We start from the raw sequence: 56,025 nt of genomic DNA on the forward strand, positions 1-56,025 counted from the left end.
CGGACCACGACATTGCCCAGTCCGATATACTCTAAGCGGCCATCTTCATGCAGGCGGCAAACGGCTAGGGCTGCGCCTCGGCTTGCTTCAAAGTGGCGATGTGCTTTTTGGAGCAATTCGTCTAGCGGAAGATAGTGATATTTTTTCAGATAGGCTTTTAGCTTATCTGACATTTCTGCGGCTTTTGGGCCATGGCCGAGGCTATCGATTAGGGCTAGGAAGATAGAATTTTCTTCTCTGTGGAGCAGTACTGCATCTCCACAGCACTGCTCTCCTCGGCAATTTCGCCAAGAATAGTGCAACTGGAAATATTCGTCCTCATATCGTCTGACCCAACTCATGATTTATAAATTACGATACTCACCTCGGTTCCCTTACCGAACTCGCTTTTGATGTTAAATTCATCCATCATTCGGCGAACGCCAGGAAGGCCAAGGCCTAGGGTTCCGGAGGTACTAAAACTATCTTGCAGAGCGGTTTCAATATCTTCAATTCCTGGTCCTTGATCGATGGCGACCACTCTAACGCCTAAGCGGGGGTAAGTTAACTTTTCTATGAGCTTGTTTAAATTTTTTAGTCAGCAGCTAGACTAAGGCAAAAAAAAATGCTGCAAAGCGCTTATTATTGTTGATTACGACAAAAACAAAAAAAGGCTTTGCAACATGGTTGTGAATTTATCAAAAGAATTTATTACGGAAAAATATTAGCATTTTTTCCCGAAAAAAAATTGGCTCGAAAAACCAAAGCGCCTCTGTGGCAAATTGTTAAAGCGATAATTTATAGGCTTAAAACAGGTTGTCAGTGGAGAGAATTACCGATACAATCTTTTTTGACGAAGTTCTAATTTGCTGGCAAACAGTATATTACTACTTCAATAGCTGGTCCGAGTCTGGTATTTGGCAAAAAAGTGTGGATCCAATTTCTAGCCCATGAAAAATCTTGTTTAGATTTATCTAGTATACAGCTTGACGGAAGTCATACCCCAGCGAAAAGAGGGGGCGAAGCTGTGGGTTATCAGGGCCGAAAAAAGTCCAAAACCACAAATGCTCTCTTTCTCACAGATAAAAATGGGCTGCCAATCGCTATGTCTCCGCCTTTTGCGGGAAACCATAATGATTTGTTTGAAATCGAGAGTCATTTCCAAAAAATGCTTGCCGATCTGCAGCTTTCAGACATCTCTCCTGATGGTTTATTTATGAATGCTGATGCAGGGTTTGATAGCAAAAAACTTAGAGAAAACTGCCAAAAAATGGGCATTATCCCTAATATTGACCACAACAAAAGAAATAGAAAAAAAGCTTATTATCAAGATATTATAGATGAGGAACTTTACAAAGAACGCTTTTCTGTTGAGCGAACTAACGCATGGATTGACGCATTCAAAATTTTACTCATTCGTTTTGAAAGAAAAGCCGACAACTGGGCGAGTCTACACTATTTAGCCTTTATACTTATTTTCCTAAAACGAAATTTTTAAACAAACTCTCTGTAATATTTTCATACTCATCGGGGATCAAACATTTGGCGTAGCATTTCCCCGGTTCGGCATCGGGCGGATAGTCTTGGGCCAATAAAAACTGCGGAAAGGCTAGCAGGGCAGCCCACAAAAAGTTGAGGTATAAAGATTTCATATAGTAGCGCTCGCTTAGATTTTAAATGCGTTTACAGTCTACAAAAATAAGAAAACTGTTAAGGCTCTACAATTTAAAATGATTTTGGCCCAAAAAAAATACAAGCGCCGCTTTTTCCGCCACTTATTCGACCTTCAGCTCTTAAATATAAAAAATTTTATAATAATAAGGTTTTGGGGCCTCCGCTGCGGCTTCGCCTTGCGGCGCTACGCTTTGGGGCTCGCAAGTCTGCTCGGCCCTTCGGCGGCTTTGCCGCCTGGGTCTGGCCCTTTGGGCCACCCCGCCGCATCGCTAGGCCGATAGTTCTCGCCCTGCTCTAGGCTTCATTAACAAAGGCTAAGCTATAGAGCTAGCGCTTAGGATAAGAGAGGTAATATTTCCGCAAGACTTTGGTGGGCAGTTCTAGTTCTGGCCAAGCCGAAAGCGGCAACAATTGCTTGGCTTTATTTTGGACCAAAATGGCTTTTTGCTTGGCCGTATAGGCCTGTAATTCTTGTTGGCCCTGATATAATAAAAAGGGGAGTTCTTCTTCTGTTATGGGGTATTTTTGAAGCAGCTCCTCTCCTATTTGGGCCAGTTGAGCTGGGGCAAAAGCTTGGTCTTGCAGCTCAATTTTAAACAACTGCCGATGGAGCAGGCCTTGGGCCAAAAAAGAGAGCACAAAATCATCATCTTGGGCAAAACACTTAATCGCCTGATAGATATCGCTATCATCTAACTGATTGAATTGGGCCAAGATGGGTTTGGGATTGGCCCAAAACTCCGCCTTAGTATATTTATGGTCCAAGAAAAAAGCCAGAGCCGAAGAAATTGGCCAATTTTTGCCCTGCTGTTTGAGCTGTCTTGCTCGCTGCATCATCTTTAGGCATTGTTGGCTAGTAGAGATACTATTTTTGTGCAAATAGACCTGCCAGTACATCAGTCGGCGGGCCATCAAAAAGCGTTCAATAGAATAAATGGCCTTTTGTTCTAAAACCAGTTGTTCATCGGCTACGGTTAGCAATTGGCAGAGGCGGTCATAGCTCACAATACCATCGGCTACGCCCGTATAAAAGCTATCTCGATTGAGATAATCCATGCGGTCCATATCTAATTGGCCACTAACCAACTGCTGTAAAAATGGGCGTTTATATTCTCCCTTAAAAATGGCGATGGCCAAGTCTAGGCGGCCCTGCATCTGCTCATTTAGTGCTTGCATAAGGGCCAGCGAAATCTCTTCATGGGCAATATCGAGCAGTTCGTACTCTAGGCTATGAGAAAAAGGGCCATGGCCCAAATCGTGCAATAAAATAGCGGCTGAGCAGGCCTCAATTTCGGCCTCAGAAAGTGCTATGCCCTTGCGCTGCAAATGGCCTAGGGCTTTTCGCATCAAATAATAGGCCCCTAGGCAGTGGCTAAATCGGCTGTGGGTGGCGCCGGGGTAAACATAATGCGCCCAGCCCAACTGTCCGATGCGGCGCAGGCGTTGATAAAAGGGATGCTCGACGAGCTCCAGCAACAGGCCTTTAGGCAGCTCAATTAATCCATAAATGGGGTCATTAAATAACTTGGGGTAGGCTTTATTGGTCATTAGTTCATAATTTAGTCTTACCTTAGATAGAGTAAGATAATCAAAGTTTGCTGCTTTTCTTGTCTTATATTGGCCCAGCCTAAACAAGAGCATAGGCGAGTTGTTTAAACAATTAATGTTGGGCGGCCCTATGGCCTAGCGATGCGGCGGGGTGGCCGAAGGCCAGACCAAGTTTTTTGAGCGCAGCGAAAAAAACGAAGGGCCGAGCAGACCTGCGAGCCCCAAAGCGTAGCGCCCGCCGAAGGCGGGAGGCCCCAAAAACAAAAAAAGAAATGATTAATTATAAAAGATATCAGCTAGCAAATGGTTTGCGTGTACTCTTGCAGGAAGACCCTAGCAGCCCCATGCTCACGCTTTGTATGAACTATGAAGTGGGGAGCAAGGATGAATTGCCGGGTCGTAGTGGCTTTGCGCATTTATTTGAGCATTTGATGTTTGCGGGTTCTCTGCATGCGCCCAACTTTGATCAATTAATACAATTGGCTGGGGGCGAAAACAACGCTTTCACCAACCAAGACATGACTGTTTTTTATGACATTTTGCCTTATCAGAACTTAGATTTGGGGCTTTGGTTGGAGGCAGACCGCATGCAAAACCTTTGTATAGAGCCGCAGCCCTTGCAAAAGGAAAAGCGGGTGGTGGTGGAAGAATTTAAGGAAAGTTGCATGGAGGAACCCTATGGGGATTTGTGGCATATTTTGGGTGATTTGGCCTTTAAGGAGCATCCGTATAAGCGGCCAGTAATTGGAGAAAACTTTGAGCATATTGAGGCGGCTTCCTTAGAAGAAGTGCGTGAATTTTATGAAAACTACTATTGTCCCAACAATGCTGTTTTATCGATTTCGGGCAACATCAAGGCTGAAGAAGTACTGGAGCGGGTAGAACATTGGTTTGGGCATATTCCGAGGGGGGCGGTCAAGCGGCCAGCCTATGCGGCCGAGCCGCCGCAGCTAGTAGGGCGCAAAAAAGTACATCGGGCCAATGTGACCGATGCGGCCCTATACATGGCTTTTCCGGCGGCGGCTCGTTTAGAAACCGCCTATTATTTAGAAGACCTATTATCGGATATATTGGGTTTGAGTGATTCTTCATTGCTGGTTCGGCAATTGGTCAAGCAGCAAAAGCTCTTTAGCGAACTGGATGTATACATTACGGGCACGGTAGAGGCTGGGTTATTTGTGATAGAGGGAAAATTGCAAGAAGGGGTAGCTATTGAGCAGGCTGAGCAGGCTGTTTGGGCGGCATTGGAGGAATTTAAGGCCCAGCCCATTAGTGAGGAGCAGCTACAGAAGTTGCAAAACAACACCGAGCACAACCTCTTATTTGGGGAGATTCTGCCATTTCAGAAAGCTTTGAGTTTGGGCTATTATGAATTACTGGGGCAGGCGCAGTTAATCAATGAAGAGGCCGATTATTATCAGCAAATCACGGCCAAACAGCTAGAGTTGCAGGCCCAATTCCTCTTTCAGCAAGAGAAGGCCTCGGTGCTCTACTACTTGCCTAAGGCTTAGGCGGCTATCGCTTTAACATAGCGAAAAGGGAAGCCCGAGGGGGGAAATTCTTTCAATCAAAAAAAATACTGTACCTTTGCAGGGTATTGAAAGCCAAAGAACTTTGGGGGGATATATTCCACCTAAGGCGGCATTCACTATCTAAGTGCATATAAATCATCATTGCTTTATGAACGCTATATTATTATTGAGCTTCTTCGGTCCAGAAATGATCATCGTTTTAGTGGCCATTCTTCTTCTTTTCGGCGGTAAAAAAATTCCTGAACTCATGCGTGGGTTGGGGAGTGGCATCCGCGAGTTCAACGATGCTAAAAACAAAGTATCCAAAGAGCTCGAAGCTGGAATTAACGAAGAACCCAAGGAGAGTAAGAAGGAGTATGAAAAATCTTAAGCCGATTTTTTGCCTTACTCTTTAGATTTAAAATGGTAACTTTTGCAACAAATTGTTGTGAAAGTTACCATTTCCTATTTATGCTAGGGGCTTTTGGGCTTAAAATCAAGCTATTGCAGCTAATTTTTCAAAAAAAATGATAAATTAGACATGTTTTGGTCACCCTTCCCCATTTTCAAACGATTTAGTGAATTTTCACTAGGGCTTGCCTAGGACTTTTGCTCTTTTTGCAAGTTTTTGTTCGATATCAATTTAAGATCTTATGAGACGGACTTTCTACCGCCTATTTATTTTTGCCGTTTTGTTCACCTTTGGACAAGGGCAATTGCAGGCTTCGCCAGACAAGGACCTCATTCCCAATAGTTTTCAAGAGGACGCTCCCTTTGTGGATAGTTTGAGCCGCTTGATGACCAATTTGCTCAATGATTTTCCGGAGTTTTCGGATACAGAATACAAGGATCGGCTCAAGGCGCTTTCTGGAGCGATTGACTACCGTTTGGATCCTTTGACCAAGGAGCGGATTTTGATTCGCACGGGAAAATACCGCAGCAGCACGGAGGCCATTTTGGGTCGCAGTAAAATGTACTTTCCTATTTTTGAGGAGCATTTGGCTGCCCATGATGTCCCTCATCACCTAAAATACTTGGCCATTGTCGAGTCGCACCTTAATCCCACAGCTCGTTCGATAGCTAGTGCGGTGGGGCTTTGGCAGTTTATTCCTAGCTCGGGTCGCATTTTCGATTTGCGCATCAATACCTATGTAGATGAGCGCAGCGACACGCATAAGGCCTCGGAGGCGGCGGCAAAATTGCTTCGTCGTTTGTATAATCGCTATGGCGATTGGGCCTTGGCCATGGCGGCCTACAACTGTGGTCCGGTCCGAGTAGACCGAGCGGTTAAGCGAGCGGGCAGCAAGACGTTCTGGGCCGCACGTAAGTATTTGCCTAGAGAGACCCAGCGCTATGTGCCTTTCTTTATGGCCATGGTTTATGTTGGCGAGTATTATCAGGAGCATCAGTTGATTCCGCAGCAGCTTTCTCAGGATTTGGTGCTTACCGATAGTTTGCATATTGAGGGCGGGCAATCTTTGCGCAAATTGGCCAAGGAGTTAGACATTAGTCTAGATACCTTAAAGTTGCTCAATCCTTCTTATCGCCGCAACTATGTGCCCAAGGATAAGGATGCGCAGATTTTGCTCCTTCCCGCTCGTATTGTGGCCCAAGAAAGAGCGTATACTCGGGCTTTTAACCGCATTGTAGAGATGCAGAAAGAAAATCCCTTAAGAGCCGTTCGTCGCATTCAGTCGCCACAGGACCTTAAGCGTTTGGCCAAGGCCTACCGCTGCTCTGTTGAAGATATTTTGTTTTGGAACGAATTGCCTGCCGATTATCAGCCTTATGCTGGCGATTTGATTGGCTTGAGAGAGCATCGGGTAAATGCAGAGTTGTTGGCCCGTAGCAAAAAGCAAATTTCAGGTATTTCTATTGCCGCCCTAAAGGTGGTGGGGCTCAATGAAAAGCAAGAGGCCAAAACCTCTTCGGTTTATTTGGGTACCAATGAGCAGACGGAAGCGGCGGCTAAGGTGCCTCAGGCAGGAGCTGTAGCGGCCCGTCGCCGTTATACAAACATTGATGGCAAAACCGTTTTGCTAGAAGAAGAAACAATTAGAGCGCAACCTCAGGCCGAGCAAAAGGTAGCGGTAGAACAACGCCGCCAAGCTATTGAGCGTCCCGCTTTGCAGGACCGCAGCCGTGGCCGCCGCCTCAGAAGTTATGGTTTTGTGGGCGCTGCTTCTACCGAGCCACTAAATGATGAAAAAACAACGGCTAGCTCGGCGCCTATTACGGCCCAGCCAGCTATTAAAGTGGCTAAAGAAGAGATCTCTACGCCCAAGGAAGAGCTGCCTAAAACGCCTGAGGCAACAGCCAAGGGAAGCAATGGCAAATGGAATGAGGTAGAGCTACAAAGTACCAATGATATTTTGGACCAAAGCCGTAGCCGCGCCAGAGTGTTGCGCGCTCGTACTGCAGCTTCTGTTCCTCAGGCCGTGATGGAGCAAGAGTAGGTCCATGATTTTTTGGGGCCTCCGCCTCCCTTCGGTCGTCGGCGCTACGCTTTGGGGCTCGCAAGTCTGCTCGGCCCTGCTGCCCTTCGGGCTTTGGTCTGGCCTGACGGCCACCCCGCCGCATCGCTAGGCCAAATAGAAGCCCTCTGCTTTGGCCATCCTTGGATAAAAAATTCAGGCTAGTCAAGGCATTTTTTAAAGGCATAGCCCTAGCTATGGCGGAGAAAAATAAAGCAGAATAGCCGGGATTTAAATCAAAGGATAGAAGTGAGAGGGCTTCTATTTGGCTTTGGCCTGCGGCCCTAAAGGGCCTGTAGGAATGTAAATAGAAACGCCAGAGATGTAGATCTCTGGCGTTTTTTCTTTGGCCCAGCCGCCCCAAGGGATTCCCCTAAGGAATCCCGAAGAGGGGTGGGTGGGCGGGTTATTTTAGCGAATGAGGAGCGCAGCGAGGAATACCGCTTTGGCGTCCTACAGGCCCGAAGGGCCGCAGGCCTAGGGGCCCGAAAAGGTGGCCGCAGGCCAGACCCAGCGGGCGAAGCCCGCGTAGGGCCGAGCAGACCTGCGAGCCTTGCAGGGGCCCGGCCGCCAAAGGCGGCAGGCCCCAAAAAAAAGAACTAAACCGCTACATTATGCTCCCGAAGAGCATCATTGAGAGAGGTCTTTTTGTCGGTGCTCTCTTTGCGCTTGCCAATAATGAGGGCGCAAGGCACCTGATAGCTGCCTGCGGGAAACTCCTTGGTATAGCTACCGGGAATCACGACAGAGCGGGCAGGCACTCGGCCCTTATAAGTGATCGGTTCTGGACCAGAAACATCAATAATTTTTGTGGATTGCGTAATGACCACATTGGCGCCCAAAACGGCTTCTTCTTCAATGTGTACCCCTTCTACCACAATAGAACGAGAGCCAATAAAGCAATTGTCCTCAATAATCACGGGTGCCGCTTGTAGGGGCTCTAGCACGCCGCCAATGCCCACGCCACCGCTAAGATGTACATGCTTGCCAATTTGAGCACAAGAGCCCACCGTAGCCCAAGTATCAACCATGCTGCCGGCATCTACATAAGCGCCAATATTGACATAGCTGGGCATCATAATGACCGAAGGGGCCAAAAAAGCGCCATGGCGGGCAATAGCATGAGGAACCACCCGAACGCCCAGCTCGGCATAATTGGTTTTGAGTGGAATTTTATCATGAAACTCGAAAGGAGGAACTTCAATCGTCTCCATTTTTTGGATAGGGAAATAAAGGACCACGGCTTTTTTCACCCAAGTATTGACGGTCCAGCCATCTGCAGTAGGTTCAGCTACGCGCACAACGCCCTTATCGAGTAGGTCAATCACCTCACGGATGAGTTCTTGTGTTTTGGCTTCTTTGAGCAGCGCTCTATTGTCCCAGGCGGCCTCAATGGCCTCTTGAAATACTTTCATAACTTATAGTTGATTGTAATAATGATGGCTAAAATAGGGAAGTCTAAGGCAAAAAAAAATAGATGCCCTTGGAAGAAGGCATCTATTTTTAAATTTAGGCTATTGAAGATTACTCCTCATCGCCACCAAAGCTCATGGCTACTCCAACTTGGATTCCAAAGCTGCTAAAGTTGGTAGATGTTCGAAGTTGTTGAACATCAGTATCTGTATCTTGGTTGATTTCATCAACAAATTCGATATTTGTATCTGTGAAAGCTCCCAACTCAATATAATCGACAATGCTTGTTGAGGCCCCTGTAGGGTCCAAGTCCATTACCTCAACGATCTCTGCCTCTTTAGCCCGAATACGAAGGCCTGTATAGCGGAGTTCGGCAAAAATGCGCACTTTATCGTTGGGTACCTTAAAGTAAACACCAGCAAAAGCCTCATAACCTAGGGTAAACTGTCCTTTAGACTCTACTTTTTGGGTAGCTGTACCATTGATTCCGGTATACACCTTTTCTTTATTCGAGTATGTAGTCCCTGTAACAGGAATAACAAGGCCTAAACCACCATAAGGTTGTACCATTCCCTCATTGCTTCCACGAACAGTAAAGTTGGGAGACAGGCGCAATTGGCGGGTATAAACTTCAGTCATTGAAGTTTGCGAAGGGCTAGTAGACTCATCTCTGGTTACCGTGCTTCCAAATAGATAATCTACCCCTAGACCAAAGCCAAAATTTTGGCTAAAGTTATAGCCTAGATCTAGATTAACATCAAAGCCGCCACCATAGCTGCCATAAATATTTTCTTCTGTAAAATCACCATTAGCATCTTCTACATAAGTAGTACCCAATTGGTCTGTAGTTGCTCCCATACCATAGCCTATGCCCAAGCGAGCATAGGGACCAGTTTGTGCCTTAAGGCCAAATCCTGCGAGCAAAAACAAGCTCAAGAAGCTAAAAAGTGTAGTACGCTTCATCATAATAAAATCAGTTTAGATTGTTTGAAAAAGACCCCAAAGTACTTGAAGTCTATAAGCTGATAGCAGTTAAGTCGTCCGCTTTGCATCTCTGCTGTGCCCATAGTTAATAAGCCCGAGAGATTCTGTATTTCATCCAAATATAAGTGCTTAGCGACTAAATTGCTAAAATAGTTTACACTTTTTTATGCTGCGTATAACTTTATTTTAGAATTTCAATTGGTCTTAGGCCAAAAAAAGCCGTTTGGAATAATCCAAACGGCTTTTCAGCTTTAATAAGTAGGTGGTTAGAGTTCGATCTTGATATCCAAGATTTCTACCTGCATCACGCCGCCAGGAGTTTGAATATCGGCGGTTTCTCCTACAGCCTTACCCAAAAGGCCCTTACCGATAGGAGAATTGACAGATATTTTCTTGGCTTTAAGGTCGGCTTCTGACTCAGAGACCAAAGTATAGCTCATGGTCTTTTTGGTCTTGAGGTTTTTCATTTTCACGGTAGAAAGCACCACCACCTTAGAGGCATCCAAATCGGCACCATCTACAATGCGGGCACTAGCCATAACGGCCTCCATTTGGTTAATTTTGAGCTCTAGCAAGCCTTGGGCTTCCTTGGCTGCATCATATTCGGCATTTTCAGAAAGGTCTCCCTTTTCACGAGCCTCAGCAATTTGCTGTGCCACCTTTTGGCGCTCTACGGTTTTGAGTTCTTCCAACTCTTTTTTCAGCTTATTATAGCCCTGGCGGGTCATATAAGAAATTTGCTTAGACATATTTTTTCAATTTTTAGCTGTTCGGCTATTGGGCCAAGCAGTAAATTCCGTTTGTTTTTGACAGAAAAATAAAGGACGTTCCTCTAGATTAAGAAACGGCCCCTCCTATAAGTATGTAGTTTTGCCCTACATAAAATAAGTAAAGAACGCCTAACTCCATTGAGTTAACCGTTCCTACTGTTGTCTGCTAACAAATATAGCAGTTTTATTTTGCTCTTGCAAGTTTTTAAAGCCTTAGTCCTTCTCCACTATAAGGGAGTTAGATTCTTTCAAAACTTGATGCTTTGGGGCCTCCGCCTCGCTGCGCTCCTCGGCGCTACGTTGCGGGGCTCGCAAGTCTGCTCGGCCCTTCAGCCGCCTTTGGCGGCTTTGGTCTGGCCCTTCGGGCCACCCCTCCACATCGCTAGGCCTGCGGCCCTGACGGGCCTGTACAGTCCAAAAGAAAAAGCCCCTAAGCCAAAATGGCCTAGAGACTTTTTACAAACTATATAAGTTAAAAGCTTAAGCTTTTTCTTCTTCGTTTTCTAGTTCGTCACCTGTGCTGCTTTCAACATCTTCTGCGCCTTCAGCATAATCAGAAACGTACTCAGTATATTTCAATGCGCTAGCATCTTTAGTTGTATCTACTACAATTGGAGAAGCAATAAACATAGAAGAGTAAGTACCCACAATTACACCAATCAACAAGGCAAAAGCAAAACCACTAATGCCATCGCCACCAAAGAAGAACAAGATGGCCACTACAAAGAATGTAGTCAATGAGGTAATTGAAGTACGGCTTACTGTACTCTGAATTGCTTGGTTAACAATATCCTTAATGCCTTTGCTTTCTCCTTCATTGGTTGCAGTTTCCCGAATACGGTCAAATACAATTACTGTATCGTTGATCGAGTAACCGATGATGGTCAAAATAGCGGCAATAAAGGCTTGGTCAATCTCCATAGAGAAAGGCATAATACCTTTGAACAAAGAGAAGATCCCCAAGACCAAAAGTACATCATGGAATAGGGCCGCAATAGCACCTACAGAGAACTGCCATCTGCGGAAGCGGATAAAGATGTAACTAAAGATAAAGAGCAATGAAAGCAATGACGCCCAGAAAGCAGACTGACGAATATCATCTGCAATGGTTGGACCTACTTTAGAAGAGGCCGTCAAGTACAAGCCAGCTTCTGTTACATTAGGCGCTTTACCTGCTGCAAAGGCCTCATAGGCTACATCGGCAGAAGAATAAGCTTTACAAGCTTGGTGAAGCTTAGTCAATACCTCAGCATCTGCTTCTCGCCCTTCTTTTTCTTGCATGAAAGAAGTAGTAATTTTTACTTGGTTGCCTTGGTTAAAGGTCTTTACTACATTCTTATCATAGCCATCAAAAGCCTTTACGAGCTCCTCTTTCAATTGAGGCACCTCTACTTGCTGAGGAAACTCTACCGTATAAGAGCGCCCCCCCTGAAAGTCTACGCCCAACTCAAAACCTTGAGTAGCCATAGAAGCAATACCAGCAATCAACAAAAGGCCAGAAACAGCATAGGCAATCTTGCGCTTGCCAATAAAGTCAAAGCTTACATTGGCCAAAACATTCTTGGTGCTTCCGGTCCAAATAGACACCTCTTTATTATTGACCAAATAACGGTCAAACAACAAGCGGCCAAACAATACCGCAGTAAATACCGAACAAGCTACACCAATCATCAATACCGTAGCAAAACCTTTGATTGGACCTAAACCATATTGGAAGAGGATAAGGGCCGTAACAAATGAAGTAACGTTGGCATCAATAATAGCCGAATAAGAGTGTTGGAAACCTGAAAGGACCGCTTCTTTCCAGTGCTGCCCAGCTCGCAATTCTTCTCGAATACGCTCAAAGATAATTACGTTGGCATCTACAGCCATACCAATGGTCAATACAATACCAGCAATACCAGGTAGTGTCAGTACCGTACCAAAAGAGGCCAAACAACCCAAGATAAAGAAGATGTTGAGGAAGAGGGCCAATACAGCTAGAATACCCGCCTTAGCATAGTAAAGGAGCATAAAGATAAGCACCAATACAAAACCAATCACTAGGGCAAAAAGACCTGCATTTACCGTAGCCTCTCCTAAGCTAGGACCAACAATGGCTTCTTCAATAATTTCAGGTGTAGCAGGCAACTTACCAATACTTAGAATATTGGCCAAGTCACTAGCATCTGTAGCCGAGAAATCTCCAGAGATACTTGTGCTACCATTAGGGATAGCCTCATTTACACGAGGGTAAGAATATACTTTGTTATCTAGGGTTACCGATACGCAGAAGCCAACGTTTTCTTCCGTCATTTTCTTCCACTTACGCGCCCCTTCATTGTCCATGTCTAGAGAAACAGCATAACCTGCTCCTGAAGGATTCTTAGTAGCACGAGAAGAAACCACCCGCTCTCCTGATAGTGTTGCCTCATCTTGGCCACGAGTGCGCAAGGCAAACAGCTGAACCAAACGGCCACCATCTTCTGATTTCTGTACTTTAGAATCCCAAGCAAAACGAATATCTTTAGGCAAGATGCGCTGCGCTTCTGCAGAACGGAGCATGTCCATCACTTCTGCAGTATCTTTTACTTGCGTATAACCTACATAAGGGTCTTTTTCTGTCTGAGGAGGAGCAAAGCCCATCACCTTAAACAAAGGACCAGGATTGGTAGAATCTGTTACGGAAGTAGCTGCAAAGCTAGCATTGACAGAGTCAATTTTAGCCTGCTTAACCGCCTCGTCGAGGCTACTGTCGGCCTTTACTTCTTCAATATAAGCCAAGGCTGCAGAATCAGGCTGAGGAGCAGCTGTACCTACAGCAGCTTCGCTCTTATCATATTTACTGCCTTTTAGAGCCTCATTGAGGTTGACCAAAGGACCAGCAGTTTGTTGGCCCAAAAGCTCAACAGCAGTGTACATTTCCCAGAACTCTAGGCTAGCCGTAGCTTGCAAGAACTCACGAGCCCGCTTAGGACTACGCACACCAGGCAATTCAACCGTAATCCGGTCAGTAGACTTATCTAGTGAAACCACAGGTTGGGCCACACCAAATTTATCAATACGCTGCTTCAATAGATTGAAGGTGCGCTCTACCGTTTTAGAAGCCTCCAAACGAATAGCCGTCAATACTTCCTCATTCGTTGAGTTAATATTGATGCCCTCCAGTTTTTCGGTAGTTCCAAAGAAGCGAGCCAAAGGCTTGTCGCTCACTTTGGCATATTCTTGACCAAACAAGGTTACAAAATCTACCTGAGCGGTAGACTGTGCAGCTTTGGCATTGGCCAATGCCTTCTGAAAGTTCTCATCAGAAGTTTTGTTGGCCAAGGTCTTAATCAACTCTTGCAAATCTACTTGAAGGACAACACTCATACCGCCTTTCAAGTCCAAACCCAAAGCCAACTGGCTGCGCTTGAGCTCCTGATAAGAGTATGATTTGAACCCTAGATTCAAAATGGGCTCTTCAGAAATAGAATCTAGGAAGTACTGTTGGGCCATATCGTATTGTACAGCCTTAAGTTCTTGGTCCTGAATGCTATCCGTTGCCGCTTTAGCAAATTCGCTTGCACTGCGCTCGATACCACTGGTCGGAATCATCAAAAAGAAGATGTACGAAATGACCAGGACTAACGCAATCGTAAAGAACTTTACGAAACTTTTCCCTTGCATGGTTTTAGCGTAATTCAATAGGTTTTAGAAACTAAAATAAGCTGTCTGTCTGGCCAATATTTGGCCCTATCATGGGGCTCTGATTTAGTTTCTCAATATAGTTTGTATAAAAAAACATATAGGCGCAGTGCGCCTATTTTGGCTTGCAAATATAGAACTTTTTGCGTGGGATAAAAAAATTATTCTAAGTTAAAAGCATTTCGGCAAATTACTAACTAAGCTGCTCATTTAAAAACAACTGAGGCCACTAAGCCCCTGATGGTCTAAAGGAATAAGGGGCGCGAAGCGCCTGGCCGTAGGCCAAACGGCCTAGCGATGCGGCGGGGTGGCCGTCAGGCCAGACCAAAGCCCGAAGGGCTGCAGGGCCGAGCAGACCTGCGAGCCCCAAAGCGTAGCGCCGCAAGGCAAAGCCGCAGCGGAGGCCCCAACCCCTCCCCTACTTCTTTCTTCCTCGGCGTTTTTGATTAGAAAGTTCTTCTGGGCTGAGACTAGGCTTTTCTTTGGGCTCCTCTATTTCGGGAATTTCATTTGGAGTGGGTACTGGTGGAAGTTCGGGCAAGGCCGCCGCTTTTATTCCCCAGGCATAAGGGCCCGTCAGGCTCCAGCGGTCTTTGGGGCGCTCGGCCTCTAGCCATTTGAAGCCCTTGAGCTGAAGTTTTTCGTGCTTAATTTGGCCCATGGGGTACAAAACGGCCTTGGGTTGGCCCATAAACTTGATGCGATCGACATTCCGCTCCTTAAATCGAACCTGCATATCCGAGCAATCCATATCATTGACGCCCGCATAGCGGCCCTGCTCATCTAGGGCATAATACACCATTTCGCCATTGTATTGGATATCGGCTCGCTGCAACTCATTATTTTGGAAATGCGCCCGAATATCTCTGGCCTTGATCTGATTGAAATAGACCTCCTCTTTGCTCGAGGCCATAAAGGCATGCTGGAGCAAAAAGAGCTCTTGCAAAGACTGATCGGCCAAACGGCCCCGCAAAGTATCGGCGGTAAACTGCACCGAATCCAGCCAAATTCGGGGATTTCCCCGCAGCTCAAAAAGCGAGTCGGCTTCATTGTAGACCAAAGAGTCGCCCAAAGCCTGAATATCGGACTTAAAGACTTGCACCTGATGGTAAGCCTGCAATTGATAGGCCCCAGCGCTGTCTTTTTCCATCCGAAAGCTGTCCGCGGTCATCCAAAGACTATCTCCATCCAATAACATCAGGGCAATCGGATGATCTTGGGCCAACATCTGCCCCGTCGAATCATTGTAATAGACCGAGCCCGCCATCAAACGGCTTTGCTCTAGGGTGTCTTCCAAAATAACTTGGCCCTTGGCCCAAGCTTCTTTGCGGCTCTCGCTATACTCTAAGGTTTCGGAGCGAAGAATTTGGCTGCCTCGCTTGGCCGTTACGCCATTTTGAAAAACCATGGCCTCTTTTTCTTCATCATAGTAAGAGTCGCCAGCCAAAATTTCTTGATTTCCCTCTTTTCCCTTGCGCTCAAAGCGAGGATGGCCCAAAAACTCAAAGCGGCCTTTCATTCCCCGCCGAACAATGGTATCGGCATATACCTTTTGGCTTTCTTCCTCCAAAATGGCATTGCCAATCAAATAATAGCTATCCTCACTGCCCACATATAATATTGTATCGGCAGAAGCGCGGCGGCTATTTTGGCCCTTTCGCTGCAAATAATAAGGCGAGCCGGTCAGTTCGGCCCTTTCGGCCTTATTATCATAATAGCCCGATTCGCAATAGACCAAATTTTCATCATCATACATATAAGTGGGGGCCAAAAAATAGCTTTTTTCCTCCTCCGTATTAAAGGCCATAGAGTCGGTAATCAACTTATATTTGGGGTGGTTGAGGCGGACCGAATCAACAAAATAGGCCATTTTGCTCTCTAGCTCATAATATCCCCGCTTACTTTGCAACTGGCTAGAATCCGAGACAATCAATACCCCTTGCGGATAACTGGCCTTCTTTTGCACCAAATCATAATGCAGGTAATCGGTAAACAAGGTCATGGAGCTATCCTCCAAAACCACCTGATTTTTTAGTTCCGCCTCTCGTTTTATTCCATCATAGCGCAAACTATCCGAAAAGGCCCGAATGCTGTCTTCTTGCAGCATTTCTACATCTCCATAGGCCAAAATTTGGTCCTTGGGCGCCTGCTGGGCGGTATCGCACCAAAGGTGCATCTCTTTTTGCTTAAAATGGACCTCTCCTTCCAAAAACAAATAACGGCCATCTGCCCGACTTTCCCCTCTACCTTTATTACTATGGAGCAATTGCACCCGACTACTGTCGCTGGCCGTACTCTCCCTTTGGGCATAGCTCTCTAGCCCCAAAAACAACAAACAACAGAGCAATAAATAACGCATAGATTGCTTTTTTTATCCTATTTTTTTGGGGCCTCCTGCCTGCGGCAGGCGCTACGTTTCGCAGCTCGCAAGTCTGCTCGGCCCTTCGGCGCTTGCAGCACCTCGGTCTGGCCTGAGGGCCACTGCTGCACATCGCTAGGCCAATTGGCCCAAACCTTCTTTTTAAACCCCAAAGATCTTTTTTCGCTTGGCTGTTTACAAAAAAAGGGCCCAGAGAGCGGCCAAAACCGATTTCTCTGGACCTTTATCAGAGCATTAACCTAGAGTTATTTCTTCTTCTTGGCCTCTTTTTCAATCAGTTTTTGCTCTTTCTTATAGGCTTTGCCCATGCCGTAGGGTTTGTATTTGCCACTCAAGACCGTGCGGTAGCGCTCGGGGTGGCGGCGAATATCCTCCATCAATAGGCTCATTTCTGCAATGGCTTTTTCTACATCTTGCAAAAGGGCCTTATCATGCATCAGGGCAGAAAGCAGGCCTTCTTGGTCCTTAAAGTTGGTCAACTCTTGCAATTGGGCCATGAGTTTATTGGTTTCGGCCAAGGTGCCCTGCATGCCTTCGGCCAATTGGCCAAATTCTTCTACGGTATTTTTGGTGGCGCCTAGGGTCTCCGACAATTTGGCCGATTTCAATTCATCTGAGAGCGTAGCCAAATTGCTCATCAGGGCCGTAATTTGATCATTGTTGGCTTTTACATTGCCTGTAATAGACTCCATATGGCTCATTGTATTGACAAAGCTATTGGTAGAGCGTTCTAGCAAAACAGACAACAGCTGGCTAATCACTTTGAGGTTCTCGATACTAGCTTGCACATCATGTACAGACTTTTTAAGGCCAGACTCCTCACTTTTGGCCAACTCCTTAAAGGCTTGGGTCAAAGAATCGATTCGGCCCATATAAGGCTCAATCAGTTCTTGGGCCATATCAATCATGCTACCGGCTTCTCCACGGACCTCATCGCCAGTTTGCAGGCAATCGGCGCCAGAGCAGCTGCCTTCAAACTCCATAGAAACGGCCTTTCCGCTCATAATACTGAGGGTGACCAACTTGGGGTTTACCGTTTTGGGCACATCTACCCCATTATAAAGGTGCATTTCTACCAATACTTCTTTGGGGTTTTTCTGGTCGAGTTCCATATGCGTAACTGCGCCCACCTGTAGTCCATTAACAGTAACGGGAGCCCCAACGGCCAGACCATCTACAGCCGTAAAGCGGCCAATAATTACGGTATCATTGGAGAGGATATTGTTCCCTTTGAGGAAGTTGTAGCCCCAGATGAGTAGGAAAATAGAGAAGGTCCCTAAGATACCTACCTTTACTTCGTTAGAAATTTTCATGCTTTTAATTTAGTTTGATATAGCGCTCTGGATGTTGGCGAATTTCTTGAACTTGCCTAGCCATCTCGGCGGTTTTGGTCTTGATATCGGCCTTTAATTTGGCATCATGCAATAGCCAAGCATAACCGCTGCTGTCGGCAGGATTGTCGACCTTATCCAATAGGGTTTGTACAGCAATAATCTTGGCGTTAATACTATCTAGGTTGGGCAGGGGAATATCTGTAGGGATCATAGTGGGGATCTTCTGAATAACAGAGTCGGCCACTAGCTGATCCGTTAATTCCTTATACTCACTAATTTTTTGGTTGATTGTGGTCTCTTGGGCATCTACTTTTTGGGCCAGATCTCGTAAATCGAGAAGGACGCCAATAGCGGCTTGCCCTTTTAGCTCTAATTCTTTATCCTTGGCCGTAGCGGCTCTAAACTGGGCCAAATCGGCTTGTAGTTTGCGTACAGCTCGGACCAAACTATCGGAAGTGGGGAACCACTCTTGCAAGAGGCTATCTACGGGGTCTAGATAAGGGGCGGCCATATCTCGAATATCGCTGAGGTAAGAGCTATTTCGGCCCTTAATCAGGTCTCCTTCTCGGAGATAATCTTCTGGTCCATAATTTTCCTTATACGGCTTTTGCAAACGGAGGTAAAGCATATCCTTAGAAATGGGGCTAGGTGCATGCGCATAGGCAATAACATTTTCAGGAATCTTTTTTCCGGGGGAAATGCCTAAAGTTACTCGAATTTTCCCGCTGCCATCTGTGCGTAGAGCAATGGCTTTCACAAAGCCCATTTCCATACCATGCAAATAGATATAGGCGCCAACATCTAGGCTACCCACCTCATCAAAGTCGGCATAAAGGGTGGTTTCTGGATTGATACTGGGCACAGATCGCAGGCGTTGGTAAATGGCAATAAAGCTAATGATCGCCACAAAAGCGACAATGCCGATCCAGATATATTTTCGTTTATTTTCCAAACTAAGGTATCTAATTGGTCCAAAAAATTGGGTGGCTCATTTGGCCACAACCAGCCCCTATAGGGGCGCCAGTTCGACGACCATAGGGAGTAAACGTAGCGCCCGCTGAAAGCGGACAACAAGGCTGCAAGCCGCAGTTCGACGACTGTAAGGAGTAACGCCCCAAAACATCCCTCAGCAAAAAAGGAGCAGAAAGTCCTTAGCCAATGGCCCCAAAACTTGAAAAGGCAAAGGTACATAAAAGTTTTTGTGTTTAAATAGCTGAGAAGTTGGCAATTAGTTGGCGAGCAGGCTTCGGGCCTCGGCCAGCGAGATGCGTTTACCATTTTTGTAGGCCACCACAAAGGCGCCATCAAAGCCTTTGCTGCGCCAAAAGCGTTGAGCCTTAACGGCCTCGAGCATAGAGGAGTAATTGCCCGTTAAATATTTGTAAAGGCCATCTTCTTGTTCTTCTTCTAGTTCTTCGACGCTACTCCAGGGGGCTTTATGCAGGGCAATAGGTTTTGGAGAGGCGCCAAGCTGCAGCCGAATTTGCAGGTTATTGGACTGATAGCCATTGCCTTTATCTATAATTTTTTTGTAGCTGCGGATGGCTCTAAAAATAGCCGAGGCCAAATAAGATTGTCCTTTATCCGAATTCAGATATTTTTCTTCTGTGGCATTGCTCAAAAAGCCTGTTTCGACCAAAACCGAGGGCATATTGCTGGCTCGGAGGACCACAAAGCCGGCCTGTTTTACGCCTCGGCTTTTTCGGCCCACTCTTTCCTTAAACTGCGCCTGGATTTTTTCGGCCAGAAGCACACTTTGGCTGAGGTAAGCATTTTGGTACATAGAGAGCATAATATGTCCCTCGGGCGAGTTGGGATCATAGCCACCATAGCGTTTTTGGTAATTATCTTCCAGCAAAACCACTCGATTTTCTCTTTTGGCCACCTCTAGATTTTCCTTGGCTCGGTGCAAGCCCATGACAAAGGTCTCCGTTCCTTGTATATTTTTTTTGTGCTTGGGCAAAGAATTGCAATGCACCGAGATGAAGAGGTCGGCCCCTAGGCGGTTGGCAATTTCGGAGCGTTCATGCAGGGGCAGAAAAACGTCGGTGCTGCGGGTATAGACCACCTTCACATCGGGCAGATATTTTTTGATATAGCCCCCTAGTTTGAGGGCAATTTTGAGGGCCACTTCTTTTTCCTTGGCCTTGGCGCCAGAAGAGCCATTATCCTTACCGCCATGTCCGGCATCAATAACAATAGTCCGTAGACCCGACTTTATTGCTAGCCCTTCTTTTTCTAGGGCAATTTGCGGCAAAAAGCAATAAAACAACAATAAAAATAGGCTGAATAAGGGCCGTTGGCCCCCAAAATTAGGCAGTGCAAAAGGCATAAGTCTCTCTTTTTAAGGGGTAAAAGTACAGCTTTGTGAGGCGAAAAAAAAATTGTATCTTTATCTTCTATTCAACACAAATTTGCCCATACCAGCAAAGACAACTACGGTATATCATGGAACTTCTAAACAAGATGCAGAGTCTATAATAAAAACAGGCTTCAAGTCTAGTACAGGAAATCATCATTGGTTAGGAGATGGCGTTTATTTTTTTACGGAGTCCGCAACTTGTCCTCAACCTCAAGAAAGAGCAGAAGAATGGGCTATCGCAAGCGCTTGGGATAATGGGTCTCATAGATATACAGAAGGAGCTGTTTTAATGGTAGAAGTTGAAATCCCTGACGAGGACCCTAGATTTTACTTAGATCTTAATACTCCTAATGGAATAGCTCTTTTCAATATTATTAGAGACAGATTCCAAGAACTAAGTTTTGCTACAGCAAAAAGAGGCTTTAAGCCAAAGGAGATGTTTAAAGATGGAACAATTATCAATTGGGGAAGGAATCATCTAAAATTTGACTTCTCACTAATTTCAGGGGACTTCTATGTTAAAAATAAACTAGAAAGAATTAAGTTTTTTAATTGCAGAATTCCAAACAGTACATTTTTAGTTATTTTTGATACTGCCCTTATAAAATCCACTACACTAATCAAGACTATCCCTAATATAGATAAATTATGAATGAAAAAATTGATTGGGCTGCTTGTGTAGATGAGCGCATAAAGGCTGAAAATATCACTGAGGAAAATTTCATGTCCTCTTTAGAAAAAGATGGTATTGAGTTTATTCATCTTTCCTTAGAAGAAAAGATGCTTCAGCAAGCTAACACAACAAAGTACTCAAATGCTATAAGTATAAAACAAGGCTTTGCTGAAATCCCTACAGATAGATTTAATGCTAGCCTAGCAGAAGAGGGCTTTATCCTAATTGACAAAGATGTGGAATCTATTCCACTAGAGGCAAGCACAACTATTTACTATACAGAGGTCACTACAGCATCTAGCAATTATCCTAGCTATAATAAAACTAATGCTCAAGACTCTTTAACGACTGCCGCATGAAAGTAAAATTAAGCAAAACGATTGCTCCAGAGTTTTATCTTAAACATGTCCCCAAAGCAACTGAACTAGCTGAAGCTAAACTAAACCTTGGCTTTAAGCAAATCTACCCTAGCGAGCAAGCTAGACGCTTCGACATACAATTTCATCTCAATTTGCTCGTTCCTGAGGGCTATGAACTACAAATAGTTTATACGGCTATTTTTTCCACCGAAGAGGATATTGATGAACAATTCAAAGCATCTGATTTCCCAAGAGTTAATGCGCCCGCTATTGCCTACCCTTTTCTTAGGGCCTTTGTCGGACAACTCAGTTTGAATGCTGGTTATAAAGCTCTTTTACTACCTAGTATCAATTTTACAGAATTTAAACAGTAGATGTTATCTACAAAAAAAAGCGCAGAAGCTATTTGCTCCCGCGCTTTTTGCATAATCGTAAGAAGGACCAACTAAAAAAATAGACTCTTCAAACTATCCAAATAATCATCTGGATGCTTGTTGTCTTCTATAATCTGGCGCAAAACGGCATGCAGCTCCTCCCCTAACTGGACATTGCGCTCAGCGGGCTCTTCTAGCTCTTCATAGGCCATATAAAGCTCCATTTTGGCCTCATTGGTCTTTTCTTCTACAAAATCTTTCAGCGCCGCTAGGCAAACTGCTTTATACTTAGACTTGCTCATCGGGGGCGGCTCCTGGGTTTACATCAAAATATTTATCCATCAATTGGGGCTTAATATCGGTAGCATACACCCAAGCCCGGCTAATCGTAGCAATCACCTCGCTTTCATCCAAACCACGAAGTTCCCGAATGCTCTTAATGGCCAAAAGGTCCTTAAAAATACCAAAGGCCATCCCATACATATTGTAGTTAAACTCCAAAACTTCCCGGTAAAAAGGTACGGTCATCTCAGCCGGAATCTGCAAAATGGGCGTAAGTACCTGAAAATAAGTATCCTTATGCTCATTTTCTTCAATTTCCCAGCAGTCTATCCAAATTTCTTGCTGCTCGCGGGCAATGGTCCAAGACCCCGCCTCTTTACCCTTACATTTTTCGGGATCTAAACCCAATTTTACCAAAGCGCCTTCAATCAATTTATAGGCTTCTTCAAGATTTTGCATCTGCTTTATTTTTTTACAATGATGAATGGGACACAAAGATAGCCCTTTTTTTATGCCTCTTCTATAGATTTTTATTTTTTTGGGGCTGCCCCGCCCTACAGGCGGGTCGGGCTGTGTCGCAGCTCGCAGGTCTGCTCGGCCCTTCGCTTTTTCGCTTTGCTCAAAAGCTCGGTCTGGCCTGCGGCCACTGCTATCCATCCCTCAGCCAGGCGCTGCGCGCCTCTGCGGCGGCTTCGCCGCCTTCCCTAAAAGCAAAAAAGAGCTTGTTCAAATTGAACAAGCTCTTTTTGTTAAGGACCAAAAGCGCTAATTTTCCTCTTCTACTACTTCTACACCCGCCATCACACGGTCTACAAGCACACGACCACAGTGCTCACAGATAATAATCCGCTTACGTTGATTGATTTCGAGCTGTGTTTGAGGAGGAATATGATTAAAGCAACCACCACAAGAATTACGCTCTACGGTAACTACCGCCAATTTGTTTTTATAAGCGCCACGGATGCGGTCATAGGCTTTGAGCAAACGCTCTTCTACCTTTTTTCGCGCCCGCTGAATCTTACGATCCAAAGTCTTTTCTTCTTTATCAGTCTTTACAATAATCTTCTCCAATTCAGCCTGCTTACGGTCCAAAGCATCTTTCTTCAATTCAAAACGCTTTTGGGCCGCCTCTAGGGTAATCTTTTGGTTAGAGAGCTGGACCTTAGCCTCCTTGATGCGCTTATTAGACAACTGAATGTCCAACTTCTGCAACTCAATCTCCCGGCTAAGAGCATCATACTCTCTGTTATTGTTTACATTTTCTTGCTGCTGTCCATACTTTTCAATAAGAACCTCGGCTTCTTTGATTGTATTTTGGTGCTTGCTAATTTTTAGCTCCGTAGCTTTGATATCCTCGCTCAATTTATTGACACGAGTTTCTAGGCCCACGATTTCATCTTCTAGCTCGCTCACCTCCATCGGGAGCTCCCCTTTCAGACGCTCAATATCGTGCAGTTTAGAGTCTAGTTCCTGCAGTTCAAATAGATACTGTAGTTTTTCTTCTACAGGGACGTTAACAGTCTTTTTCTTGGCCATGCTTATAAATAATTTACAGGATTAGTACGTACGGTCGTTTTGTGAACCGTAAAGTTAGGAAATTTTTGGCTGATTAACTCATAAAACAGTTCAATTGTAAACTGCTCAGACTCATAATGGCCCAAATCGGCTATAATTAGTTGGCCATCGGCATCAAAAAACTCATGATATTTATAATCAGCCGTAACAAATACATCTGCCCCAGCACCTTTTGCTGCCCCTAGCAGAAAGCTGCCCGCTCCGCCACAGATGGCAATGCGCTGGACCTTAGGCTGATGAATATGGGTATATTTTACACAATCGGTAGCCATCTTTTGCTTCAAAGACTTTAGAAAAGCTAGGCTATCTTGGGCCTCGGGCAGCTCTCCCACTAGCCCAATGCCCACTTCTTGATGGGCGTTTTCTAGGGCAATCAGTTCGTAGGCGACTTCTTCATAGGGGTGGGCCTGCTTTAGGGCGGCCAACACCTTATGCTGTATCTGCTTGGGCAAAATGACTTCTAATTTATGCTCTGCTTCATAATGCCGTTGTTCTTTTTGGCCCAAATGCGGTTGGCTCTGGGCATTGCCCTTAAAGCTGCCCTGGCCTTTTAGCTCAAAGCTGCATTCGCTATAATTTCCAATTTGGCCAGCTCCAGCAGTAAAAAGCGCCTCTCGGACCGTCTCTAAATTTTGGCTGGGTACATAGGTCTGCAACTTGAGCAACAAGCCTTTTTTGGGCGATAAAATGCGAAGATTTTGGAGGCCCAATTTTTCGGCAATTTTGCTATTTACACCCTGTCTAAGCACACTATCTAAGTTAGTATGTGAAGCATAAATAGCAATATCGGCCTTAATGGCCTTAATCAAAATGCGTTCAATGTAGTTTTTCCCATTGATTTTTTTGAGGCCAAAAAACACAATGGGGTGATGGGCTATAATCAGGTTGCAGCCCTTGGCGATAGCCTCATCGACTACTTCTTCTAGGCTATCGAGGCAAAGAATAGCGCCCGTACAATCCCAGTTTTTTTGGCCCAAAATAAGGCCCGCATTATCGTAAGACTCTTGATAAGAAAGCGGGGCTACTTCTTCTAGGAATTGGACAATTTCGGCAATTTTCATAAATGATAGTTTTGCATCAATTCAATAAACAGCAAAAAGGGTAACAGCGAGCTGCTACCCTTTTTGGGATATTCGGGAAGTGGTTTTCGGGCAAACTGGCCCTAAAAGCCCGCAGGGCTTATTGGCCTAGCGATGTGCAAGGGTGGCCGAAGGCCAGACCCAGGCGGCAAAGCCGCCGCAGGGCCGAGCAGACCTGCGAGCCCTGTAACGTAGCGCCGACGACTGAAGGGAGGCGGAGGCCCCAAAACCACTAGAACAGTCTAGTACTTCCAGTTGCGATTGCGTCCGCCATCGCCTTCGGGCTTAGGTGCTTCTGTTTCGCTTTCTTCAGCGATATAGAATTCTACACGGCGGTTCATGAAGTGCTCTTGTTCGCCAGCGGCAGAGGGGATCAAGTTAGAGGCCTCTCCGTTAAACTTAGCGATAAAGCGGCTACGATCGACTTCATATTGGTTTACGATATAGTCAATAGCAGTCATGGCGCGATTATAAGATAGGCGATCATTGTATTCATCGCTAGCGCGGATATCGGTATGGCCGTGCACCACCACTTTGAGGTCGGGATAAGCCTGCATAACGCGAGCGATATGGCGGAGTTGCTCATAAGATTCGGGGCGCAACTTATACTTATCGAGATCAAAGTGGATCATGGGCAAATACCAATCGTTGAGCATGCCTTTTCCACCGCCACCGAGGGGATCAAAAGTTTCGTCGCCAATGACGAGGCGTTCGTTATCGCCAACAACTTTGACATCTTCGGGAGTGATCGGTTTTGGAACAGCGGCTACACCGTCTTCATCCACTTTGTATCCGGGAGGCGAGAAAGGTTCTTTATCGAGATGATCGGGCACCTCATCGCCATCAGAGTCCATGGTACGGCCCTTAGTATCTACGATAGCATTTTCGGGGGTATCGGGTTCCTCATCAATTTTGTTGGGTACGCCATCATTATCGTCATCCTTAAAGAGGTCGTCATCTAGCTTCTTCTTTAGGTCGGCTACATCAGACATGGGGTAAACCAAGGGGTTTACAAACCAAAGTGGCTGAATGCGTTTATCCTTTTTGCCGAGGTGGAAGCCTAGGCGGATAGAAGTATAATGCGGGATATCAATATTTGAGGTAAAGTCACCTGTTTCGTTTTTCTGTTTGGCATCGATATAATCATCTACAGAAATAAATCCTTGATGTTCTAGGGCCAAAGAGAGGCGAGGAGTAATGAGATACTCTAGGCTAAGTCCCACATTCATGAAGGGGTTGACGGCCATTTTCTTACCGTCTTCGCCAAAGGTGAAGATATTATTGCTATTCTGTTGGGCAGAAGTTTCGTAATCATCATCCAACAGGCCTTTGATATTATTGCGTACTTCGCGGCGGCCAGAGAGGGTAGACAAGTCGATAGGATCGCCGTTGGCGTCTAGGGCCACTCGGCTAAAGTCATAGGCATTGCCGTTTGCATCTAGGGCGTTTGTGGTGGTGCGGTACATATTTACCCCCAAACCAATAATGAGGTTAAGGCTCCACTTATTGCTCTTCTTGTGAAACTTGATATTATTCAAGTTGAAGACCGATTGCAAAGAAAGTGCGTGATACTGCGGAATTTTATAGTTCGAGTAGAAGACCGTATTTGGGCCAGCATACTGAGTGGTAAAAGGCTCAATATCTTGATAAGAATTTTGGCTAGAAGCTTGGTAGTTCAAGCCACTGGCTTGGCCAAACATATACTCGGCCTTTAGCGACATCACATAGCCTAGTGATTTGCGAACATGAACGCTAGCGCCCCAGCCAAACTGCGACTTTACATCGCCGCTAATGAGAAAGCTACCAGCGCCTACGCCTAGCTGCCACATATCTCTTGGACGACCGGGGAACTGGCTTTCGCCTTCCTTCCATTCGGCATGTTGGCTTTCATATTTTTTAGAGACAAATTGGTCATCTGTCGGGTTCACAGATATTTGCCCCTGAGACGGAGTCCAAGCCCCAAAAGATAAGGCGAGGGCCAAGGCTCCTTTCATGAGGTGTTTAGTAATTTGCATATACGTGTTTTTTATCCACAATGATGTATAGTAATATCACTAGCAGATTTGCATGGGGTCAAATCTGCTAGCAAATATAATTTAGCTTGCAAAATTAGGTTTTTTCTATTGTTTTTCAAGTTAATAAAAGAAAAAACCCTAAGTAGACATACATAATATAATCAACTATACGTTAAGTTAAATTAGGTCAGTTTTTCCAAAGCCAAAGTAAGGGCCGTAGTCGAGAGCTGATAAGGCGAATTGTTTCGCTCCTTCACTTCTTCTAGGGCTTGACGAATGGTCTTGGAAATATCTTCAAAAATAGCCGCATCCGTTAGGGCTTCACGGCTTTTCATGAGGTAAGCAAAGACTCTGGCCATACCGCAGTTGGCAATAAAGTCAGGAATCAAGCTTAGTTCTTCATCAGTTTGCTTAGCAGTTGGTCCAAAAAAGACTTGGTCATCTATAAAGGGGACATTCGCCCCACAAGACATTACCTTAAGGCCTCCTTTCTGTAGACGCGCCACTTGCTCTGCGGTCACTAATTTTGAGGCAGCTCCAGGAATAAAAATATCGGCTGGAACATCCCAAATGACCTTTTGAGCTTCTTCAAAAGAGATAAGTTGGTCAGATTGTAGTTTGTTGCCTTTCTTATTGAGGAATAAATCGACTACTTCTTCATAACTCAATCCTTCAGGGGCAATTATTCCACCTGCAACATCAATAATACCCACAATTTTCGCTCCATTTTTTGCAAAATAGAAGGCGGCTGCCGAGGCCACATTTCCCCAACCCTGAATAATTACTTTTTTATCTTTTACAGTTTCTTCACAATACAAGTCATAATAATGAAAAACTGCCTCAGCCACCCCATAACCCGTCACCATATCTGCAATGGCCAATTTTTCTTCGGTTTCTGGAACATAGGTAGCATCTTCAATAATTTTAGATACCCCTAGACGCAATTGGCCCAAAGCGGCAATGCGCTCGCCTCCTGTAGGCTGCAAATGTCCATTAACAATGCCTTCTTGTGGGTGCCAAAGTCCCAAGTCTTGGGTAATTGGAATAACATCCTTGAGCTCATCCACATTGAGGTCGCCTCCGGTTCCATAATAGTTTTTCAACAATGGAATAACGGCCTTGTACCAGCGTTTCAGTACTTCTTCTCGGCGAGGGTCGTTGGGGTCAAAGTTGATTCCCGATTTGGCCCCCCCAATATTGGGTCCACAAACCGAAAATTTCACCTCCATGACTTTAGCCAAAGAGATCACCTCTTCTTTATTTAAGCCTTTGCGCATGCGGGTTCCTCCTCCTGCAGCCCCTCCTCTCAAGGAGTTGATAACGACCCAGCCCTTCGCTTCGGTTTCTGCATCAGACCACTCGAAAACGATTTCGGGGGTCTGCTCTTTGTACTGTTTTAGTAGTTGTTCCATAGCTTCTTAAATTTTTGGCCAAGATAGTGATTTCAACAGGCATTCAACTCGCCCCTCTCCTATTCTTAATCATATTTTAATTTTATTTTGTTTTTTTAGGGGCCTCCGCAGCAAAGCTGCGGCGCTATGTTGCGGGGCTCGCTCTTCGCTCGGCCCTGCGGCAGCAAAGCTGCCTTGGTCTGGCCTGCGGCCCCCCCTCCACAGCGCTAGGCCCGCCCGCCGCTCGGCTTTTTGTTTTTGCCTTTGGCCCATTTCTATTTGCTTATTTATTAATTATATGCTTAGTTCTAGTTGTATTCCTTCTGCCATTCATGCCGCTCCGTTTTCTGACTGGCAATTGGGGGCCCAAATTCGCCCGCTTTCTTTTTGGACCCAAAAGCAGCCAGCCGCTGCACCCAGATTAATCTTACTCAGTTTGGGTCATCGGCCCCAGCAAGAGGGCTTTCGCAAAGCGCTTTATGCTTTGCAGGCCATTTTCCCTAGCCAAGCTCCCTTCATTTTAGACCTTGGCTATTTGCCCCAGCCGCAGGCGCTCTCTTTTCTGCTCGAGCAGCCTTTGGTCCAAAATAGTTGCCTGCTTTTGCTCGATCCCGAAGAGCAAGCACTCCCTTCATTAATTAAACACATCAACCAGCAAGTGGCTAGCATTCTGGACCAAAACCTGCTCTATCAAGAGGCCCCAAGGAGCTACCTCGATCAGCTGAATATAGGTCCAAATTTGGCCTTTTTGGGCTATCAAAGCCACTACTGCTCTAAAAATAGCCTGATCCGCCTGCAAGAGGCGGGCGCTTGGACCCAAAGGCTGGGCTTGCTCCAAAGCCAGCTTTCCGAAATAGAGCCCAGTTTTAGAGAAAGCCAACTACTGCTTTTTCGCCTCAGTAGTTTGGCCCAAAATGGCTTTTTAGCCCCCCAATCTCCAGAGCCCAATGGTTGGACCAATAAGGAGGCTTGCCAAATTATGAGTTATGCTGGCCTTTCGGAGCAGATTCAGTTGCTTTGCCTCCAAAACTTCAGGGCAGACTACAATGCCGCTCCCCTAGCCGCAAAACTATTGGCCCAAATGTGCTGGTATTTTTGCTCGGCCTTTAAGGAGCGATTGGCCGAAGGGATTCCGCCCCTACAGGAGCTGCAGCGCTATGCGCTACAGCTCCCTCAAGACAACCTTCCGCTCTCCTTTTATCAATCTCCTCGTTCTGGCCGTTGGTGGTTTAGTATTAGCCCAGAAGAAGAGGCCCCTCGCCTACTTCCCTGTAGCGAAAGAGATTACCTTTTGGCTTGTAAGGGCCAAATTTCGGAACGCATTTTTTGGTCCGCCCAACAGCTTTAAAAAAAAGAGGCGACTCCCCGCAATAAGCAGGGAGTCGCCTCTTGGCCCTCCTACAGGCCCGAAGGGCCTATATTAACTATCGCGAAGCGATGCCATTTTGCGCTGGGCATCCGCCCAGCGCATCGGCTGAGGGATGGACAGCAGTGGCCCGAAGGGCCAGACCTAGGGCTTTTGAAGCGAAGCGAAAAAGCCCGCAGGGCCGAGCGAACAGCGAGCTGCGATACAGCCCGACCCGCCCGCAGGGCGGGGCAGCCCCAAAACATTAATATATTAAGGTAAAAGCGCTTTGAAGGCAGCATAACCGGCATTATCCTTAGGGCTGGTAGAACAGCCCAGTTCAATAGCTCGCTCGTTGATATCTTCTACTCGGTTATCGGGATTGGGGTGTGTGCTCAGAAAAGCAGGCGTAGAACCCGATTGGCCTTGGTCGATTAATTTCTGGAAAAAAGCCGAAGCGCCATTCGAGGCATATTCGGTATCGCAGAGGTAATCCACAGAATGGTCATCGGCATCCCGTTCGTGGCTACGGCTAAAGCTGAGGCTAGTCAGGTTAGTCACAATTTGGGCCAGCATACCGGGATCTTCTCCGGCCAAAACCGAAAGCATAGTACTTAAGCCATAGGCTTGAGTCATTTGTTGAGTAGAGTGGCGTTGGTCGGCATGGGCAATTTCGTGGCCCAAAACGCCGGCCAAATCATCGGCCTGGTCCAAAAACTTAATTAATCCGGTATAGACATAAATATAGCCGCCGGGCGCACAAAAGGCGTTTAGGGTATTATCATCTTGAATAATATAGAGCTCCCAGCCAAAATCGCTGCGATAACTGAGTTCATCGGAGGATAAAATCTCATCTCTCATATCATAGAGGTACTGATAAGCGGCCTCATTGCCGGCATAGGGCAGCAGAGGGTATTCGGCGGGATTTGCGTCGATTTCGGCCTTGAGCTGCGCGCCAAACTCCTTATCTTGTTCGAGAGTAAAGATATTGATGCCCTGGTCCTTTTTGCAAGCAGAAGAACCCAAGAGCAAGGCCAAAAAGAGCAAGGCCAAAGAAAAATGCTTGTACATAGGGTGTTATTTTTTGGCTAAAAAAAGACTGAACCCTAGCAGGGCTAGAGTTCAATCATCGATTCAGATTGTGCCTTAGAAAGGCTCAATAAATATACCGTAATTATTTGCGGGCCAAGACCTTTTTGGCGGCCTCAATTACATTAACGGCATCCAAGCCATATTTAGTCATCAGTTCGGTCACGGTACCGCTTTCGCCAAAGCTATCCTTTACGCCCACCATTTCGATAGGCGTGGGGAGTTTTCGGGCCAAAAGGCCAGCGATACTCTCGCCCAAACCGCCATAGATATTGTGCTCTTCGGCGGTAACGACCGCCTTAGTTTTGGCTGCAGAAGCCAAGACGGCCTCTTCATCTAGGGGTTTGATGGTGTGAATGTTAATTAGTTCGACGCTAATGCCTTCTTCGGCTAGGGCTTTGGCGGCTTCTACGGCCTTCCAGACCAAATGTCCGGTGGCAAAAATGGTCAGATCGGTTCCTTCAGCCATCAGCAAAGCCTTGCCTAATTCAAAGGGCATATCTTCCGTAAATCGGGGCCAGCCTGGGCGGCCAAAACGGAGATAAACGGGACCGTCATGCTTGGCAATAGCGATAGTTGCGGCCTTAGTTTGGGCATAATCGCAGGGATTAACGACCGTCATGCCGGGCAACATCTTCATGAGTCCAATATCTTCTAGAATTTGGTGGGTGGCCCCATCTTCACCTAGGGTCAGGCCTGCATGTGAAGCGCAGATTTTCACATTTTTATGTGAATAAGCAATAGACTGTCGAATTTGGTCATAGACTCGGCCGGTGGCAAAGTTGGCAAAAGTAGCTGCATAGGGAATTTTGCCTGCAGTAGCCAAACCAGCGGCTAGGCCCATCATGTTCGCCTCGGCAATTCCAACTTGAAAAAAGCGCTCGGGATGCTCCTCAATAAAGGCATTCATCTTTAGAGAGCCGATTAAATCAGCACAAAGGCCCACCACCTTGGGGTTTGTTTGGCCCAATGCCTGAAGTCCATCGCCAAAACCGTCGCGGGTCGACTTTTTGCCGATGCTTTTAATATCTTTTAGCATAGCTATATATAGTTAATAGTCCGGTTCTAGAATTTGGTTAATAATCGCCCAAGGTTTCGGGCAATTGGGCCAAGGCATTGGCCAATTGTTCGTCAGAAGGGGCTTTGCCGTGCCAAGCATGGGTACCCGACATAAAGTCGACGCCATGGCCCATATCTGTTTTCAACAAAAGGACCACAGCTTGGCCTTGGCCGCTAGCCGCCTTGGCCTGCGCCAAATAGTCTAAAACAGCCGCCATATCATTGCCTTTTTCGCCAATTAAGACCTTCCAGCCAAAGCTTTCCCATTTGCTGGGCAAATTGCCTAGACTAAGGACATCATCATTGCTGCCATCTATTTGCTGGCCGTTCCAGTCTACCGTCAAAATGACATTATCTTGTTTGTTGTGGGCCGCAAACATGGCCGCCTCCCAGATTTGGCCCTCTTGCAATTCGCCATCCCCACAAAGGGCATAGACCAATTTATCGTCGCCATCCATTTTTTTGGCCAAAGCGGCCCCTAATGCCACCGAAAGCCCTTGGCCCAAAGAGCCAGAAGCTATCCGAATCCCCGGCAAGCCTTCATGGGTGGTGGGGTGCCCCTGCAAACGGCAGTTAAGATGCCGAAAAGTGGCCAATTCCTCTACGGGGAAATAGCCCGAACGCGCCAAAACACTATACCAAACAGGCGAAATATGGCCATTGGACAAAAAGAAGAGGTCTTCATTTTTGCCCTCCATAGAAAAGTCGGAATTATGCTCCATTTGCTGGAAATAAAGGGCCGTAAAGAATTCGGCACAGCCCATAGAGCCACCAGGGTGGCCACTTTGCACAGCATGCACCATCCGCAAAATATCACGGCGGACCTGCCTGGCCATCTGCTCTAAATATTGAATATCTGCCATTAATTATTGAGTATGTAGTGAGAGAGTTGTTTGTCTAAATAAAAGGGTAGGAGAGGGGCTAGCGCAAAGGCCGCTGTAGGTCAACAAAGTCATTGTCTAGCTGGTCTATTGCTGGCCCAATGGGGTATTGTTGCAAAATCCCCTTGGGTAGGGGCTGCAACAAACGCAAAGCATCCGATAGCTCTGTAGCGAGCAGCCATTGCCGCATATCTTCTCCATCTAGCAAGAGAACAGGCATTTGCTCTTGCTCCAAGGCCTGCAATTCGCTGTTGGCAGGCACCGTAAGCAAGCTAAAAGTTTTCAACAATTGCCCCCGAGGCCCTTCCCAATGCTCCCAAATACCCGCAAAGGCCATGAGCTCTTGATGGGGCAGCAAAATGCGATGCGCCTGCCCATTTTTTTCCCATACGTAAAAACTATCGGCAAAAACTAAACAACGATGCTGACGAACAGGCATACGGAAAGAGTGCCGCTTTTCTATGCCGTCTGCCTTGGCCAACGGAAAACTCAGGCCAATTCCCGGGTCTTTGGCCCCTCTGGGTACCAAGCCCCAGCGATAAATCTGCAGTTTAGTCGATTTATTCGTCAAGACATAGGCATTGTTCCCCGGCCCAATGTTATAGGAGGCCTGTAAAGGCTCGGCTACATCTATATTAAATACTCGCTTCATCCGAGTTCTGCCAGCACTAAAAGAAAAACGTTCGCACATCTTATTTGTCAGTTTGTTTTGCCCAACAAATATAAACGATTTAGACTGTTATTAGTAGGTCCGCCCCGTTTTCTACAATTCTACTGTTTTTTTGGGGCCCGCGGCCGCCCCAAATAGGGCGGGCGGCCGCCGCTATGCTGCGCCGCTCGCAGGTCTGCTCGGCCCTGCGCGGGCTGCGCCCGCTCGGTCTGGCCTGCGGCCACGGCTCCGCAGCGCTGGGCCAGGGCTCGCTGCGCTCGCAGGCGGCTACGCCGCCTCCTAAACAGGATGAAGTGTATACAAATAAATTACAACTTTATATTTTATAAGCAAAAACATAAGTGTTTAAATTCTAGTGCCGCTAGGGGAGCTCAAAATAGGCGAAAAGCTCGATGTATAAAGTTTTCCACGTTTTTCCACGGACTTCCCCAGAAGGTCAACTTAAAACAAAAAAATGTAGTGAAAAACAAGCTAAAACAAGCCCTAGCCAACAAAGTTATCAACAGTTTAAAAATATATATTTATAAGCAACTGAAAAACAACTAGATAAAAAATTAGTTTTCCACAGGCAAATGTGGATAACCCCCATACTTATCCACATTTTATCCACAATAGAGATTTTGCCTGTGGATAAAAAAAGTGCAAAAGTGCAAAAGTTGCTCGAATTGTGGGTAACTGCGACTTTATCCACAAAGTTTTCCACAGGAAAATGGTTGTTTTGGGGCCAAAATGAAATCCACAATGCCTAAATTGTGGATAAGTCTGTTTTTCGTGGAAAAGCCACTGAAAGCCCCAGCTCAAAAGTATTTCATTTTTTCACAAATGTGCATAAACTTGTGGATAAGCTCAAAAAGCTGTGGATAAGCCATTTTTTAACATTCTGCTCTTCCTTGAGTTATCCACTTATCCACAGCCCTAATGATAATAAGGGTTTTTTAAAAAATTTATTTCTTTATAATTTATAATAGACTAATTGCTTCAAAAATCAGCTGCGACAAAATGTTTTAATTTTTGGTTCTACAGCAAAGGAGCAAGCTCTTGCTTTCAGATTAATTTAGGGAGGCTAGTTTTTATTGGGCAGTCAATTTTAAAAAAACAGCCAACTTATTCAGGCTGTGGAAAAGTTTTGTGGATAACTGTTCTTTTCGCTTAAAAACTCAATTTGGCCCAAAAGTTTGGAGCGAAGCGACTGGCCGAGCGACCTGACCAACGGGAGCCGACGCAGCGAAGCAAGTAAGAGCGAGCCCCGCAACGACAACAAAACCTTTAGGTTGCAGTTTGACGACTAAAGGGAGTAACCGCCGCCTCAGAATATCAGCGGAGGCCCCAAAAAAGAAATCAAAACCATTCTTTAGAATAAATCTAAATAGCTTTTTTCTCAACTGTAAAGGCGGAGCATTGTTCAAAAATGGAGAGCAAGCTCAAAAAAAGGCTGTATTTTGCGGCCCCTCCTTTTTAGCGAAAAAAAGCATGATTCAGATGGAGCATAAAAAAATGCGGTTACCCAAGGCCGTAAGTATTTGGTTATTGATTGGGGTAGTGATGGTCTTTGCGCAGGTGGTCATTGGTGGAATTACGCGATTGACCGATTCGGGTTTATCGATTACGGAGTGGGATGTGATTAAGGGGGTTTTGCCGCCGATAGGAGCGGAGCAGTGGGATCTTGCCTTTGAGAAGTACCAAAAGCATACGATTCAGTATGAGAGCATTCATGCAGACATGACGCTTTCTGAATTTAAGTTTATTTATTTTTGGGAGTATTTTCATCGTTTGTGGGCTCGAAGCATGGGCTTTGTGTTTTTGTTTCCCTTTTTGTATTTCTGGCGCAAAAAATGGTTGCCTGCTGGTCTAATGCGAAAGTTGGGCGGGGTAGTGGCCTTGGCGGCTTTAGCGGCTGTATTTGGCTGGATTATGGTCAGTTCTGGCTTGAACACGGAAGAATATGTTTGGGTAAATGCCTATCGTTTGACCACGCATTTGTCTATTGCGATTAGTTTGTTGGCCTTATTATTTTGGGCTAGTTTGAAAGTTTGGCAGCCAGAGACGAAGGATGCTTATCATCGGATATTGCGGAAGCGGGCCTGGCAGATTACGGCTTTAATTGGGTTACAATTGGTCCTTGGTGGTCTGATGTCGGGCATGAAAGCGGGCTATGTGGCTCCTCATTTTCCTCATATGGAAGTGGCTGCGGATGGCAGTTGGCAGTGGTTTTCGGATGTTTTGTATCAATCGGGAGAATGGAAGTGGGAAAACCTTTTGCGTTATAACAAAAACGCTTTTGCTCCAGCTCTGATTCAGGTTTTTCATCGTTTTACGGCCTATGTTTTGGCGATATTGATTCCCTTATTGGCTTGGCGGATTCATCGTTCTAAGGTATCTGCTCGTTTGCGAGTGGCCAATGTTCTTTTGCTCTTGGTGCTGGCCATACAGGTCGGCTTAGGCATTTTCACGGTGATCAATAGTGTGGGCGGCTCAGAGATTTTTCCCACCTTAGGGGTTTTGCATCAGGCTGGGGGAATGTTGCTCTTATTGGCGATGTTATACCTCAACTATCAGTTTAGTGAGGGGGGGTATTTAGCCACTAAAAAGGTTGAAAGTGGGCCAAAAGCCAAGGAAAAAGCCCTTGCTTAGAGCCTGAACTTAAAAAATATACGAAAAGACAGGTTTTTATGCCTGTCTTTTCTTTTTTATTTATATTTTCGTGTATAAATAAGTCAGCCCTATGTTAGAACCTTTATTGCAGTTATTTTATCCACGTCTCTGTTTAGCTTGTCAGCGGCAGCCCTTACAGCGTCAGCAGCGTGCTTTATGCACCTCTTGTCAGTATAAAATTAAGCCTACCAACTATCATTTATTTGAAGAGAACCCTGTAGCGGAGCGTTTTTGGGGGCGTTTGCCTATTACTAGAGCGAGCACGGCCTATCATTTTGTAAAGGGGGGAATATTGCAGCGTTTGATTCATGAATTGAAATATGGTCATCGGCCAGAGATTGGGGAAGAGTTGGGGCGAAGTTATGGTCGTTTATTGGCTGAGGAGCCTTTTTGGAAATCGGTAGATTATATTATTCCGGTTCCTTTGCATCCTAAAAAGCGGCATCAGCGGGGGTATAATCAGGCGGCGCGATGGGCTTCGGGATTATCGGAGAGTTTGGGGGTGCCTTGGTCCGAGAAGTTTTTATTGCGGGCCAGTTATACGGAGAGTCAGACCCGCAAGAGTCGAGAAGAGCGTTTTGCCAATGTTTCGGATGCTTTTGTCTTGCGGCAGGCCGATAAGCTGCGTCATAAGCACATTATGCTGGTGGATGATGTTATGACCACAGGAGCGACCATAGAGGCCTGTGCCAAGCATTTATTGAAGGCGCAGATTTCGCTTAGTGTAGTTTGTATTGCTTTGGCGCCTTAGTCTTTGAGGGTTTGGAGTTGCAGAATGGCTTGAGCGAGTTGTTGGTCCATGAGGTGTTTAGAGTTTTGGAGGGTTTTTAGGATGGTTAATTGTTCGGCTTGGCTTTTATTTTGGCTAATTTTCAGGCAAAGGTCAATATCTGTTACTTTAATTTGGAAGGCCAGTAATTCGCCGGAGAGGGCCGCTAAGTACTTTTGTGGGAGTTGTTCCCACTGCGGCCAATAAGAGGGCTCAAAAGCCAAAATACTCTCTTCTAAGAGCTGTTTTTGACCCAATTGGTCCAAGACAGATAGCTGTCCATGAACTTGCAGGGCCAAATAGTTCCAAGTGGGGACATTTTGGTTATGCTGATAATGTTTGGGCGAGATATAGGCATAGGGGCCTTGAAAATGGATCAAGACCTCTTGTTTATCCTGTTTTAGGAAGCTTTGGGCCTGTGGATTGGCTAGGGCTAGATGGCTTTTGAGTAGGAGAGGGCCAGACCAAACAAAGGGCAAGGGAGTGGCCCAAAGTTGGCCCTCTTGCTGAGATTGCAAAAGGCCGAAGGGATATTGCTCTTTCATCCATTGAAGTTGGGCGGGAGCATTGCTTTTGAAGCTTTTGGGAATATACATAGGCGGTAGAATTAAATTTGGAGCGTACAGGCCCATCAGGGCCGCAGGCTGAGGGATGGGCAACAGTGGCCCGAAGGGCCAGACCCAGCCGCCTTTGGCGGCGCAGGGCCGAGCGATCAGCGAGCTGTGAGACAGCCCGACCCGAGCGAAGCGAGGGGCAGCCCCAAAATAAAAAAAGCGCCAGCCCCTAAGGGCCAGCGCTAAATATTTATTGACGAGGGCTAAACATCTCGAAGCGAGTAGGTTTGCGACGTCTGGGGAAGTAGTTATTTTCCCGTTCTACATCGGCAGTTTCTAGGTAAGGATCTAAAATGAACTCCTTGATTTCCTTTTCGGTAACAAAGACTTTAGAGACCTTATTGCTATTGTAGCGCCAAATTTCGGCGGGAATATAGCGGACTTCAGAGCTACCGTCTACGTATTTCAGCTCGATAATAATGGGCATCACTAGGCCACCCACATTTTTAAAATCGACCTGATAGTAGTTGTAATCTTTGGCCAACACTTCTTTTTCTTCGGTGCTAAGATTTTGGTAAGCAAAGAGCGAATTGCGCTGTGTTTCCTCATCTACACGGTATTTGTCGCGATCATTGTACTCATCGCGAAGGTCGGGATAGCGTTCCATGACGGTTTGTTTGACCGACTCCTTATTGCGGATATCTCCGATATAAGTGGGGTCTTCGGCATCCCAGATTTTCTGCATGCTCATCTCTTGCTCTGGGTTGAAGGTATTGAGATGGTAGTGTGTAATTTCGTCTAGAGAAATATCTACATGATCGGTGCCATAGAACCAACCTCTCCAGAACCAATCGAGGTCTACGCCAGAGGCATCTTCCATTGTGCGGAAGAAATCGGCGGGAGTGGGGTGTTTGAACTTCCAGCGGTTGGCATATTCCTTAAAGGCGTGGTCAAATAGTTCGCGGCCCATGATAGTTTCGCGCAAAATATTGAGAGCTGTAGCGGGTTTTCCGTAGGCATTATTGCCAAATTGCAGGATAGATTCCGAGTTGGTCATAATGGGAACGATACCGTTTTTATCGCCGCCCATGTAATCGGTAATTTTGTAGGCTGGACCACGGCGGCAGGGGTAGTCGCGCTCCCATTCTACCTCGGTAAGGTACTGCAAAAAGGTGTTGAGGCCTTCATCCATCCAGGTCCATTGACGTTCGTCAGAGTTCACGATCATGGGGAAATAGTTGTGCCCAATTTCGTGGATAATCACGCCAATCATGCCGTACTTTAGGCGCTCTGAATAGGTTCCATCAGGACGAGGGCGGCCATAGTTGAAGCAAATCATGGGGTACTCCATACCCGTAAAGTTGGCATGGCTAGAAATGGCCACGGGGTAGGGGTAGTCAAAAGTATAGTTAGAGTAAGTTTTGAGAGTGTGCACAACGGCACGAGTTGAGTATTTGTCCCAAAGGCCCATACATTCTTTGGGGTAGTAAGAAATGGCCAGTACATTGCGATCGCCAAACTGTACGCCTTGGGCATCCCAAATCAATTTGCGAGAGGCGACAAAGGCTACATCACGCACATTAGAGGCATAGAAGCGCCAAGTTTCACTACCTTCGTCTTTTTTGCTTTCATTGGCTTTGGCTTCTTCTTCTGTAATGATGAAAACGGGATCTTTGGCCGTTCTGGCTTTTTCGATACGCTCACGTTCTGTTTTGCTCAATACGTCTTTGCTATTTTGCAAAACACCAGTGGCGCCCACGATAAAGTTTTTGGGTACGGTAATCTCTAGGTTGAAGTTACCAAAGCTGAGAGTAAATTCTCCACGGCCCATAAACTGTTTATTTTGCCAACCATCTACAGCGTTGTAGGCACACATCCGAGGATAAAACTGGGCAATATTGTACATGTAGTTATCATCTTCTGGAAAATACTCATAACCTGAGCGGGCACGAGTTTTAATTCCATCATTGATATTGTACCACCATTTCACATCAAACTCAAACTTTTCGCCAGGTTTTAGTGGACGGTCCAAATCGATTCTCATCATGGTTTTATTGATGGTATACTTTAGGGTTTCGCCTTTTTTACCACTGACTTTCTCAATCTTAAAGCCTCCATCAAAGTCATTGAACAGCTCCATTACTTGATAGCTATACATTTGATTATCAATCTTTTGGGGTTCTGTTATTTGGGCGTCAGAACCTTGTGCACGTACATTTTGGTCCAGTTGCAACCAAAGGTAAGAGAGTTCATCGGGCGAGTTGTTGTAATAGGCAATGCGTTCTTTGCCATAAATTCGCTGTTTTTCATCGTCCAAACGAACCTGAATATTATAGTCGGCTCGTTGCTGCCAATACTTATGCCCTGGGGCTCCAGCTGCATTATGGTATTGGTTGGGCGTGGGCAACTCTTCATAGAGCTGCTTAAATTTTTCATGAGCACGTTCTTCTTGTGCCCAGCCATACTGCGCCAATAAAAAAAGGCTAAGTATAGCAAGTAGTGATCGTTTTAGCATAATTGGAAATATCTAAATTTAATGAACAAGATGTTGTGTTTTTGGGGCCTCCGTCTCGCTGTGCTCGTTGGCGGTTACTCCCTTTGGTCGTCGAACTGCGGCCTGAAGGCCTTGTTGTCGTTTCGGGGCTCGCTGTTCGCTCGGCCCTGCGGCGGCTTTGCCGCCTGGGTCTGGCCTTCGGCCACCCCTGCACCTCGGTTACTCCCTTCGGTCGTCGAACTGCGGCCTAAAGGCCTTGTTGTGGCCGTATGGCCTTCGGCCATATTTAGCCCAGAAATAGCTCGGCGCCTTTTTCTAGGCAAAGCAAAAAGGCAATACCCGCCACAGCCGAAGAAACCACTAAGGTCCAGTCTCTTTGTGCTTTATGGGCCAATTCTACAAAGATATAATTAAAGGCAAAACAGATGGCCACAATCAAAAGTTGCCCAATTTCTAGGCCCAAATTAAAGCCCAAAAGAGGCGTTAATAGGCTTTCATTGGCCACTAAGGTCTCTTTGAGGAAGTTGGAAAAACCCAAACCATGAATGATTCCAAAGGCCGCAATCAGGCCATAAGCCCAGTTTTTATTGATTTTTGCCCCTCTCTCTGAGGGGGGATAACTGATATTTTGAACACAGCTAGCCATAATACTCACTGGAATCAAAAACTCAATTAGTGCAGACCAAACGGGAACAATTTCAAAGGTGGCCAAAGCCAAGGCGATAGAGTGCCCTAGGGTAAAGGCAGTAACCAAAATAGCCACGGTCCGCCAGTCATGTATCCGCCAACTAGCACAAATGGCAATGATAAATAGAATGTGGTCGTAGCCGTAGGGGTCTGTAATATGCTCTAACCCTAACTGAAAGTAGAGGCCAAAATTCATGTAGTCAATTTAAAATGGTGATATATTTGTTCTTCAAGATCAAATTTAATGTACCAAGTTTTTATAAAATACAATCAAAAATACGACTCAGATGCCTAGCTTTTTGACAATTAGTCTACTTTGTTCGATTTTATGGCCTTTTTCTCTGGCCAAACCAGCCCAAACAACGGCCCCAAAAGACCACCCTATTTACCTTTCTGTTGCCGAAATAGATTATAAAGAGGAGGAACAAGCCCTGCAAATTTCTATCAAGCTCTTTGTAGACGATTTTGAACAGCTTTTTTCTAAACGCTTAGGAGAAACTGTTGAAATTGGCACCGATCGAGAGCATCCTCAGGCCAATGAATTACTCGCCAATTATGTCCAACAGCATTTCAAATTGAAGGCGGATGGTCAAGCTATACAATATAAGTACTTGGGCAAGGAAATGGGGGAGAAGCGAAATATCTATGAATGCTATGTTTTCTTAGAGGCTAAAAATCTATCGCCTTTTGCCCAGCTCACGATTAATAATAGCCTATTAATTGAGGAGCATTTCAATCAACTGAATTTTGCCGCCTGCCATACCAAAAGCCAAGGAGTCCAGAAAGTAATTAGCCGAAAAGGAAGGGAGGTTCAAAAAGTAAAATGGTAATTAATTTGATTAATTACGGTCTTGTTGAGAATTTTCATCCACAATTAACTTTGCTTGTTGATTGTGGATAACTTTTTTGTGGAAAACTTCTTAGGGGTTTTCCACATTTCTTTTTGCAGTTTTCCACAAATTGTTCCACGTGGAACATGTTGATAAGTTTTGTGGAAAACTAGAATTGCACTCAAATAAAAAATTGAAAACTTACTCACAATTGAGTTGTGGAAAACCTGAATTGATTGTGAAATGCGACTAATGTTCCACGTGGAACATATTGATCCGTGGAAAAACGTGGAACATATCCACAATGTTTTTGTGGAAAACTGATAAAATTGTGGAGAAATGGCAGTGTTCCACCTGGAACAATTTGAAAGCGTGGAAAAACGTGGAACATATCCACAATTTATTGTGGATAACTTAGGGTTTTTTGTGGATAATTGCCAATGAAAAAATGGAGCTGTACAGAATATTAGTACAGCTCTTTTTTTCTGTGCGATTCTCAGCGCTTTGAATTTTTGGTCCAATTAGCCATTGAGCGAAGTTATTTTGCCTTAACGTTGAGGTTTTCCGCCAGAAGCAATTCGGCTGAGGGGCTGTAGCAGGGCGGCGAAGCCGCAGACCCAGCAAAATGAGCGCAGCGAAATTTTGCGCAGGGCCGAGCAGACTTGCGAGCTGCGCAATGGCCCGACCCGCCCGCAGGGCGGGGCAGCCCCAAAAAAAAGAGGAAGCAGATATAGATCTACTTCCTCATCGTTATTTTTAGCGCAAAGGGATTATTCGATAATTGCCCCTTCTTGGTCAATGCTTAGGATCCAGCTTTTGACTCTTTGTTTTTTGGCTTTGTAGCGGGCGAGGATAGCGCTTTGCGCTTCTTCTGCTTTTAGTGTATTATTGAAAAGGGCCGCAATTGTGGGACCTTGGCCACTATAATGGCAGCTAAGGCCACCTTCTGAATGAACAATTTCCTGAACTTCTCTTAAAAAGCTGCCTTCTTCGGCCCAAGCTTGGGGCCAAAGGGCATCCTCTAGCAGTCTGAAATCGCTATAATTAAAGGCCCAACTCAAGGCAGAAAGGGCTTGCGAGCTAGATTTTCCTGTTTTGAGAGCAATTTCTTCTAGCTGAGCTTGATGGGCTTTAATTTTTGGGGCAAAAACCAAGAAATAAAGGCCTTTAGGCAGGGCCATACGGCGCCATTGGCAGGGAGATTCTTGGACGATGAGGTTCCAGCCGCCGTATAAACTAGCCACAAGGTCCTCGGCAGCACAGCCCGAAGCGAGGGCGGGGGCTATCAATTCTTTGGGCATAAGCGGACTTTTGAGCTGTTTATTGAGTCCATACAGGCAGGCGGCTACCAAGGCGGCCTCATTGCCAAGGCCCAAACCAAAGGGAATCTTTTTGCGAACTTCCAACTCAAAGCCCAAAGTCTCTGTTTCTACGCCATAATTGGGCAAAAGGGCCCAAAAAGCGAGGGCGGCTTTGCCCATAGCGGTTTCGGCTAGGTTTCGGCTGAGCTGTTTTTGGTCGCCAGTAACTTCTAGAAGCTGCAAGCCTAGTTTTGGGCTAGGGCGGATAATCACTTCATCGGCTAAGCCTTCTAGGGCAACGGCCATACAGCCAGGGCCCCAAGATAATTGGCTCAAACTTGCGGGCGCCTTAATTTTTACGCCCAATTGTGCTTTAGACATCTATCTATTATATCTTAAATCTCAAAAAATAGGGAGGGGTTAGCTCCCTGAACAATGTACAAAGTTTTCCTAACTTTGTAGACTTAGATTATCATACAAAAGTACAGCTTATATGCTATCTAGCAGACAATTATTTTTACAACATTTGGCCCAAACCTCTGATGCTCCTTTGGCCTTAGAGATTGATCGGGCAGAGGGAATTTATATGTATGGGCCTACAGGCAAGTCTTATATTGACCTCATTTCAGGTATTTCAGTTTCTAATTTAGGGCATCGGCACCCCAAGGTAATGGCCGCAATTGCTGCACAATCAGAGCGCTATTTGCATACCTTGGTCTATGGGGAGTTTATTTTGAGTCCTCAGGTTCAATTGGCAAAGTACTTAGCGGATTTACTGCCCACTTCTTTGTCTAGCTGCTATTTTGTCAATTCTGGAACAGAAGCAACAGAAGGGGCCATGAAACTGGCCAAGCGCTATACGGGCCGGGCCGAAATCATTGCCTGCGAAACCTCTTATCATGGGAGCAGCCAAGGGGCATTGAGTTTGATGAGCACCGACTTTTTTACGGCTCCTTTTCGCCCACTTTTACCCAATATCAATCATATTGCCTTTAATAGCTGGCCCGATTTGGACAAAATTACGGAAAAAACGGCTGCTGTGATCATTGAGCCCGTACGGGCAGAGAAAGGGGTGGAAAACCCCTTAGAAGGCTATTTAAAGGCCCTCAGAGCGCGTTGTACAGCCGTTGGCGCACTCTTAATATTTGATGAAATTCAGGTGGGCTGTGGCCGCACTGGTAGCTTCTTTGCCTTTGAGCAGTTTGATGTAGTGCCCGATATTCTCCTTTTGGCTAAAGGCTTTGGTGGCGGAATGCCGATAGGGGCCTTTATTGCTAGCCAAGAAATTATGCAAGTCCTTAGCCATAATCCCTTTTTGGGGCATATTACTACTTTTGGAGGGCATCCACTTTGTTGTGCTGCTGCCTTGGCCAACTTAAAAGTGCTGAAGGAAGAGTATGAGGAGCTGATAGGTACGGTTAAGGAAAAAGAAGCTCTTTTCTTAAGCTTACTCAAGCATCCTAAGATTAAAACGGTCCGTTCTGCTGGCCTATTGATGGCCGTTCAGCTTTCTAGCTATGAACAAACTAAGGCGGTTATTCTTAAGTGTATGGAAAAAGGCTTGATTTCAGACTGGTTCCTCTTTAATGATTCGGCTATCCGTATTGCGCCACCACTTATTATTAGTCCTCAACAAATTCATCAGGCAGTGGCTATTTTGCTAGAAGCTATTGATGAAGTAGACGGTCCAAGCTATGACAAGAACAACTAAAACAGCTACCCAAGGCTTTTTATACCTGCTGCCTATTTGGGCAATTGGGATGATTCTGGGCCAGCTAGGCCTTCAGCTTATTGCTTCGGCCTATGGGGTTAGCAATTTAATGGAGCTGGTCTCCAATTTGGCTACTACAGACCCTACTCCCAATGAACTTGCAGGCCTAAAATGGGGGAGCCTGTTCAGCCATTTCTGTGGCTATACTTTGGTGGCCCTAGGCTTTAGCCTAATTTGGAAGCCCAAAAGAGCCATGGATTTTTTGCTGCTCAATCGCTCTGCTAAGTTCTGGACCTATTTGCTTTTGCCGCTTTTAGCGCTTTGCCTTTATCCAATTGCCATGCAGCTCTATGCGCTCAATCAGATGATGACTCCAGAAAGCTGGATCGCTAAAGAGACCATTGCCTTGCAAGAAAAGTTGATGAGCATGAATAGCCCGATGGAACTATTGACTAACTTTTTGTTGGTGGGCTTGGCCGCTGGGCTAGGAGAGGAGCTGCTCTTTAGAGGCATTCTGCAACGTCTACTCTCTCAACTTACTAAGAATTTGGACCTAGGAATTTGGATCGCTGCCTTGCTGTTTAGCCTGATTCATTTTCAGCCCGAAGGCTTTATTCCTCGCTTTTTATTGGGGGCACTTTTAGGCTATAGTTTGCGCTGGACAGGCAGTCTTTGGACGCCTATTTTGCTGCATATCGCCTTTAATTCTTCTCAATTATTGCTCTATTACTACTTTGCAGACCAAATGTCTGAGCAAACAGGCTTAGAGCTGCCCATTTATTTAGGCATTTTGGCTTATCCTTTGGCTTTTGCCATCTGTTTTTTACTCTATAAAGGACATAAAAAACAAGGGGATATTCAGGCCGATGATTATTTACCCTCCTAATTTATTGCTTATGAGTTTGCGCTTGCGCACCACTACAGCCCTAGTCTTTGGGGTAGTTATGATTGTCGGCACGCTAGCCCATCCCGTTTCGGCAGCTTTGCTCTACCTTTTAGTGGGCTTTTTATGTATCCGAGAGCTGGGCCAATTGCTCCTACAGCAAGATAGTCCGCAAAAAATCTATAATCAATTGCGGCGAGCACTCTTTATGTTGCTCTCTATTTTGCCCACTTTGCTCCTTATCGATGGCTATTTATCCCCTTTTCCTTTGGTCCTAAACGGGCTAGGACATTGGTTTTTGCCCCTCTATTCGCTTCCTTTTCTCCTAGAATTGGCGGCGTCTAGCAAAAATCCTTTCCAAAATATTGCCTACAGCTACCTTGGCCTTTTCTATATTGGGCTGCCCACTTTCTTGCTTTGCTTTCTGTCTTTGCAAGATCCCTCGGGCCGCTTTCTCATTATGGCGATTATGTTGCTGGTTTGGGCCAATGATGTTTTTGCTTATTTCACTGGCCGTAAACTCGGAAAACGTAGAATTTCACCCATTTTATCTCCCAATAAAACGCTTGAGGGCCTTATTGGGGGATTTACCGCGGCTTTGCTTTGGGGATTTGCTTCTTATTTTGTCTGGAGCATCCTCGATTTTTCATTGACTACTTGGCTCATTTTAGCCGCAGAGGCCTCTATTTTTGCCTTTTGGGGCGACCTTATTGCCTCTATGCTCAAACGCTCACTCAATATTAAGGATACAGGAACAACTTTGCCTGGGCATGGTGGACTAATCGATCGCTTTGATGCTTTCCTTTTTGTCTTTCCTCTGATTACTTTTACGATTATTTTTATCCTGAAAATTGCTAGATTTATTCCTTTTTAAGTGAATTTGGGGCCTCCTGCCTACGGCAGGCGGTTACTCCCTTCGGTCGTCGAACTGCGGTCTAAAGACCTTGTTGTCGTTTCGAGGCTCGCTGTTGTTTTGGGGCCTCCTGCCTACGGCAGGCGCTACGTTTCGGGGCTCGCTCTTCGCTCGGCCCTTTGGCCGCAAAGCGGCCTCGGTCTGGCCTTCGGCCACCCCTACACATCGCTAGGCCGCTCAACATTTGGGGTTGCTTTGGGCTTTTCGCTCCGGCCTTTTCACTTTTTTAGCTGTTATGATATGTCAATAATACCAAGAGAAACTGCAGAACAATTGGCCCAACTCATTAGAGCATGGAATGCCAAAGGCTTTTCGCCGGCAACTAGTACAAATTACTCTTTTAGAGTAGGGGCAGATCGCCTCGCTATTTCTAAGTCTGGCCGAGATAAAAGCCAGTTCTCGGCCCAAGATTTTATGCTTGTAGACCTTAAGGGCAGAGCACTGCCCCCCTTTGAAAAGGAACGTTCTTCGGCGGAAACCCTACTCCATACGGTCCTTTATGAAGAGAATAAAACCATAAATGTAGTGCTGCATACGCACTCTATTTATGGCACCCTCCTCTCTGATTATTACTTAAAAGAGGAGTGTTTGCAGCTTAGTCAGTACGAATTGCTCAAAGCTTTACCTCAATTTGATAGCCATGATGCAGATTTTGAGCTGCCCATTTTTCCCAATACACAGGACATAGAGCAACTTTCTGAAGATTTTAGACAGCTCTATTTGGCCCAACCCACTACTATTGCTTATTTGATTGCAGGACATGGACTCTATACTTGGGGCAAAAGTATAGCCGAAGCCAAACGGCATTTGGAAGCTTTAGAGTTTTTATTGGAAGTTCAGTACAAAAAAATGCTTTTGGCTCCACGCTAATGTTCCACGTGGAACAATTGGTTTTTCCATTTCCACAAACTGAGGAGTTGTTTTTCATTGTTCCACGTGGAACAATTTGCTGTTCCACAGTTTTTTGTTCTTTTTACAAAAGGAAGGAGAATTTAAAAACTGCTTTTTGGGGTCCAAAAGAGTCGAAAAACTACTTTTTTCTAAGCGCTGAGAATTTAATGCGCCTTATACTTAGGTCAGTAAGTTTTTTCTGTGCGATTCTCAGCGCTTAAGAAAATGACTTTTTTTTAGCCTTTTTTTGCTAAAAAGGGAGAATTAAATTTGGAAAGCCCAAAATTTATCCTGAATTTTAGAGTATGATAAAAACAGAAAATAGATTTAAGACTACTTCATGCTGCTGTTGTTGCCGCCCCTGTTTTGCTTTCCAAGCATCTCAGAGCTAAAGCTATGTATCAATGAAGAGTTAAATCTGATGTTTTACATAACCAAAGCCTTTTTGAGATGTTCTCTCAAAAAAGGCTTTTTCTTTTTTCTAGAATCTAATCTTATGCAGATCATTTCCTTATTTGCTTGCTGTTGTTGTTGTCATTCTCTTTTGCTTGGGCAAAAAGAGGGGAGAGGCAATGCCAGTAAATGATCTTTATTTTGGTCTACTTACTATAATTGCTCGGCTCAACTTCTTTTGTCTAAAAGGAGTTGAGCTTTTTTTTTGGTCCAGAAGGGCCGAAGGCCCTTGGCTGAGGGATGGACAGCAGTGGCCCGCAGGGCCAGACCGAGTAAAATGAGCGCAGCGAAATTTTGCGAAGGGCCGAGCAGACCTGCGAGCTGCGACACAGCCCGACCCGCCCGCAGGGCGGGGCAGCCCCAAAAGAATCAAAAAATAAAAAACATACTCCTCCAATATGCCAGCAACCATTAAAAAATATCAAGAAGCCTTAGCGGCGGTAGGTCGTTTAGTGGGGCAAACGCCCTTAGTAGAGCTCAAAAGTCTGAGCCCTTCTCCCAATATTCATATTTATGCCAAGCTAGAGTGGCATCAGTTGGGGGGCAGCGTGAAGACGCGGGCCGCCTACAACATCATAAAAACCGCCATAGAGCGGGGAGAATTGGGCCAAGGTAAGCATCTTTTGGATGCCAGTAGTGGCAATACGGCCATTGCTTATGCGCATATAGCGGCGGCTTTGGGCATTCCCCTAACCATTATTTTGCCTGAAAATGCCTCGGTAGAGCGCAAGCGAATCTTGAGAGCATTAGGGACAAACCTCATTTTTAGTTCTCCATTTGGGGGCACTGATGAGGCCCAAGAAAAGGCCAAAGCGCTTGCTTTAGCCGAGCCAGAGAAATACTATTATGCCGACCAATATAGTAATCCGGCCAATTGGCAGGCGCATTATTATGGAACCAGTGAGGAAATCTGGGCGCAAACGGCGGCTAAAATTACCCATTTTGTTACCGCTTTAGGGACCACGGGCAGTTTTGTGGGCAACGCCAGAGGACTAAAAGAGAAAAATCCTGCGATACAGTTGGCCAGTTTGCAGCCAGATGGCGCACTACATGGTTTGGAAGGCTGGAAACATCTGCCTACGGCCCATATTCCGCCTATTTATGATAATAGTTTGGCGCATCATGAGCTGCCAATAGATAGTTTTCAGGCCTATGATATGCTCAGAAGGCTGGCCAAAGAAGAAGGGCTGTTGGTGAGTCCTTCGGCTGCGGCCAATGTTTTGGGCGCCTATTTATGGGCCCAAGAACTTCCGCCTGAGCAAGAGGCCCATATTGTGACCCTTTTGCCTGATAGTGCAGACAAGTACGGGGAGGTCATTGAACAAATTTTTCCATATTAAAATCGCTTATTATGTCTTATCAATTGAGTTTAGCCCCTGAGGCCGAGCAGTATATATTGCAACAATTAGAAGCCGATTTTCCGAATGAAGGCTGTGGATTCTTTTATGGAACAGAGGAAAATGAGGGGCAATTGCGGCATGTACTACTCGCCGAGGCCGTTATTAACAGCAAAGAAGGGGACCAAAGACGGCGTTTTGAAATCTCGCCTTTAGATTATATGAAAGCGGAAAGAAAGGCCTTGGAATTGGGATTAAACCTCTTGGGGATCTATCACTCCCATCCCAATCATCCAGCAATTCCCTCTATACATGATTTAAAGCAGGCGGTGCCTTATTTCTCCTACATCATTTTATCGGTACAAGAAGGGCGGGCTGCAGAGCTTACTTCCTGGCGATTGAATGAAGAGCGAAGAGAATTTGAGGCAGAAGAAGTAAAACGAAACAACTTAGAAGCCCTAGCTAAAAGAGAACTCATTTAATTATTCAATCATCTAACCAAAATATTATGGCAACAGTAATTATTCCCACACCACTACGCAAATTCACTGACCAACAAGCAAGCGTCAAATTAGATGCAGAGACAGTACAAGCTGCAATAGACCGTTTAATTGAGCTTTATCCTGTTTTAGCCCAACACCTACTAGATAAAGAGGGGCAAGTTCGGGCCTTTGTTCGCATCTTTTTAGAAGATGAAGACATTTTGGCTTTAGATGGGCCCAATACGGCCCTAAAATCAGATAGCACATTAAGTATTATTCCGGCTATTGCGGGTGGAATTGACCTTTAAAGAAAGAAGATGGCAAATATTGAATTTTCAAAGGCGGAGCTAGAGCGCTACAGCCGACATATTATTATTCCAGAGTTTAATATAGCAGGGCAGCGAAAACTCAAGGCCGCTAAGGTGCTCGTCGTGGGTTCTGGTGGTTTGGGCAGTCCTCTTTTACTCTATTTGGCTGCTGCAGGAGTGGGCCATATTGGCATTGTAGATTATGATCGAGTAGATGATAGCAATTTGCAGCGGCAAGTATTATTTGGGACCGAGAGCATTGGTCAGTTAAAAGCAGAGGCTGCCAAAGCTCGGATAGAGGCGCTCAATCCACATATTGAGGTCTCTGTTTACAATGAGTTTTTAAACTCAGAGAATGCCCTAGACATTGTTAAGGGCTATGATGTAGTGGCTGATGGGACCGATAATTTTCCGACTCGTTACTTGGTTAATGATGCCTGTGTAATTTTAGGTAAAACGAATGTCTATGCCTCTATCTATCGCTTTGAGGGACAGGTTTCGGTTTTTAACTACAAAGATGAGGCAGGCAATTTAGGTCCTCATTATCGAGATCTTTTTCCCTCTCCACCACCTCCGGGCTTAGTGCCTTCTTGTTCTGAGGGAGGTGTTTTGGGCGTCTTGCCAGGCATTATTGGTTCTTTACAAGCACTAGAGGTCATTAAAGTGATTACTGGGGTAGGGGAGCCTTTAGTGGGGCGGCTCTATCTCTTTGATGCTTTGACCTTTAGCCATAGAACCCTCAAGATTTGGAAAAACCCAAACACTCCAGAAATTACAGAACTCATTGATTATGAGCAGTTTTGTGGGGTTGAAGAAGCCAAAGAAGAGCAGCCTGTGGCGGCTGTGCCAAGCATTAGCGTGCAAGAACTTAAGCAGTGGCAAGAGGAGTCAAGAGTTTTTGTGTTAATTGATGTGCGAGAGTCTTATGAGCAAGAAATTGTAGATATAGGAGGCCAATTGATTCCGAAAGGAGAAATTGAGCAGCAGTTGGACCAAATTCCCAAAACGGGAGATGTTGTTCTGCATTGTCGGTCTGGAAAGCGAAGCGCTGATGTGATTGAGTTATTGCAAGCGCAATACGGCTATACTAACTTACTTAATTTGGAGGGCGGAATTTTAGCCTATGCCAAGGAAGTGGACCAAGAACTCGCCACTTACTAAAGAGCTGTCTGTATGCTTTTTTATGAGCTAGGGCCCCAAAGGGGGCTCTGGCTTTTTTTATGGGCATAAAAAAAGGCCCAACAAACAGATGTTTGTTGGGCCAATACCCACAGCAGGGTTCGAACCTGCAACCTTCGGCTCCGGAAACCGACACTCTTCCAGTTGAGCTATGCGGGCTGTCTATGAAACACAAAAATAGACAATTTTGTAGAGACTGCCAATTTTGCTTCTATGATTTTTTTAGCCAAAGCCGAAGCTGTCCGTCGGCAAAGGCGTGTTTTTCTAGTTGGAGGTAGTTGGCAAAGCGGGGCAGAAAGATATTTTTTCTGCGGCCCTTGACATCTAGGACCAGTTCATCGCCAAATTTTTGGACCGAAAAATCTTCTTCTTGAATAAAGGGGAGTTTGATGCTAATTAAATAGTATTGCCCTCTTTCTTCTACCTCAAAGGGGTTTTCACTATGAAAAAACTGAGCGGGGTCTTCTCCTTTATAGAGCAGCTGGCCCATTTTTTCTAGTAGTGGCAAACCAAATAGTTCTTGGCCCAAATGGGGGGCCTTAAAAATGGGTAGGGGGGCAAAGCTTTCCTCAATATCCTCAAGATATTGTTTTTGGCTTTTAATATACTGAGCAAAAACGCCTGCGCCCATTTCTTCGGGCAGTACTCGATTAACAATAATGCCATCTACCTGATAGCCATAGAGTTGTAAATAGGTATAGGCTCTTTTGGCTTCTTGTATGACCATGCGTTCGGGGTTGGCGACAATCCGAATAGAGCAAATTTTGGGGTTCAGCATAATTTTCTGGACCTGCTCTAGTTTTTCAAAGAGCTCTTCTAGTTCTTCAAAGCCTTTGTCTAAAGGAACGCCAGAGGCTTTGCGCAAAAACTTTCCGGCGGTTTTGATGGCAAATTTGGGTACGGCTTTATTTACCCAAGACTGCATAACCTGAGGCAAGGAAAGTAAGCTTAGGGTTTCTCCAGTGGGGGCGGAGTCAATAATGAGTACATCATATTTCCCTTCGCGGTAGTGTTGCTCAATCCATAAAAAAGCAGAGGCTTCTTCCATGCCGGGCAAGACAGAAAGCTCTTCGGCCACAATATTTTTTACGCCCCGCCAGCGGAAGACCGTCAGCATGAGGTTGCGCATATTATCCCAATGTTTTTTCATAGAATAATAGACGTCAAATTCTTGGGCCCATAAATTAGGGGCTACGGCTTTGGGTTCTGGGGCTAGTTCTTGGTCCAAAGCATCCGAAAGGCTATGAGCGGGGTCGGTAGAGACCACCAAGGTTCTGTATCCTTGGGCGGCAGTGGCCAAAGCTGTGGCAGCTGCGCTGCTCGTTTTGCCTACGCCGCCTTTTCCTGTAAAAAGTAAGATTCTCATTGATGTTTTGCTTTTCTCATTCAAAGTACAGCTTTTCTATAGCCCCACAAAAAAAAACTACCTCTCCGCTAAGCGAAGAGGCAGCTACTGGCTAAAAATACAAAAAGAAACCGCAGACTTTAGGTAGAGAGCCAAGGGATTCTCTGGCTTGCATTTTAGACAAAAAGGTATTTCGATTAAGCATCGGCTTTCTTGCGGCCGCGTTTGCTTGTTTTTTCTTCAGTTTTTGCAGCAGCATCTTCTGTTGCAGCATCTTCTACATCTTCTGGCTCTTCCTGAGGGTTACCAAAAAGGTGGGCTTTGATCTTTTCTTCAATCTCTAGAGCAACCTCTGGGTTATCCATCATAAATTGCTTGGCTGCTTCGCGCCCTTGGGCAATTTTTGTCCCTCCATAGCCATACCAAGCGCCGCTCTTGCTCAAGATGTCAAATTCAGCGCCCATATCAACGAGTTCTCCAGTTTTAGAAACGCCTTCTCCATACATGATATCAAACTGAGCGATGCGGAAGGGAGGAGCCAATTTATTCTTGACCACTTTCACCTTAACGTGGTTTCCCACTACATTGCCTTCACGGTCCTTAATGGCAGCACCAGAGCGGCGAATATCCAAACGCTGAGAAGCATAAAACTTCAAGGCATTACCCCCGGTTGTGGTTTCTGGATTACCGAACATCACCCCAATTTTTTCTCGCAACTGGTTGATGAAAATACAGCAACAATTCGTTTTACCAATGGCGCTAGTCAATTTGCGCATAGCCTGAGACATCAAACGTGCCTGAAGCCCCATCTTAGAATCTCCCATATCGCCCTCAATCTCTGCGCGAGGAACAAGTGCAGCAACAGAATCCACCACCAAAATATCAATAGCGCCAGAGCGAATCAAGTTCTCGGCAATTTCCAAGGCTTGCTCTCCATAATCAGGCTGAGCAAAAACCAACTCATCTACATCTACGCCCAATTTTTCAGCATAATAACGGTCAAAAGCATGCTCTGCATCAACAAAAGCAGCAATTCCGCCCGCCTTCTGACATTCTGCAATAGCATGAATGGCAATAGTCGTTTTACCAGAAGATTCTGGTCCATAAATCTCTACAATACGCCCTTTGGCAAGGCCATTGGTGCCCAAAGCGACATCCAAGCCAATAGAACCTGTAGGAATAGCTTCTACCTCTACCATTGGGGCATCGCCCAACTTCATGACACTCCCTTTTCCATAGGTTTTAGTCAAGCGATCTAATGTGGCCTGTAGGGCCTTTTTTTTGCCCTCTAGGGCCTTAGCATCTTTTTTAGTTGCCATCTCATTTTGTATTTATAGCCAAGTAAAATCTAAAGTATACGATAAAGTTAAGTTTTTTCAGTAAAAGCCGCAAGCCTGCCCGCAAAAACTTTCATTTCTTTTTGTTATGAACCAAATGTACAGGGCTTTTACTAGTAGTGCAACTTTTTGTTGCAATTTTTAGTAAAAAAAATAAAATGAAAAACAATTTGTGGCGAATTGCTAAGGCCAATAGGGCTAGAGCAAATAGCGCAAACAGTATTGGGCCAAGGCTTTTTCTTTAGGAGCAGTGGCTAAATGAAAGTTGCTATAGCCCATTTCCATAAGTTTTTGGGCCGTGCTACGTCCAATAACTAGAATTTCTTGATTTTTCCTTTTGGGGTAGGCCTTTAAATAGGTTTGGGCATTGAGTGGGCTGGTCAAGACTAAAATATCGGCTTGGCTGTCGGCAAATTGGGTTTTGGCTTGGTTGCTATAGACAATGCGCTCCTTGGCCAATATCTGGCCCTTGAGCAGTTGTTGAATAGAGCGTTTAGATTGTTCGGCCCGAAAAAAGCAAACGCTTTTTTGGCCCAGCCATTCTTTAAAGGCCAGGGCAGTAGGGGCGGGCCGGCCAGAGCCAATGAAATCTGCTGTTAAGCCAAATTCTTCAAGTACAGCGGCTGTTGCCGGCCCCAAAGCCGCAATCAAAGGGAGCTGCTCCCAGGGTTTTTTCCATTGGGCCAAGGCATAGCGCAGCCCTCTGGGGCTATAAAAAAAATAACAGTCCGTATCTTTGGGCCAACTAAAGTTAATGGGCCAAAACCTTAATAGTGAGTAATCTATGAGCTCGGCCCGATTAGCTAATAAGCGCCTAAAGTCACTTTGCTCGGCTAGTTTTCTGGAAATAAAAATTTTTTGCATCTCCTTCTTTTTTGAAAGCTAAAGCTTTTTGTGCCATTTTACAAGAGCAAGGCGTTTTGCCTGCATCTAGCAGGCGGCGAAGCCGCCGCAAAGGAGCGCAGCGACGCGGCTGAGGGGCTGTAGCAGGGCCGCCGAAGGCGGCAGACCAAAGCCCAAAGGGCTGCAGGGCCGAGCAGACCTGCGAGCTGCGCAATGGCCCGACCCAGCCAAAGGCTGGGGCAGCCCCAAATAAACAAAATGAAAAAAAATCATGTTGAAAATTGGAATTACTGGCGGTATTGGAAGTGGAAAAAGCACCGCCGCCCGCTTTTTTGAAGCCTTAGGCGTCCCGCTTTATGATGCCGACCAAAGGGCCAAATGGCTGATGCAAAATGACCATAAATTGCAGCAAGATTTGATGGCCGCTTTTGGTCCCGATACCTATGATCCCGCCGGGGGGCTCAACCGCCCTTATTTGGCCGAAAAAGTCTTTACGGATAAGGCCGCTTTGGCCCAACTCAACGCCTTGGTGCATCCGGCGGTCAAGCGAGATACGCAGGCTTGGCAGGCGCAAATGCAGCAGGCTGGACATCCCTATTGCCTGAAGGAAGCCGCCCTTATTTTTGAGGCCAATTTGGCCGATCAATTTGATAAAATTATTGTGGTGACGGCTCCGCTAGAGCTGCGAATTAGCCGGGTGATGGCCAGAGATCAGCTGACAGAAGCCGCCGTTTTGGCCCGCATCAACAACCAATGGCCCGAAGAAGAAAAAATCAAAAGAGCCGATTATATTCTGGAAAATAGCAGCCTAGAAGCTTTGCAACTGCAAGTACAAAAACTAAATCAAGAAATTAGTAAATTAGCCCGATCTAAGCCCGAATAGCCCATGAAATGGGAATTTTTTTAATTGGATCTCCATTGTATCCTCATAACAAACTACATAAAATATGAACAACAGTCGATTGATTATTTTTGGCGTGATTGGCCTGGTCATCGCCATTTTTACCCTCGTTTTGGTCAATAGTACCTTCCTGACCATTGACGCAGGATTTAGAGGGGTGCTCTTTCAACCCTTCGGAAAAGGAATTGACCAAGAGAAAACTTATGCCCCCGGTTTTCATGTTTTGGCCCCCTGGAACAGCATGTATATCTATGATGTGCGGGAGCAACAACTGGAGGAAAGCATGACGGTTTTGTCGAGCAATGGACTAAATATTCAACTCGATTTGACGGTCCGTGTGAATCCCTCTTTTGAGAAAATTGGGCATTTGCATGAGCAATTTGGCGAGAATTATATGAATACTTTGGTCAAACCCGAGGTGCGCTCTGCCGTTAGAAATGTCATTGGCCGCTATAAGCCCGAAGAGCTTTATTCTACAAAAAGAGATGAAGTTCAGGGACTTATCCAAACAAATCTGGAGAAAACTTTGGTCAGCAATTTTATTGACCTTCGCGCTGTTCTTATCCGCGATATTGAGCTGCCCGATAAGGTGCGCCGAGCCATTGAAGAAAAAATTGAGGCCGAACAAAAGGCCCTCAAATATGAATACATTTTGGCCCAAGAACGCAAGGAAAAAGAACGGATCCTCATCGAGGCTAGCGCCAAGGCCGAGGCCAACGAGATTCTTACCCAAAGTTTGAACGATAAGATTTTGACCGAAAAAGGAATTGAAGCCACTCTCCAACTAGCCAATTCACCCAACACCAAGGTGATTGTGGTAGGAGGAGGCGATAAGGGCCTCCCCCTCATTTTAGGCGATAAGTAGGTTTTGGGGCCTCCTGCCTACGGCAGGCGCTACGTTTCGCAGCTCGCTGCTCGCTCGGCCCTACGCAAAAAAACAAGTTTTTTGCTTGGTCTGGCCTGACGGCCACTGCTGCACATCGCTAGGCCTGCGGCGGCTTCGCCGCCTGTCCCATCCAAAAAATACGGCCCATTATTTTAGATAATCGGCCATGGCCAACTCCAAATTAGTATTGGCCAAATGCAATTGCGCCCAGAAGCCAGCTTCTCGGGCGCCTTTTATATTGTCGGCATTATCATCTATAAATAAAGTGTCTTGGGCCAAAATGCCCGCATCCTCGGCCAACCACTGATAAGTAGAAATATCTGGTTTGCGCCGCCCAATCTCATGAGAGTAGTAGGCTTTTTCAAAAAGGCCATCAAAGTCA

Annotated in this window: 51 protein-coding genes, 1 tRNA gene and 1 pseudogene (1 of these 53 running past the window's edge); 22 read left to right on the top strand and 31 right to left on the bottom strand. The window is 45.7% G+C overall.

Translation table 11 applies throughout. The features are described 5' to 3' along the window. Positions 1 to 341, bottom strand: a pseudogene (locus tag SAPGRDRAFT_RS08415) (SpoIIE family protein phosphatase); the annotation flags it as partial. Continuing rightward, a complete protein-coding gene (locus tag SAPGRDRAFT_RS19845; protein WP_051018592.1) occupies positions 338 to 520 on the bottom strand; it encodes an ATP-binding protein in 183 nt (60 codons plus the stop codon). The gene SAPGRDRAFT_RS19845 and the pseudogene SAPGRDRAFT_RS08415, both read right to left, overlap by 4 nt. Before the next feature lie 207 nt (positions 521 to 727). Between SAPGRDRAFT_RS19845 and SAPGRDRAFT_RS23445 the strand changes: the two genes are divergently transcribed. After that, entirely contained in the window at positions 728 to 844 is a 117-nt protein-coding gene (locus tag SAPGRDRAFT_RS23445) for a transposase (RefSeq protein WP_253271390.1), read from the top strand. Positions 845 to 907: 63 nt separating this feature from the next. Then, on the top strand, positions 908 to 1,477 hold the full coding sequence (locus tag SAPGRDRAFT_RS08425) for a transposase (protein ID WP_253271293.1): 570 nt from the start codon (positions 908 to 910) through the stop codon (positions 1,475 to 1,477). On the opposite strand, the gene SAPGRDRAFT_RS08430 is transcribed toward SAPGRDRAFT_RS08425, so the two are convergent. Both SAPGRDRAFT_RS08430 and SAPGRDRAFT_RS08440 read right to left on the bottom strand, forming a co-directional pair. After that, complete coding sequence (locus SAPGRDRAFT_RS08430) at positions 1,452 to 1,631, bottom strand: hypothetical protein (RefSeq protein WP_037349993.1); 180 nt, start codon at positions 1,629 to 1,631, stop codon at positions 1,452 to 1,454. The two genes, SAPGRDRAFT_RS08425 and SAPGRDRAFT_RS08430, sit on opposite strands and share 26 nt — an antisense overlap. A 349-nt stretch (positions 1,632 to 1,980) precedes the next feature. Further along, the gene (locus tag SAPGRDRAFT_RS08440) at positions 1,981 to 3,294 is read right to left on the bottom strand and encodes an HD domain-containing protein (protein WP_002658685.1); all 1,314 of its coding nucleotides are present in this window, start codon (positions 3,292 to 3,294) and stop codon (positions 1,981 to 1,983) included. A gap of 179 nt (positions 3,295 to 3,473) precedes the next feature. Between SAPGRDRAFT_RS08440 and SAPGRDRAFT_RS08445 the strand changes: the two genes are divergently transcribed. The 3 genes from SAPGRDRAFT_RS08445 (at position 3,474) to SAPGRDRAFT_RS08455 (ending at position 7,168) form a co-directional block, all read left to right on the top strand. Beyond that, the gene (locus tag SAPGRDRAFT_RS08445; RefSeq protein ID WP_002658687.1) at positions 3,474 to 4,712 is read left to right on the top strand and encodes a M16 family metallopeptidase; all 1,239 of its coding nucleotides are present in this window, start codon (positions 3,474 to 3,476) and stop codon (positions 4,710 to 4,712) included. A gap of 169 nt (positions 4,713 to 4,881) precedes the next feature. Further along, on the top strand, positions 4,882 to 5,103 hold the full coding sequence (locus SAPGRDRAFT_RS08450; RefSeq protein ID WP_002658690.1) for a Sec-independent protein translocase subunit TatA/TatB: 222 nt from the start codon (positions 4,882 to 4,884) through the stop codon (positions 5,101 to 5,103). 262 nt (positions 5,104 to 5,365) lie between these two features. Further along, positions 5,366 to 7,168: a lytic transglycosylase domain-containing protein gene (locus SAPGRDRAFT_RS08455; RefSeq protein ID WP_002658691.1), complete on the top strand. Its 1,803-nt coding sequence runs from the start codon at positions 5,366 to 5,368 to the stop codon at positions 7,166 to 7,168. Between the two features lie 617 nt (positions 7,169 to 7,785). On the opposite strand, the gene SAPGRDRAFT_RS08465 is transcribed toward SAPGRDRAFT_RS08455, so the two are convergent. The 8 genes from SAPGRDRAFT_RS08465 to SAPGRDRAFT_RS08510 all read right to left on the bottom strand — a co-directional run bounded on the left by SAPGRDRAFT_RS08465 (position 7,786) and on the right by SAPGRDRAFT_RS08510 (position 20,065). Beyond that, positions 7,786 to 8,601, bottom strand: coding sequence for a 2,3,4,5-tetrahydropyridine-2,6-dicarboxylate N-succinyltransferase (locus SAPGRDRAFT_RS08465; protein WP_002658693.1), 816 nt, complete (start codon positions 8,599 to 8,601; stop codon positions 7,786 to 7,788). Positions 8,602 to 8,710: 109 nt separating this feature from the next. Continuing rightward, a complete protein-coding gene (locus tag SAPGRDRAFT_RS08470; protein ID WP_002658695.1) occupies positions 8,711 to 9,565 on the bottom strand; it encodes an outer membrane beta-barrel protein in 855 nt (284 codons plus the stop codon). Between the two features lie 284 nt (positions 9,566 to 9,849). Further along, positions 9,850 to 10,332: a transcription elongation factor GreA gene (gene greA / locus SAPGRDRAFT_RS08475; protein WP_002658696.1), complete on the bottom strand. Its 483-nt coding sequence runs from the start codon at positions 10,330 to 10,332 to the stop codon at positions 9,850 to 9,852. Between the two features lie 501 nt (positions 10,333 to 10,833). Beyond that, complete coding sequence (gene secDF, locus SAPGRDRAFT_RS08485) at positions 10,834 to 14,001, bottom strand: protein translocase subunit SecDF (protein WP_002658698.1); 3,168 nt, start codon at positions 13,999 to 14,001, stop codon at positions 10,834 to 10,836. Positions 14,002 to 14,437: 436 nt separating this feature from the next. Then, positions 14,438 to 16,378: an OstA-like protein gene (locus SAPGRDRAFT_RS08490; RefSeq protein WP_002658701.1), complete on the bottom strand. Its 1,941-nt coding sequence runs from the start codon at positions 16,376 to 16,378 to the stop codon at positions 14,438 to 14,440. 266 nt (positions 16,379 to 16,644) lie between these two features. Next, a complete protein-coding gene (locus SAPGRDRAFT_RS08500; RefSeq protein WP_002658703.1) occupies positions 16,645 to 17,712 on the bottom strand; it encodes an MlaD family protein in 1,068 nt (355 codons plus the stop codon). Between the two features lie 4 nt (positions 17,713 to 17,716). Further along, positions 17,717 to 18,685, bottom strand: a complete 969-nt coding sequence (locus SAPGRDRAFT_RS08505; RefSeq protein ID WP_002658704.1) for an MlaD family protein — start codon at positions 18,683 to 18,685, stop codon at positions 17,717 to 17,719. Positions 18,686 to 18,961: 276 nt separating this feature from the next. Next, on the bottom strand, positions 18,962 to 20,065 hold the full coding sequence (locus SAPGRDRAFT_RS08510) for an N-acetylmuramoyl-L-alanine amidase family protein (protein WP_002658705.1): 1,104 nt from the start codon (positions 20,063 to 20,065) through the stop codon (positions 18,962 to 18,964). 52 nt (positions 20,066 to 20,117) lie between these two features. Here SAPGRDRAFT_RS08510 and SAPGRDRAFT_RS08515 point away from each other — a divergent pair, with 52 nt between their 5' ends. The 3 genes from SAPGRDRAFT_RS08515 to SAPGRDRAFT_RS08525 are packed head-to-tail and all read left to right on the top strand — an operon-like array spanning position 20,118 to position 21,501. Next, complete coding sequence (locus SAPGRDRAFT_RS08515; protein ID WP_002658707.1) at positions 20,118 to 20,747, top strand: hypothetical protein; 630 nt, start codon at positions 20,118 to 20,120, stop codon at positions 20,745 to 20,747. Beyond that, the gene (locus tag SAPGRDRAFT_RS08520) at positions 20,744 to 21,127 is read left to right on the top strand and encodes a hypothetical protein (RefSeq protein WP_002658709.1); all 384 of its coding nucleotides are present in this window, start codon (positions 20,744 to 20,746) and stop codon (positions 21,125 to 21,127) included. Before SAPGRDRAFT_RS08515 ends, SAPGRDRAFT_RS08520 begins: the two co-directional genes overlap by 4 nt. Continuing rightward, positions 21,124 to 21,501: a protein-export chaperone SecB gene (locus SAPGRDRAFT_RS08525; protein ID WP_002658711.1), complete on the top strand. Its 378-nt coding sequence runs from the start codon at positions 21,124 to 21,126 to the stop codon at positions 21,499 to 21,501. The genes SAPGRDRAFT_RS08520 and SAPGRDRAFT_RS08525 overlap by 4 nt, the downstream gene beginning before the upstream one ends. 71 nt (positions 21,502 to 21,572) lie before the next feature. On the opposite strand, the gene SAPGRDRAFT_RS08530 is transcribed toward SAPGRDRAFT_RS08525, so the two are convergent. The 6 genes from SAPGRDRAFT_RS08530 to SAPGRDRAFT_RS08555 all read right to left on the bottom strand — a co-directional run bounded on the left by SAPGRDRAFT_RS08530 (position 21,573) and on the right by SAPGRDRAFT_RS08555 (position 27,864). Further along, the gene (locus SAPGRDRAFT_RS08530; RefSeq protein WP_002658713.1) at positions 21,573 to 21,803 is read right to left on the bottom strand and encodes a hypothetical protein; all 231 of its coding nucleotides are present in this window, start codon (positions 21,801 to 21,803) and stop codon (positions 21,573 to 21,575) included. Continuing rightward, positions 21,790 to 22,242 (bottom strand): YbjN domain-containing protein, encoded by a 453-nt coding sequence (locus tag SAPGRDRAFT_RS08535; RefSeq protein WP_002658714.1) that lies wholly within the window; start codon positions 22,240 to 22,242, stop codon positions 21,790 to 21,792. The genes SAPGRDRAFT_RS08530 and SAPGRDRAFT_RS08535 overlap by 14 nt, the downstream gene beginning before the upstream one ends. A 306-nt stretch (positions 22,243 to 22,548) precedes the next feature. After that, positions 22,549 to 23,319 carry a zinc ribbon domain-containing protein gene (locus SAPGRDRAFT_RS08540; protein WP_002658716.1) on the bottom strand — a complete coding sequence of 257 codons (771 nt, stop codon included), beginning with the start codon at positions 23,317 to 23,319 and terminating at the stop codon, positions 22,549 to 22,551. A 2-nt stretch (positions 23,320 to 23,321) separates the two neighbouring features. Then, positions 23,322 to 24,419: a Nif3-like dinuclear metal center hexameric protein gene (locus tag SAPGRDRAFT_RS08545; protein ID WP_002658718.1), complete on the bottom strand. Its 1,098-nt coding sequence runs from the start codon at positions 24,417 to 24,419 to the stop codon at positions 23,322 to 23,324. Between the two features lie 260 nt (positions 24,420 to 24,679). After that, on the bottom strand, positions 24,680 to 26,452 hold the full coding sequence (locus SAPGRDRAFT_RS08550; protein ID WP_002658720.1) for an OmpA family protein: 1,773 nt from the start codon (positions 26,450 to 26,452) through the stop codon (positions 24,680 to 24,682). A 182-nt stretch (positions 26,453 to 26,634) separates the two neighbouring features. Further along, the gene (locus SAPGRDRAFT_RS08555) at positions 26,635 to 27,864 is read right to left on the bottom strand and encodes a Glu/Leu/Phe/Val dehydrogenase dimerization domain-containing protein (protein WP_002658722.1); all 1,230 of its coding nucleotides are present in this window, start codon (positions 27,862 to 27,864) and stop codon (positions 26,635 to 26,637) included. Between the two features lie 277 nt (positions 27,865 to 28,141). On the opposite strand from SAPGRDRAFT_RS08555, the gene SAPGRDRAFT_RS08565 reads away from it, so the two are divergent. Continuing rightward, positions 28,142 to 29,191 carry a hypothetical protein gene (locus SAPGRDRAFT_RS08565; RefSeq protein WP_002658725.1) on the top strand — a complete coding sequence of 350 codons (1,050 nt, stop codon included), beginning with the start codon at positions 28,142 to 28,144 and terminating at the stop codon, positions 29,189 to 29,191. A 270-nt stretch (positions 29,192 to 29,461) separates the two neighbouring features. On the opposite strand, the gene SAPGRDRAFT_RS08570 is transcribed toward SAPGRDRAFT_RS08565, so the two are convergent. The 4 genes from SAPGRDRAFT_RS08570 to SAPGRDRAFT_RS08585 all read right to left on the bottom strand — a co-directional run bounded on the left by SAPGRDRAFT_RS08570 (position 29,462) and on the right by SAPGRDRAFT_RS08585 (position 32,908). Further along, the gene (locus tag SAPGRDRAFT_RS08570; protein WP_002658727.1) at positions 29,462 to 30,259 is read right to left on the bottom strand and encodes a M48 family metalloprotease; all 798 of its coding nucleotides are present in this window, start codon (positions 30,257 to 30,259) and stop codon (positions 29,462 to 29,464) included. A 103-nt stretch (positions 30,260 to 30,362) separates the two neighbouring features. Next, positions 30,363 to 31,316, bottom strand: coding sequence for a transketolase family protein (locus SAPGRDRAFT_RS08575; protein ID WP_002658729.1), 954 nt, complete (start codon positions 31,314 to 31,316; stop codon positions 30,363 to 30,365). Between the two features lie 37 nt (positions 31,317 to 31,353). Next, positions 31,354 to 32,199, bottom strand: coding sequence for a transketolase (locus SAPGRDRAFT_RS08580; protein WP_002658730.1), 846 nt, complete (start codon positions 32,197 to 32,199; stop codon positions 31,354 to 31,356). A 58-nt stretch (positions 32,200 to 32,257) separates the two neighbouring features. Continuing rightward, positions 32,258 to 32,908, bottom strand: coding sequence for an SOS response-associated peptidase (locus tag SAPGRDRAFT_RS08585; RefSeq protein WP_002658732.1), 651 nt, complete (start codon positions 32,906 to 32,908; stop codon positions 32,258 to 32,260). A gap of 1,458 nt (positions 32,909 to 34,366) precedes the next feature. Here SAPGRDRAFT_RS08585 and SAPGRDRAFT_RS08600 point away from each other — a divergent pair. Next, positions 34,367 to 35,518 (top strand): COX15/CtaA family protein, encoded by a 1,152-nt coding sequence (locus SAPGRDRAFT_RS08600; protein WP_002658734.1) that lies wholly within the window; start codon positions 34,367 to 34,369, stop codon positions 35,516 to 35,518. 91 nt (positions 35,519 to 35,609) lie between these two features. Next, entirely contained in the window at positions 35,610 to 36,290 is a 681-nt protein-coding gene (locus SAPGRDRAFT_RS08605; protein ID WP_002658737.1) for a ComF family protein, read from the top strand. Here the strand turns inward: SAPGRDRAFT_RS08605 and SAPGRDRAFT_RS08610 are convergent. The 3 genes from SAPGRDRAFT_RS08610 to SAPGRDRAFT_RS08625 all read right to left on the bottom strand — a co-directional run bounded on the left by SAPGRDRAFT_RS08610 (position 36,287) and on the right by SAPGRDRAFT_RS08625 (position 40,239). Next, a complete protein-coding gene (locus SAPGRDRAFT_RS08610) occupies positions 36,287 to 36,904 on the bottom strand; it encodes an FMN-binding negative transcriptional regulator (protein WP_002658739.1) in 618 nt (205 codons plus the stop codon). The genes SAPGRDRAFT_RS08605 and SAPGRDRAFT_RS08610 overlap by 4 nt on opposite strands. Positions 36,905 to 37,112: 208 nt before the next feature. Next, positions 37,113 to 39,377, bottom strand: coding sequence for a M1 family metallopeptidase (locus SAPGRDRAFT_RS08615; RefSeq protein WP_002658740.1), 2,265 nt, complete (start codon positions 39,375 to 39,377; stop codon positions 37,113 to 37,115). A 265-nt stretch (positions 39,378 to 39,642) separates the two neighbouring features. Further along, entirely contained in the window at positions 39,643 to 40,239 is a 597-nt protein-coding gene (locus tag SAPGRDRAFT_RS08625) for a HupE/UreJ family protein (RefSeq protein ID WP_002658742.1), read from the bottom strand. 91 nt (positions 40,240 to 40,330) lie between these two features. Here SAPGRDRAFT_RS08625 and SAPGRDRAFT_RS08630 point away from each other — a divergent pair, with 91 nt between their 5' ends. After that, on the top strand, positions 40,331 to 40,873 hold the full coding sequence (locus SAPGRDRAFT_RS08630) for a DUF6702 family protein (protein WP_002658745.1): 543 nt from the start codon (positions 40,331 to 40,333) through the stop codon (positions 40,871 to 40,873). 770 nt (positions 40,874 to 41,643) lie between these two features. On the opposite strand, the gene SAPGRDRAFT_RS08635 is transcribed toward SAPGRDRAFT_RS08630, so the two are convergent. Next, positions 41,644 to 42,555: a GHMP family kinase ATP-binding protein gene (locus SAPGRDRAFT_RS08635; protein ID WP_002658748.1), complete on the bottom strand. Its 912-nt coding sequence runs from the start codon at positions 42,553 to 42,555 to the stop codon at positions 41,644 to 41,646. Positions 42,556 to 42,667: 112 nt separating this feature from the next. Here SAPGRDRAFT_RS08635 and SAPGRDRAFT_RS08640 point away from each other — a divergent pair, with 112 nt between their 5' ends. The 8 genes from SAPGRDRAFT_RS08640 (at position 42,668) to moeB (ending at position 50,313) form a co-directional block, all read left to right on the top strand. Beyond that, positions 42,668 to 43,885, top strand: coding sequence for an aspartate aminotransferase family protein (locus tag SAPGRDRAFT_RS08640; protein WP_002658750.1), 1,218 nt, complete (start codon positions 42,668 to 42,670; stop codon positions 43,883 to 43,885). After that, positions 43,869 to 44,771, top strand: coding sequence for a CPBP family intramembrane glutamic endopeptidase (locus SAPGRDRAFT_RS08645; RefSeq protein ID WP_002658753.1), 903 nt, complete (start codon positions 43,869 to 43,871; stop codon positions 44,769 to 44,771). Before SAPGRDRAFT_RS08640 ends, SAPGRDRAFT_RS08645 begins: the two co-directional genes overlap by 17 nt. A gap of 10 nt (positions 44,772 to 44,781) precedes the next feature. Beyond that, the gene (locus SAPGRDRAFT_RS08650; protein ID WP_156001876.1) at positions 44,782 to 45,642 is read left to right on the top strand and encodes a phosphatidate cytidylyltransferase; all 861 of its coding nucleotides are present in this window, start codon (positions 44,782 to 44,784) and stop codon (positions 45,640 to 45,642) included. A gap of 279 nt (positions 45,643 to 45,921) precedes the next feature. Continuing rightward, positions 45,922 to 46,551: a methylthioribulose 1-phosphate dehydratase gene (gene mtnB / locus SAPGRDRAFT_RS08655; protein WP_002658756.1), complete on the top strand. Its 630-nt coding sequence runs from the start codon at positions 45,922 to 45,924 to the stop codon at positions 46,549 to 46,551. An 872-nt stretch (positions 46,552 to 47,423) separates the two neighbouring features. Beyond that, positions 47,424 to 48,365 (top strand): PLP-dependent cysteine synthase family protein, encoded by a 942-nt coding sequence (locus SAPGRDRAFT_RS08670; RefSeq protein WP_002658758.1) that lies wholly within the window; start codon positions 47,424 to 47,426, stop codon positions 48,363 to 48,365. An 11-nt stretch (positions 48,366 to 48,376) separates the two neighbouring features. Next, complete coding sequence (locus tag SAPGRDRAFT_RS08675) at positions 48,377 to 48,844, top strand: Mov34/MPN/PAD-1 family protein (protein WP_002658759.1); 468 nt, start codon at positions 48,377 to 48,379, stop codon at positions 48,842 to 48,844. A 26-nt stretch (positions 48,845 to 48,870) separates the two neighbouring features. Further along, positions 48,871 to 49,152 (top strand): MoaD/ThiS family protein, encoded by a 282-nt coding sequence (locus SAPGRDRAFT_RS08680; protein ID WP_002658761.1) that lies wholly within the window; start codon positions 48,871 to 48,873, stop codon positions 49,150 to 49,152. 9 nt (positions 49,153 to 49,161) lie between these two features. Further along, the gene (moeB, locus tag SAPGRDRAFT_RS08685) at positions 49,162 to 50,313 is read left to right on the top strand and encodes a molybdopterin-synthase adenylyltransferase MoeB (protein WP_002658764.1); all 1,152 of its coding nucleotides are present in this window, start codon (positions 49,162 to 49,164) and stop codon (positions 50,311 to 50,313) included. Between the two features lie 104 nt (positions 50,314 to 50,417). Here the strand turns inward: moeB and SAPGRDRAFT_RS08690 are convergent. The 4 genes from SAPGRDRAFT_RS08690 to SAPGRDRAFT_RS08705 all read right to left on the bottom strand — a co-directional run bounded on the left by SAPGRDRAFT_RS08690 (position 50,418) and on the right by SAPGRDRAFT_RS08705 (position 53,877). Beyond that, positions 50,418 to 50,490 (bottom strand) — tRNA-Arg (locus tag SAPGRDRAFT_RS08690). A 52-nt stretch (positions 50,491 to 50,542) separates the two neighbouring features. Next, positions 50,543 to 51,697, bottom strand: coding sequence for an ArsA family ATPase (locus tag SAPGRDRAFT_RS08695; protein ID WP_002658765.1), 1,155 nt, complete (start codon positions 51,695 to 51,697; stop codon positions 50,543 to 50,545). Positions 51,698 to 51,873: 176 nt separating this feature from the next. Beyond that, positions 51,874 to 52,995 carry a recombinase RecA gene (gene recA / locus SAPGRDRAFT_RS08700; protein ID WP_002658767.1) on the bottom strand — a complete coding sequence of 374 codons (1,122 nt, stop codon included), beginning with the start codon at positions 52,993 to 52,995 and terminating at the stop codon, positions 51,874 to 51,876. Between the two features lie 216 nt (positions 52,996 to 53,211). After that, a complete protein-coding gene (locus SAPGRDRAFT_RS08705) occupies positions 53,212 to 53,877 on the bottom strand; it encodes a uroporphyrinogen-III synthase (RefSeq protein WP_002658770.1) in 666 nt (221 codons plus the stop codon). A 250-nt stretch (positions 53,878 to 54,127) separates the two neighbouring features. Between SAPGRDRAFT_RS08705 and coaE the strand changes: the two genes are divergently transcribed. Both coaE and SAPGRDRAFT_RS08720 read left to right on the top strand, forming a co-directional pair. Then, on the top strand, positions 54,128 to 54,739 hold the full coding sequence (gene coaE, locus SAPGRDRAFT_RS08715; RefSeq protein ID WP_002658771.1) for a dephospho-CoA kinase: 612 nt from the start codon (positions 54,128 to 54,130) through the stop codon (positions 54,737 to 54,739). 64 nt (positions 54,740 to 54,803) lie between these two features. Continuing rightward, positions 54,804 to 55,622: a prohibitin family protein gene (locus SAPGRDRAFT_RS08720; RefSeq protein WP_002658772.1), complete on the top strand. Its 819-nt coding sequence runs from the start codon at positions 54,804 to 54,806 to the stop codon at positions 55,620 to 55,622. A 168-nt stretch (positions 55,623 to 55,790) separates the two neighbouring features. Here SAPGRDRAFT_RS08720 and SAPGRDRAFT_RS08725 read toward each other — a convergent pair whose 3' ends face one another. Next, positions 55,791 to 56,025, bottom strand: the end of a protein-coding gene (locus tag SAPGRDRAFT_RS08725; protein WP_253271295.1) for an HAD family hydrolase. The gene runs 416 nt beyond the window's last position; only the last 235 of its 651 coding nucleotides appear in the window; its start codon lies beyond the right edge, outside the window — the gene reads right to left on this strand; it ends in the stop codon at positions 55,791 to 55,793.

The organism is Saprospira grandis DSM 2844 (genome assembly GCF_000275825.1).
In the GTDB taxonomy this organism is placed as follows: domain Bacteria; phylum Bacteroidota; class Bacteroidia; order Chitinophagales; family Saprospiraceae; genus Saprospira; species Saprospira grandis_A.

Excerpts from the sequence above, each read along its gene's own strand:
- SAPGRDRAFT_RS08430 (WP_037349993.1), bottom strand. The coding sequence starts at position 1,631 with ATGAAATCTTTATACCTCAACTTTTTGTGGGCTGCCCTGCTAGCCTTT.
- SAPGRDRAFT_RS08440 (WP_002658685.1), bottom strand. The coding sequence starts at position 3,294 with ATGCTCTTGTTTAGGCTGGGCCAATATAAGACAAGAAAAGCAGCAAAC.
- SAPGRDRAFT_RS08445 (WP_002658687.1), top strand. The coding sequence starts at position 3,474 with ATGATTAATTATAAAAGATATCAGCTAGCAAATGGTTTGCGTGTACTC.
- SAPGRDRAFT_RS08450 (WP_002658690.1), top strand. The coding sequence starts at position 4,882 with ATGAACGCTATATTATTATTGAGCTTCTTCGGTCCAGAAATGATCATC.
- SAPGRDRAFT_RS08455 (WP_002658691.1), top strand. The coding sequence starts at position 5,366 with ATGAGACGGACTTTCTACCGCCTATTTATTTTTGCCGTTTTGTTCACC.
- SAPGRDRAFT_RS08465 (WP_002658693.1), bottom strand. The coding sequence starts at position 8,601 with ATGAAAGTATTTCAAGAGGCCATTGAGGCCGCCTGGGACAATAGAGCG.
- SAPGRDRAFT_RS08470 (WP_002658695.1), bottom strand. The coding sequence starts at position 9,565 with ATGATGAAGCGTACTACACTTTTTAGCTTCTTGAGCTTGTTTTTGCTC.
- greA (WP_002658696.1), bottom strand. The coding sequence starts at position 10,332 with ATGTCTAAGCAAATTTCTTATATGACCCGCCAGGGCTATAATAAGCTG.
- secDF (WP_002658698.1), bottom strand. The coding sequence starts at position 14,001 with ATGCAAGGGAAAAGTTTCGTAAAGTTCTTTACGATTGCGTTAGTCCTG.
- SAPGRDRAFT_RS08490 (WP_002658701.1), bottom strand. The coding sequence starts at position 16,378 with ATGCGTTATTTATTGCTCTGTTGTTTGTTGTTTTTGGGGCTAGAGAGC.
- SAPGRDRAFT_RS08500 (WP_002658703.1), bottom strand. The coding sequence starts at position 17,712 with ATGAAAATTTCTAACGAAGTAAAGGTAGGTATCTTAGGGACCTTCTCT.
- SAPGRDRAFT_RS08510 (WP_002658705.1), bottom strand. The coding sequence starts at position 20,065 with ATGCCTTTTGCACTGCCTAATTTTGGGGGCCAACGGCCCTTATTCAGC.
- SAPGRDRAFT_RS08520 (WP_002658709.1), top strand. The coding sequence starts at position 20,744 with ATGAATGAAAAAATTGATTGGGCTGCTTGTGTAGATGAGCGCATAAAG.
- SAPGRDRAFT_RS08525 (WP_002658711.1), top strand. The coding sequence starts at position 21,124 with ATGAAAGTAAAATTAAGCAAAACGATTGCTCCAGAGTTTTATCTTAAA.
- SAPGRDRAFT_RS08530 (WP_002658713.1), bottom strand. The coding sequence starts at position 21,803 with ATGAGCAAGTCTAAGTATAAAGCAGTTTGCCTAGCGGCGCTGAAAGAT.
- SAPGRDRAFT_RS08535 (WP_002658714.1), bottom strand. The coding sequence starts at position 22,242 with ATGCAAAATCTTGAAGAAGCCTATAAATTGATTGAAGGCGCTTTGGTA.
- SAPGRDRAFT_RS08540 (WP_002658716.1), bottom strand. The coding sequence starts at position 23,319 with ATGGCCAAGAAAAAGACTGTTAACGTCCCTGTAGAAGAAAAACTACAG.
- SAPGRDRAFT_RS08545 (WP_002658718.1), bottom strand. The coding sequence starts at position 24,419 with ATGAAAATTGCCGAAATTGTCCAATTCCTAGAAGAAGTAGCCCCGCTT.
- SAPGRDRAFT_RS08550 (WP_002658720.1), bottom strand. The coding sequence starts at position 26,452 with ATGCAAATTACTAAACACCTCATGAAAGGAGCCTTGGCCCTCGCCTTA.
- SAPGRDRAFT_RS08555 (WP_002658722.1), bottom strand. The coding sequence starts at position 27,864 with ATGGAACAACTACTAAAACAGTACAAAGAGCAGACCCCCGAAATCGTT.
- SAPGRDRAFT_RS08565 (WP_002658725.1), top strand. The coding sequence starts at position 28,142 with ATGCTTAGTTCTAGTTGTATTCCTTCTGCCATTCATGCCGCTCCGTTT.
- SAPGRDRAFT_RS08570 (WP_002658727.1), bottom strand. The coding sequence starts at position 30,259 with ATGTACAAGCATTTTTCTTTGGCCTTGCTCTTTTTGGCCTTGCTCTTG.
- SAPGRDRAFT_RS08575 (WP_002658729.1), bottom strand. The coding sequence starts at position 31,316 with ATGCTAAAAGATATTAAAAGCATCGGCAAAAAGTCGACCCGCGACGGT.
- SAPGRDRAFT_RS08580 (WP_002658730.1), bottom strand. The coding sequence starts at position 32,199 with ATGGCAGATATTCAATATTTAGAGCAGATGGCCAGGCAGGTCCGCCGT.
- SAPGRDRAFT_RS08585 (WP_002658732.1), bottom strand. The coding sequence starts at position 32,908 with ATGTGCGAACGTTTTTCTTTTAGTGCTGGCAGAACTCGGATGAAGCGA.
- SAPGRDRAFT_RS08600 (WP_002658734.1), top strand. The coding sequence starts at position 34,367 with ATGGAGCATAAAAAAATGCGGTTACCCAAGGCCGTAAGTATTTGGTTA.
- SAPGRDRAFT_RS08605 (WP_002658737.1), top strand. The coding sequence starts at position 35,610 with ATGTTAGAACCTTTATTGCAGTTATTTTATCCACGTCTCTGTTTAGCT.
- SAPGRDRAFT_RS08610 (WP_002658739.1), bottom strand. The coding sequence starts at position 36,904 with ATGTATATTCCCAAAAGCTTCAAAAGCAATGCTCCCGCCCAACTTCAA.
- SAPGRDRAFT_RS08615 (WP_002658740.1), bottom strand. The coding sequence starts at position 39,377 with ATGCTAAAACGATCACTACTTGCTATACTTAGCCTTTTTTTATTGGCG.
- SAPGRDRAFT_RS08625 (WP_002658742.1), bottom strand. The coding sequence starts at position 40,239 with ATGAATTTTGGCCTCTACTTTCAGTTAGGGTTAGAGCATATTACAGAC.
- SAPGRDRAFT_RS08630 (WP_002658745.1), top strand. The coding sequence starts at position 40,331 with ATGCCTAGCTTTTTGACAATTAGTCTACTTTGTTCGATTTTATGGCCT.
- SAPGRDRAFT_RS08635 (WP_002658748.1), bottom strand. The coding sequence starts at position 42,555 with ATGTCTAAAGCACAATTGGGCGTAAAAATTAAGGCGCCCGCAAGTTTG.
- SAPGRDRAFT_RS08640 (WP_002658750.1), top strand. The coding sequence starts at position 42,668 with ATGCTATCTAGCAGACAATTATTTTTACAACATTTGGCCCAAACCTCT.
- SAPGRDRAFT_RS08645 (WP_002658753.1), top strand. The coding sequence starts at position 43,869 with ATGACAAGAACAACTAAAACAGCTACCCAAGGCTTTTTATACCTGCTG.
- SAPGRDRAFT_RS08650 (WP_156001876.1), top strand. The coding sequence starts at position 44,782 with ATGAGTTTGCGCTTGCGCACCACTACAGCCCTAGTCTTTGGGGTAGTT.
- mtnB (WP_002658756.1), top strand. The coding sequence starts at position 45,922 with ATGTCAATAATACCAAGAGAAACTGCAGAACAATTGGCCCAACTCATT.
- SAPGRDRAFT_RS08670 (WP_002658758.1), top strand. The coding sequence starts at position 47,424 with ATGCCAGCAACCATTAAAAAATATCAAGAAGCCTTAGCGGCGGTAGGT.
- SAPGRDRAFT_RS08675 (WP_002658759.1), top strand. The coding sequence starts at position 48,377 with ATGTCTTATCAATTGAGTTTAGCCCCTGAGGCCGAGCAGTATATATTG.
- SAPGRDRAFT_RS08680 (WP_002658761.1), top strand. The coding sequence starts at position 48,871 with ATGGCAACAGTAATTATTCCCACACCACTACGCAAATTCACTGACCAA.
- moeB (WP_002658764.1), top strand. The coding sequence starts at position 49,162 with ATGGCAAATATTGAATTTTCAAAGGCGGAGCTAGAGCGCTACAGCCGA.
- SAPGRDRAFT_RS08695 (WP_002658765.1), bottom strand. The coding sequence starts at position 51,697 with ATGAGAATCTTACTTTTTACAGGAAAAGGCGGCGTAGGCAAAACGAGC.
- recA (WP_002658767.1), bottom strand. The coding sequence starts at position 52,995 with ATGGCAACTAAAAAAGATGCTAAGGCCCTAGAGGGCAAAAAAAAGGCC.
- SAPGRDRAFT_RS08705 (WP_002658770.1), bottom strand. The coding sequence starts at position 53,877 with ATGCAAAAAATTTTTATTTCCAGAAAACTAGCCGAGCAAAGTGACTTT.
- coaE (WP_002658771.1), top strand. The coding sequence starts at position 54,128 with ATGTTGAAAATTGGAATTACTGGCGGTATTGGAAGTGGAAAAAGCACC.
- SAPGRDRAFT_RS08720 (WP_002658772.1), top strand. The coding sequence starts at position 54,804 with ATGAACAACAGTCGATTGATTATTTTTGGCGTGATTGGCCTGGTCATC.